The sequence below is a fragment of the Gottfriedia acidiceleris genome (assembly GCF_036421055.1).
Classification (GTDB): Bacteria; Bacillota; Bacilli; order Bacillales; family Bacillaceae_G; genus Gottfriedia; species Gottfriedia acidiceleris_C.
Genome location: NZ_JAZGQS010000016.1, coordinates 1 through 57,671, shown reverse-complemented (window position 1 = coordinate 57,671; position 57,671 = coordinate 1). Strand labels below are relative to the sequence as shown.

The following is a 57,671-nucleotide window of genomic DNA, read 5'->3' as shown; positions in this document are numbered from 1 at the left end:
CTGCTCCATCGCTAATTTGACTAGCATTTCCAGCAGTAACCGAACCATTTTCAGCAAAAGCTGGTTTTAAAGTTGATAATTTCTCAATAGACGAGTTTTCTCTTGGTCCTTCGTCTTTCGTAACTTTAACAAGGTCACCATCTTGATTCAAAACAGAAACTGCAACAATTTCGTCTTCAAAATAGCCTTGTTTCATTGCTTTTAATGCTTTTTGATGGCTATTGTAAGCAAATTCATCTTGTTCACTTCGACTAATATTCCACTTTTCATTTATGCGTTCTGCTGAGATCCCTTGATTAAAGTCACCAAACCTATTCGTTAATTTTTCATTCCATTTAGATCCTTTTAAATTCGAAAACATTGGTACACGTGTCATACTTTCAACACCAGCTGCAATGACTATGTCCATATCTCCACTTAAAATGGCTTGTGATGCAAAATGGACAGATTGTTGACTTGAACCACATTGACGGTCAATTGTAACACCAGGCACTTCAATTGGTAGACCTGCTAATAAAGCAGCAACTCTACCAATATCACCAGCCTGTTCACCAATTTGAGTAACACAGCCCATAATCACATCATCTATTTCTTTTGGATCAAATTCATTTCGACTTACTAATTCCTTTAGTACAATTGCAGCCAAGTCATCAGGTCTTGTTTCGCTAAAGCTGCCGCCTCTTTTACCAATAGGTGTTCTTAAAGCATCAACAATAACTACTTCTCTCATAAATTTGATCCTCCAATTTAAATAGTTAATTCAATCCCATTTGTTTTGCAATAATTGTCTTCATGATTTCATTTGTACCTGCATAAATTGACATGATTTGAATATCTCTGAATCGTCTAGCAATCTCGTATTCTTCCATATATCCATATCCACCATGTAATTGAAGACACTCTGAAGCTACTTTTTTACCTAAATCTGTAATCCACCATTTTGCCATTGAAACTTGCTTAACAACATTTGCGCCTTCCATATGCTTATATATTAAGTCCTCAATAAATGTACGACCAATTTCAATTTCAGTAGCCAATTCTACAAGTTTAAATTGAGTATTTTGGAACCCAGCAATTGATTTTCCAAATGCTTTTCTACTTTTCACATATTCAGTTGTTACTTTCAGCATTTCTTCAGCTGAAACTAATGCTTCTAATGCAACTACTAATCTTTCTTGTTGTAATTTTTCCATTAAGTAATAGAAGCCTTTTCCTTCTTCTCCTAATAGATTCTTTACAGGTACTTTAGCATCTTGGAAAATTAATTCAGCCGTATCTTGGCTATGAAGTCCTACTTTATTCAATTTCTTTCCTCTGGAAAACCCAACAGTATCTTTTTCGACAACTAGTAAGCTTATTCCTTTATGTGCTGGTCTAATAGTCGTATCAGTTTTAACAGCAATGATTATAAGGTCTGAATGAATACCATTCGTAATAAAAGTTTTTTCACCATTAACGATATAGTAATCCCCTTCTTTTACCGCTGTTGTTTTAATATTTGCTAGATCTGATCCAGCACCTGGTTCTGTCATTGCAACAGCACTAATATATTCGCCTGTTATACATTTAGGCAGCCATTCCATTTTTTGCTCTTCATTTGCATAAGCAGTCAAATAAGGTACAACAATATCGTTGTGTAAAGCGACACCAACTAAACTTGAACCAACTTTCTCAAGTTCCTCTATAATAATGACTGAATAGCCAAAATCTACACCTAACCCGCCATATTTTTCATCAACATAAGGACACAAAAATCCTTCATTTCCTAATTTATCCCAGAATTCTCTAGGAATCATTTTGTTTTGTTCCCACTCTTCATAAAATGGTACAGCTTCTTTTTGTAAGAACTTTCTAAGAGCCGTGCGGAAGATTTCATGTTCTCTAGTTAAGTAAGAATGTTTCATAATAAGCCCCCCAAAATAGTTAATGATTTCGTTAAAACGCTTACAATACTCAAAATACTAAATTTTTTAAATATTACATTTGTAATAATCATATGATGTTAATTGTAATTTATCAAGGAGCAAAAAAAAAAGAACTGAATAATTCAGTTCTTTTGATTGAAGACAAACTTGTAGGAAACAATTCAAATTAACCAATTTTAACGGTTATCTTACCAAAATTATTGCCTTCACCCATTCGTTGTAGTGCACGAATGACATCCGTAAATTCAAATGATTGATCTATGATTGGTTTAATTTTATGTTCTTCAAAAAATGCCAACATTTGTTCAAACTCTCTTGGACTTCCCATAGTAGTCCCTCTAATATCCATATTTTTAAAGAATACTTTTGGCAAGACTGTTTGTGGAACTGGTCCATTTGTCGCACCGAATGATACAATTCTTCCACCTTGTGCAGTCAAATCAATTAATCGATTAAATGATTCTCCACCAACTCCATCGATCGTAAGGTTTACATATCCAAATTCTTTACGAAGTTTTTTATACCAATCATTTTCTCGATAATTAAAACCAGCAGTCGCACCCATTTCAATTGCCTTTTCAATTTTTTCATTGCTACTAGATGTAACTAGTACTTTTGCCCCGTATGCAACAGCGATTTGCAACGCATATAATGCTACTCCACTTCCAATACCAGGAATCAATACTGTATCATTTTTTTGTAATTGACCGCGTGTCATTAATGCTCTAAATGCAGTTAGTGCAGCTAATGGAATTGCAGCAGCCTCTTCCCATGACAAGTACTCAGGTTTTTTATACACATTTTCAACGGGTAGTTTAATAAATTCGGCAAAAGTACCATTAGAAGGCATTCCAAGTACAGTGAATTCATTAGAATTAATATCGTCACGATCTCCCCAGTTTAAGCTTGGGTTCATGATAACTTCATCACCAACAGTAAATCCCTTTACTTCATCACCAATTGCTTCAATAACTCCAGCACCGTCAGATCCTAAAATTCCATCTAACTTCATTCCTGGATACATACCGTGAGTTATAAAAAAGTCACGTCTATTTAATGATGCTGCCTTTAACTTAATGACCACTTCATTCGGAAGAACAGTATCAATCTCCACATTTTCCAATTTTAGTGATTCAGGCCCTTTAGTGTCTCTTAAAATATACGCTTTCAATTACATCACTCCTATTCATAAAAGAATTTAATTATGTAAAAAGACGATGATAAATCTTACTCAATTTAATTTTACCAAAAAAGTTACATACGGTTTAGTAAAATGATTAGGTAGGAAAGAGTGTAGGGGAAAATATGAGCTGGATTATGAGATTTAGATGTTTTAGTTTACGAGTTTTAGGATAGGATTTTAATATTAAATAGTTATTTGATTTACTTTATCGATTAATATGTGTTTTTATTTTTATTCAATCGAATACGGTACGTGAAATTACTTTTAAATATCCTGGTTTGAATTAGGAAACACAATGGATCGATATTTATAAAAAACTGGACATTATTTGCGAAGTACTTCTCGTTTTGTCCTAATTGAAAGCTTATTATAATAGACTCATTAGATTTCAAACTTATTTTGAACATTTCTTACAAATTGAAGCATCTTAATGGCAGTTTTAGATATTTTGTTTGCAGTTTTAAAATTTTATTTGTACTTTTTGCCATTATATTTGCACTTTTGATGATTTAATTTGCAGTTGTTAAAATCGACAATCCACCAAAAGTCCTTCATCACATAATATTATCAGATTAGTTTTTCAACGTTTTTTCCCATTGAAATAGCGGCAACTTAAACTTCTATCCTACTAAAATTAATTTCCACAGGAATAATCTACTGAATTCAAAACAGTAGTAATTTTGTGTTTGAAAATTACAAATTTTATTTTTTTTTACACTTAATTTTGTCAAAAGTTGTATTATCATTAATAAACATGTCTTTTTATACGTGACGGATATGTGTTGTTATTTCCTTTCAAACTATTTTTTATTATATCTATATATTTTTTTATTTCTAGACAAAAAAACTCTCACCACTTTGAGAGTCGAAATGAATTTTCTTAATTAGCTAGAAAAAAGATTCCTATTGCACTAGGACCAGTGTGAACACCGACTGCTGATCCCACGGCGTTTTCTATTATTTGTTCACAACCAATTAGATCCTTTAATTGTTTAATAAATAGTTCAGTAGAATCATCTTTTACCCCATATACAACCCCAACATTTTTACTAAGCTCATCTTTTCTGATTTTTATTAATTCTAGCATACGATTTAATGCTTTTTTTCGACCTCGTACTTTTTCAAGTGGTTTAAATTTCCCTTCGCTTACTTCCATAATCGGATTTATATTAAGCATTCCACCTAAAAATCCGGCAAACTTCCCTACACGACCGCCACGTATTAAATATTGGAGATCCTCTATCGTAAAAATATGTTGGATCTTATTTATATTGTGTTTTAATTGTTTCATTAGATTCTCAAATGATTCATTATTATTTAAGCCTTCTATTAACTCCATAACTAATACACAAATTCCTAGTGATACTGATCTAGTATCAATTATATGAATTGAGGCATTTGGATTGTTTTCTAAAATGTCTAGTTTAACTAATTGTGCAAAATTATACGTACCAGATAAGTCACCAGAACAAGTAAGATAGACACAATTTTGCTCCGTACTACATGAGACTAAAGTTTGATAAATTGCATCATATGATGGTAAAGATGAAGTAAAGTTCTCTCCATTTTTCATTCTTTGCATTAACTCATTGGATTGTATATTTACTCCATCAAGATACTCTTTTTCCAATTGGTCATAGACTCTTAATGGAATGACTGAAATATCGTATTTCTTCACTAACTCAGTTGGAAGATCAGAAGAGCTATCTACAATTATTTTTAGATTCAATTAAATCACCTCTTTCTAGATTAATAATGTATTTTTAATCTTATTAAACAATAAACTAAATATTCAAACAACTATTCTATTTTTTATTTAAGTTAATTAGATTGACAAGTTTAAGACTAATAAAAGCATTATGATTATTCACTTGTTCAAAAGAATAGTAGGTTAATTGCAGAAGAAATGTTTGAATTTCAATGAATAGATTGAATTCCTCATATAAAATTGATGAAATACATGAACAGTTTAAATTCACATTATTTTCTATTAATTCATTATTAAGTTTATGGTAAAATGGAATTAAATGGAATTTCGGGAGGTATCAAGTGGAATTAAATGCAGAACGGAAACCAAAGCAAGTACCGATTGAGCTTTATGACTCTAATATGAAAGCGCATTCGATTAATAATCAAATGTTTCATCATCAAAAACTAAATGCAATAGGGATTATTTACGTAGCAATAACGATTCTTGTGTTATCTCTATCAATTTTTATTTACGTTTGGATAATGGAAGAACAAAATTCACAAGAACAATCAATTATTTCTACACAAATAGCAACTGAATTAAATAACAAAGAATTAATTACCTCAGATTTAATTAAAAAAATAGAAAGTTTAATAGAAAGTACTAACTATATTTCTGAGGTTAGCATATTCAGTTCGATGAAAACTATAAATGAAGGAATAAATTTGACTCCTTTTATTGCTGAAAACATGGAACCAGCATTTCAATATAAAAGAAACGTATGGTCCCCTAAATGGTTAGCTCCTGACTTTTTCCCTAGTGGAAATGGACATGGAGAATGGTATATCGAATTGAAACATAGGTCTTTTAATACATTTGCAAAATTTGTTTTATTAATTGGCTTCTCAATCTATTTAACCTTATTCACTATTTGGACAACCTTAAATACTTACCAACATAAAAGATTACATACTGGTTGGATTATTCTAATTGCTTTATTTAATGTGTTAGGGTATTTAGCTTATAGATATCGATTTATCATCAAAAAAATGATGATTAATTTTTTAAAAGAAATAATGTATTCAGAAAAAACAAGTATTACGATTGATGTATCGTTCATAAAAAATAGTCGTGAATTACATTTAGTATTGAAAGAAAAACTAGCATTCCCAGATACTTATGGTGAAGATTGGGACGACTTTTGGGATACAATTACTTGTCAAGTGGAGTTACCAAATCAACTTCAATTTATTGGTTGGTCAGCACTAGAGAAAAAACTCCCAGAAGATTCAAAAATTATGAAAGAGTATCTTATTGAACATAATCAGGAATATCCGGATTGGCATTGTAATTTTTTATTCAATTAACCCGTTTTTAAAGGAAAGACAATTAGATAATGCTTTCCAATTCTAAGTTCAATATTCTATATTTGCCTAAACAAAGCAAATTTTTAATGCAGCTTACTTTTCTCTTTGCTTCTCTTAGATTAAAAAGAAGTATCTAATAAGTGGTTAACTTATAAGATACTTCCATTTTTAGTTAAGCGTGTAATTTTTCATATTTCTCAATGTCATTTTCGTATTTCATCGTAATGGCAATATCATCCAAGCCATTAAGTAATTTTTCTTTCCAAACGGGATCGATTGCAAAATCAAAGTTCCCAAATATTGTTTTTACGACTTGGTTTTCTAAATCTACTTCAATTTCTTGATTTCCACTTAATGTAGATAATTGTGAGCGAATCTCATCCTTTAAGACGATCGGAAGCATGCCATTTTTTATACAATTATTGTAGAAAATATCTGCGAAGCTACCAGCAATAATAATTGTAAAACCGTAATCATTTAATGCCCAAGGTGCGTGTTCTCTAGAAGATCCGCAACCAAAATTATTTCCACTTATTAAAATTGAAGCATTTTTTCGATCCTCTTTATTTAATGAAAAAGATTGATTTGGTGATCGATCATCATGATATCGCCATTCATCGAATAAAAATTCTCCAAAGCCAGTTCGTTCTATTCGCTTTAAATATTGTTTCGGAATAATTTGGTCTGTGTCGATATTATCTAACATAATTGATACTGTCGTGCCTTTATGCGTACGTAACGGTTTCATTTGCTTGCTCCTTTCGAATATCAATAAAATGACCATGTACTGCAGCAGCCGCTGCCATTACAGGACTTACTAAATGTGTTCTTGCTCCTTTACCTTGTCTTCCTTCAAAGTTTCGGTTTGAAGTAGATGCACAATGTTCTCCAGCTGGTACTTGGTCTGGATTCATTGCAAGACACATTGAACAACCAGCTTCCCTCCATTCGAATCCTGCTTCGATAAAGACTTTATGTAGCCCTTTTGCCATCGCTGCATTACGAACCTTTTTTGATCCTGGAACAACTAATGCACGCACATCAGACTTTACTTTCTTTCCTTTAAGATACTTAGCAGCTTCCTCTAAATCAGACAATCTAGAATTTGTACATGAACCGATGAATACATGTTGTACTGGAATCTCTTTAGGAGTAATTTCCGGCTTTAATCCCATATATTCATAAGCTCGTTCGTAGTTCTCATCCTTTGCTTTTGGAAGGATTCCATCAATCCTTACACCCATTCCAGGATTTGTTCCCCAAGTTACATAAGGTGCAAGGCTTGCTACATCTACTTCGATTGTTTTATCAAATGTCGCTCCCTCTTCTGTATATAGTTTCTTCCATTCTACTAATTTTTCATCATAAGAATTTACTGTATATTTTCGACCTTTTAGATAATCAAAAGTTTTTTGATCAGGAGCAACCAATCCTGCCTTTGCTCCTCCCTCAATCGCCATATTACATAAAGTCATACGCTCTTCCATTGACATATTTGTAATGGCTTCACCATAAAACTCAATGACATATCCAGTTCCCATTGATACACCATAAGTGGCTAGTAAATGAAGAATGATATCTTTAGCATACACACCTTTTGGAAGCTTACCATCAAGTTTTACACCCATTGATTTCGGCTTAACTTGCCATAAAGTTTGTGTTGCTAAAACATGTTCAACTTCGCTTGTTCCAATTCCAAAAGCTAAAGCACCAAATGCACCGTGAGTTGACGTATGACTATCACCACAGACAATTGTTTTTCCCGGCTGAGTTAACCCAAGTTCTGGTCCAATTACGTGGACAATGCCTTGGTCTTCATCTGTAATATCTGCTAAAGGAATATTGAACTCCTGACAATTATTTCTTAACGTATCCATTTGTTGTTTCGCAATTAAGTCAGTGATAACTAATTGATTTTGTGTTGGTACATTATGATCCATCGTCGCAAAGGTTAATTCTGGTCTTCTTACTTTTCGATTGGATAATCTCAATCCTTCGAAAGCTTGTGGAGAAGTTACCTCATGGACTAAGTGTAAATCGATATACAAAAGCTGAGGTTTACCAACTTCACCAGTTACAACATGATTTTGCCAAAGTTTATCAAACAATGTTTGTTTCATCGAATAGTACCTCCAACTGTTTGAAATTGTATTTCCTTGATTACTTGTTCTGTAAATTCAATGGTTGAACTTTTCCCACCTAGGTCACCAGTTAAATAGCCATTATTTATTGAATTAACAATCGCATTTTCAATCGAATTTGCTTCATCAACTAAATTAAAATCACGAAGCATCATGCAGACTGACCTTAAAATTGCAATAGGGTTAGCCTTATTTTGTCCAGCGATGTCTGGTGCTGAACCGTGAATTGGTTCATATAATGAAGGACCCTTGCCAGATCTACTTGCAGAAGGTAGCATTCCTAATGAGCCCGTAATCATGGAAGCTTCATCGCTTAAAATATCCCCGAATAAATTTTCAGTAACGATAACATCAAATCTTCTTGGATTTCGAATTAACTCCATCGCAGCAGCATCAACAAGAATATGCTCAACTTCTACTTCTGGATAGTTTGAACTGATTTCATTTACAATTTTTCTCCAAAGTTTACTAGATTCTAATACATTAGCTTTATCAACTGATGTAAGTTTACCTTTTCTAGTTTTTGCTAATTCAAACCCATACGTTACAATTCGTTCAATTTCTTCTCTAGTATAGGAAAGCGTATCGGTTGCTTCATTTTCATTATGAAAGCGAGGTTTTGAAAAATAAATTCCTCCTGTTAATTCTCGAACGACGACAAAGCTTACATTTCTTACTTGTTCAGATTTTAAAGGAGAGTGATTTACAAGTTCATCGTAAACATCGACTGGTCGAATGTTTGCGTATAAATTAAGTGATTTTCTTAATCTTAATAAGCCACTTTCTGGTCGCTCAACACCTTGATCCCATTTTGGTCCACCTACTGCAGCTAATAATACAGCATCCGAATTTAAACAATTATCTAATGTTTCTTTCGGTAATGAAGTGCCAGTTTCATCGATCGCGTGGCCACCAAATAAATTTGTTGAAAAAGTAAATTCATGTTGATAAGATTGTGCAATCTGTTCTAAAACCTGTACTGCTGAACTCATAATTTCTGGTCCGATTCCGTCTCCTGGAAGACATGCGATGTTTAATTTCATTTTAGAACCTCCTTTTTGCTCCACTTACTTATAATGTTTAATAAATCTGCATCTGTAATTTCTTTTTTCGAATCTGTCAAAGCTTTAAATTGAATAAACGCTTCGTTTATAATCTCTGTTGAAAAGTTGAATCCAAGTTCTTTTAATCGATCAGTAAAAGCATGACGCCCTGAATGTTTCCCTAATACTAATGAATTTGTAGAAAGTCCAATTAATGAAGGCGGGATAATTTCATATGTTGTTGGCTCTTTTAGAACGCCATCTTGGTGAATACCTGATTCATGAGCAAATGCATTTGTACCAACAATTGCTTTATTTTTCTGGACAACCATACCTGTAAGACGACTAACAAGTTCACTTGTCTTCGTAATTTCTTGTAATCGTAAATTAGTATTTTTCCGGTAAACATCTTCCCTAATATGTAGTGCAACAGCTATTTCTTCTAGTGCTGCGTTTCCTGCTCTTTCCCCAATTCCATTTACGGTGCATTCTACTTGTGTTGCTCCAGCCTGTATAGCAGCTAAAGAATTCGCTACTGCCATTCCTAGGTCATCATGGCAGTGACAAGAAAAAATAGCTTTATGATAAGACGGTACATTTTCTTGTAAATATTTAAATAGATCGTAATATTCTGAAGGACTTGTGTAACCAACAGTATCTGGAATATTTACCACATCTGCACCTGCTTTAATGGCAGTCTCTGCGAATTCGGCAAGAAATGCTCGATCAGTACGACAGGCATCCTCAGCCGAAATTTGGACTTTTGGGAAAAAGGATTTTGCAAGCTGTACACAATGTTTAGCTGTTTCCAAAACTTCTAATCTCGTCATGTTTAATTTATATTTCATATGAATATCACTTGTTGCTAGAAATATATGAAGTCTCGGTTCTGCAGCATTTTTTAACGCATCCCATGCTGTTTTAATATCTGAATCTTTTGCTCGAGAAAGGCTTGAGACGGAGACAGAACGAATCTGTCTCGCAATCTCTTGAACACCTAAAAAGTCACCTTCTGAGGAAGCGGCAAAACCAGCCTCAATGATATCAACACCTAAAGCTTCTAGTTGTCTTGCAATTTCGAGCTTTTCAAATCGATTTAAATTAACCCCAGGAGATTGTTCGCCATCACGTAATGTTGTATCAAGAAACTGAATTTTACTCATTTTTTATTTCACCTCGACCTTTTCTTTTCTTTGGATAAATGGCATCATTGCACGAAGTTTTTCTCCAACCTCTTCTAACTGATGTTGTTTTTCACTTTCATTGATTTCATTGAATACTGGACGACCATTTTTATTTTCGTTAATCCAGCCTTTTGCAAATGTCCCATCTTGAATTTCTGTTAAGATGTCTTTCATAGCTAATTTTGACTCATTCGCTACTACTCGAGGACCAGATACGAAATCACCCCATTGTGCAGTATCAGAGATTGAGTATCTCATATAGCTCATACCGCCTTCGTACATTAAATCAACGATTAGCTTCAACTCATGTAAACACTCAAAGTATGCAACTTCTGGCTGATAGCCTGCTTCTACTAATGTTTCAAATCCTGATTTTACTAAAGAAGTTACACCACCACATAGTACCGCTTGTTCTCCGAATAAATCTGTTTCTGTTTCCTCTTTAAATGATGTTTCAAGTACACCCGCTCTAGTTGAGCCAATTCCATCAGCATAAGAAAGTGCTACATTTTTTGCTTCGCCTGTAACATCTTGGTAAACAGCAAATAATGCTGGAACCGCTGCACCATCGACAAAAGTACGGCGAACAAGATGTCCTGGTCCTTTTGGAGCTACTAAAAATACATCAACATTTGCAGGAGGAACAATTTGATTAAAATGAACATTAAATCCGTGTGCAAACGCAAGCGCATTACCACTTTCTAGATAAGGTTCAATTTCATTTTTATAAACAGTTGGTTGATGCTCATCTGGTAATAGAATCATTACTACGTCTGCTTCCTTTGAAGCTTCTGCAACTGTAGTTACATGTAGTCCGTCATTAGCTGCTGCGTCCCATGATTTACCAGGTCGACAACCAACAACTACTTTATGACCATTTTCATGTAAATTTAAAGCATGTGCGTGACCTTGTGATCCATAACCAATTACTGCAATCGTTTTCCCTACTAATACATTTTCCTTTACGTCTGTACCATAATATACTTTTGCCATTTTCAAATTCCTCCAATTTTTTTAGTTTTATATTTTTATTTAATAAGAGAGTAGCTTTTGAGCATGCTCCTTATGTTTAGCAGATCTAGTAAATGCGGTTACACCTGTTCGAGCTATTTCTTTTAGTTCGAAAGGTCTTAATAATTCAATCAAAGCCTCAACCTTATCAGAAGTGCCAGTTACTTGAACGACAATCTGATCACGGCTTACATCAATAACCGAGGCTCTAAATGGTTCAATTAGACTATAAATTTCATTTCTTGTAGCAGCATTCGTACTTACCTTTATTAAGGCGAGTTCCCTAGCAATAACTGACTCTTCGGTTATATCTGCTACTTTTATCACATCAATTTGCTTATGAAGTTGTTTAATTAATTGTTCAACTTGTTGTAAATCCTCTACATGTACGACAAATGTAATTCTTGAAATATGATCTTGTTCAGTATGACCTACAGAAATACTTTCGATATTAAAGCGTCTTCTCGAGATCACTCCTGTAATTCGGTTAAGTACGCCACTGTTATTTAAAACAGTTGATGTAATGACTCGTTTCATTATTTCACCCCTTCCATTTCATGAATTCCTTTACCAGGTGGAACCATTGGTGTAACAATTTCAGCTTGATGAACTCGGCAATCAATTAAAACTGGCCCATCAAATTCAATTGCTTCCCTTAATTGACTTTCAACTAAATTTGGATCTGAGATTGTCATCCCTTTAATACCGTAAGCTTCAGCAAGTTTTGTGAAACTAGGCTGGCAGTCTAATAGAGAACTAGAGAAGCGGTCATTATAAAAAGCTGATTGCCACTGTCTTACCATTCCTAAAGCTGCATTATTTAAAATTAAAATTTTAACTTGTAAATTATGTTCCTTGATCATGCTTAATTCTTGCAATGTCATTTGAAATCCGGCATCACCTACAATGGCGACAACTAATTCATCAGGTTTAGCAAATTGAGCTCCGATTGCAGCTGGTAATCCAAATCCCATCGTTCCAAGTCCACCTGAAGTGATCCATTTATGTGGTTCGTCAAAAGGATAATATTGCGCCGCCCACATTTGATGTTGACCTACATCCGTAGAAATCGTCGCTTTCCCATTTGTAATCGAATGAAGTAAAGTTAAGACAGTTTGTGGTTTAATAACTTCTCTACTCGGTTCATACTGCAGTGGAAAGGCCTCTTTACGGCTTTTAAGTAGTTCTAACCATTCACTATGATTTTGTTTATCTACTTTTTGTTTTAATAGAACTTTCAGAACTTCCTTAGCACATCCGACGATTGGAATATTTGTCGGAATAACTTTATTTATTTCAGCAGGATCGATATCGATATGTGCTACAACAGCATTTTTAGCAAAGTGTGCTAAATTCCCTGTTAACCGATCATCAAATCTTGCCCCGATGTTAATTAGTAAATCACTTTCATACATGGCCATATTTGCTGTATAAGTTCCGTGCATACCTCCCATTCCTAGGAATAATTCCTCATTTGCTGGAAATCCACCTAACCCTAAAAGCGTATTTACAACTGGAATATTGAACTTTTTAATAAATTCAGTAAACTCTTTTGCTGCTTTTGCATGTAATATTCCTGCTCCAGCTAATACGACTGGTTTTTTAGCTTTTTCAATTGCTCCTATTAACTTTGTAATTTGAAGATAATTTGGTTCATAAGTCGGTTGATAACCTGGTAATTGAACTTCTACTTCGTCCTTTTTCACTCCTTTTTCAACCATCATATTTTTTGGTAAATCGATGACGACTGGACCTGGACGGCCGGTTGAAGCAATATGGAATGCCTCTTTTACAATTTGTGGGACATCTTCTACATTACGCACTTGGTAGTTATGTTTTGTAACTGGCATTGTGATTCCAATAACATCTGCTTCCTGAAAAGCATCCGTTCCGATTACATTTGTAGCAACCTGACCAGTAAAAACAACTAGCGGTAATGAATCCATCATCGCATCTGCTAAACCAGTTACTACATTTGTTGCACCTGGACCACTTGTTGCGATGACAACTCCCGGTCGACCAGTTACTCGTGCATATCCTTCTGCAGCGTGGATGGCCCCTTGTTCATGTCTTGCTAGAATGTGAGGAATATCAGCATCATAAAGTGCATCATATAATGGTAATACTGCCCCTCCAGGGTACCCAAAAATCATTTCAACATTTTCATTTTTCAAAGCATCAATTAGTAAATTTGCACCTGACAATTCTTTTGACAGAGTTCTCATCGAATGATGACTCATTTCTACTTTTCCCTCCAATTTTGGATAAAATTTACCCATTTATTCGCAATAAAAAAAGCCATAACTCCACACTTCAGCAGATGCTGAAGGGGCGAAAGACTTTTCGCGGTACCACCCTTCTTCTTAGGTTAATAACCTAACTTTGGGATTTTGGCTAACCAAAATCTGGCTATAACGTGACCAACGTTCAAGCTTACATTACAAATTAATTCAGCTTGACACTCAAGAGTGAGTTTCATTAATCAAGGTCATCGGTTCACACCAGCCACCGACTCTCTGAAGATCCTTTTCATAACTACTTTTCTCTTTCAATGCTTTTTCATATTTTTAATATTCCGCCTGTATTAGCAGAAGTAACTAACTTTGCATATCTTGCTAAATAACCCGTTTTAACTTTTGGTTCATGTAATTTGGATGATGTTTTACGAGATTCTAAGGTTTCGTTTGAAATTGATACTGTAATACTTCTTGATAAAAGATCAATTATGATTTCATCACCGTCTTCAATATATGCAATTGGTCCACCTTCAGCCGCTTCTGGAGAAATATGTCCGATTGCAATTCCTCTAGTAGCACCTGAAAAACGACCATCTGTAATTAACGCAACTTTTGTTCCTAAACCTCTTCCAACAATTGATGAAGTTGGTGCAAGCATTTCAGGCATTCCAGGTCCACCTTTAGGACCCTCATATCGAATGACAACGACATGCCCCTCTTTAACTAGACCATTATCAATCGCTTCAACAGCCTCATCGTGTGAGTTAAAACAAATTGCCTCACCAATAAATGTTTGGATTGAAGAATCAACGGCACCTACTTTAATAACTGCTCCGTCTGGGGCTAGGTTTCCATGTAAAATCGATAATCCGCCTGTTTGTGAATAAGGATTTTCTTTTTTACGAATCACTTCACTATTGGTGATTGAAGCTTCTTGCACATTCTCGAATAAAGTTTTTCCTGTAATTGTAATACGGTCACTATTTATTGCTCCAGGAATGGTAGTAAGTTCTTTAATAATTGCTGGAACACCGCCTGCTAAATGAACATCATGCATTGAATAATGCGAAGCGGGACTAATCTTTGATAAGTAAGGTACTCTTCTAGCTACATGATTAATATCCTTTAAGTCGTAATCAACTCCTGCTTCATTTGCGATAGCCATTAAGTGTAAAACAGTATTTGTTGATCCACCCATTGCCATATCTAGTGCAAATGCATCATCAATTGCCTCTTTTGTAATAATATCTCTTGGTTTTATATCGTTTTCAATGCAATCCATTAGATGAAAAGCTGCATCACGGATTAATTGATGTCTGTCTTTACTAGTTGCAAGTATTGTTCCGTTATATGGTAGTGCTACACCAAGCATCTCCATAATGCAATTCATTGAATTTGCTGTAAACATTCCAGAACATGATCCACATGTAGGACATGCTGACTTTTCAATATCGAGTAATTCTTCTACACTCATTTTTCCTGATTTAAAAGCACCAACCCCTTCAAAAACTGAAGCAAGAGATAGAGCCTTGCCATCTTTAGATAATCCACCTGCCATTGGTCCACCTGATACAAAAACTGCTGGTACATTTGTACGAACAGCTGCCATTAGCATTCCAGGTGTGATTTTATCGCAGTTTGGCATATAAAATACTCCATCAAACCAATGTGCATTTATTACAGTTTCGGCTGCATCGGCGATGATTTCCCTACTTGGTAAAGAATACCTCATTCCGATATGCCCCATTGCAATTCCATCATCGACACCAATCGTATTAAACTCAAATGGAACTCCACCAGCATCGCGAATCGCTTGTTTTACCACATCAGCCATTTCCCTTAAATGAATATGACCTGGCACAATATCAATATATGAATTACAAATTGCTATAAATGGTTTATTAAAATCTTCCTCTTTAACACCTGCCGCTAATAATAAGCTACGATGAGGCGCTCGGTCGATTCCTTTTTTGATCATGTCACTTCGCACAATTTATCACCCTTGTTTTACGTAAATTTTTTCTCCATCTTCTACTACTAATTGACGAAATGCTTTTAATAATCTTTGTGTATTTGGTCCTGGTTTTCCATCACCAATCACTCGTCCATCTACCTTAGATACGCCAATTACTTCAGCTGCTGTTCCAGTTAAGAAAACCTCATCGGCAATATAAACATCATGTCGAGTGAACAATTTTTCTTCAACTTCGTAACCTAATGTGTCACCTAATTCCATAATTGCATTTCGAGTAATTCCTTCTAAAGCACCCGCTGAACTAGGTGGAGTAATTAACTTATTCCCTTTTACTAAAAAGACATTATCTCCTGAACCTTCAGCTACAAAGCCTTGGTCGTTTAGCATTAGTGCTTCTTGAACTCCAGCTAGTTTCGCTTCAATTTTTACTAATATGTTATTTAAGTAATTTAAAGATTTAATTTGTGGATTTAATACATCGCTTCGATTTCTTCTCGTTGCTACTGTTACAATTTCCATTCCATTTTCATATAGTTCTTGTGGAAAAAGTGCTAGTTGTTCAGCAATGACAACTACATTTGCTCTTGGACAAGAAGTTGGATCTAATCCAAGATTCCCTTCACCTCTTGAGACTACCAGTCGAATATAACCACTATGTAAATTATTTCGATTTACTGTATCAACTACAATTTGTGTTAACTCTTCTAATGAATAAGGAATTGTTAACAAAATTGATTTTGCTGATTCATATAATCGAATGAGATGTTCTTTTAAACGAAATACATTGCCATCGTAAACGCGAATCCCTTCGAATACTCCATCTCCATATAGATATCCATGATCATATACAGAAACTTTTGCATCTTGTTTTTGAACGAATTCACCATTTAAAAAAATCTGTTGCTCTGTCACGGTTAATCCTCCTCAAGAGTTAAAATATTTGTACTTACTTTATTCCAATCTACGAAATTAATCAACAAGTTTTTAGAAAATTTTAAATTCATAATTTATTCAAATGTCGTATAAATATTGGTATATCAACAATGAAAACCTTTACATTTTTTCAAAATAATTTTTCGACAAAATTTTACTCTTGAAAAATGTTTTTAAAAGGATTATCATATGGTTACTTTATACAGAATTTTCTGTAAATTACAATCGGAGGCGAGCAAAAATGGCTACTTTACAAATTAATGGGACTGTTAACGAAATCAATGAAGTGTTGAAAGTAATGAGTAATCATTTTGACATTCAGATTAAAGACGAAAAATCCGATCAGGATCATTCAGTAGATTTCTCTTATGAAGAATGGGAAAATGATTCTTTTGTAAGTGAGATGTTAACTGGAGCCTATAATGATTAAACATTAAACATTAATATTCTTATCGTATGATAACAAAAAGAGGGTAGCCTATTTTAAGGTAACCCTCTTTTTATTGATGGGTATGAGGTTGGTACAAATAAGTCTTAGGGTAGTGCAAATAAGTGATAAAAAGCTGAAAATAAACGGCAAACTGCAAATAAAATTAGAGAATCTGCAATTAAATCTTTCAAAAGTGCAATTAAGAAACAAAATTCCCCATACCTGTTATGGTATTTCACCCTAAAAACTGTTCATAGTATTATTGTTCTTAAAAGAAAACAAGCAAATTTCCACTAATCTATCTTAATCGAATAAAAAGTCGCTACGAGTCTGCTAAAAAATTAGATCAGCGATTTACGTTCTGTGTATTACATTAAAAAAAGGACCGCTTAGAACAGTCCTCAAGATAGTCCATTTCGTTTATTTTAGCAAACCCTCTTTCTTTAAAAACTCTCTAGCAACACTTTCAGCAGATTTTCCACTAACATTTACTTTGTAATTCATTTCTCGCATTTCATCATCTGTTATCTTATTTTTTAATTGATTTAATATATTTTTTACTTCTGGATATTTTTTAACTGTTTCTTTTCTTAGAAGTGGTGCGCATTGATATGGTGGGAATAAATTTTTATCATCAACTAACACTTTCATGTTATAACTTTGGAGCTCACTATCAGTTGAATACGCATCGATTATTGAGAGATCGCCCGATTGAATTGCGTCATATCTCAATTTTGGCTCCATCGTTTTTAAATTTTTGAACTTCAATCCATATAGTTTTTGTAATCCTATATATCCGTCTTCACGATCTGTAAATTCTAAAGTGAAACCTGCTTTTAACTGATTTTCTACTTTGGTTGCATCTGAAATGGTTTCGATTCCAAATTGTTTTGAAATGTGAACCGGAACAGCTAAAGCATATGTGTCATTAAATTTCATAGGTTCTAAATAGCTCAAATTATACTTTTTTGCTAAACCTTCAGCAGCTTGTTCATATACAGCTTTTGCATCATTACTAACAGCCTTTTCTTTCAAAAAAGTAGAAATGACTGTACCTGTATATTCTGGATAAATATCAATATCACCTTTTTTTAATGCATTATACACAAATGTTGTTTTACCAAAATTCGGCTTAACTTCAACATTTAGATTCGTTTCATCCTCAATCATTAATTTATACATATTCATTATAATTTCTGGTTCAGCACCTAGTTTTCCAGCAATCACTAGATCTGTTTTATTCCAAGATTTAATAGTTAATGGAGAAAATAATAATGCTAATAAAATAAAACTAGCAGTTATGATTCTTAATGAAAAACTCTTGAAACTCCTCTTCTCTATTAATCTTAAAATAAAATCAAATAAAATTGCTAAAAGTGCTGAAGGTATTGCCCCTATAATGATTAAATTCATATCGTTTCGGTCGATTCCTAGTAAGATTAAACTACCTAAACCTCCAGCTCCTATTAGAGCGGCGATTGTTGCAGTTCCAACAATTAAGACCATCGCTGTTCTGATTCCAGCCATTATAACTGGTAATGCTAATGGCAATTCAACCTTAAAAAGCCTTTGTCTGCCGTTCATTCCTAACCCAGTTGCTGCTTCTAATAGGATTGGATCAATCTCCTTAATTCCGGTGTATGTATTTCGTAAAATTGGCAATAAAGCATACACACTTAACGCAATGACCGCTGGAATTTTTCCAATACCGACTAATGGTATTAAAATCCCTAACAGTGCCAATGATGGAATAGTTTGAATAACTGCTGTGGTTCCAATTACAAATTCTGAGACAACTTTCTTCCTCGTAAGGAAAATTCCAATTGGGACAGCTATAATGATGGCAATAATTAGTGCAAATACTGAAATTTGAATATGCTCTAACAAAGCCGTTAATAGTTGCCCTTTTCTATTTGCAAGAGTCGTTGTAAATGAAGTGAGAATCATCTTATATTCCCTCCTTTACAACAGCTTTACTACGATAATTGTCAATAAATTGTTCTACAAAAGGATTGATAGGATTATTTAAAATTTCATCCTTCGTACCAATCTGAACTAGTTCACCATCATGCATGATCCCGATTCGGTCCCCTAAATAAAATGCCTCGTCTAAATCATGAGTAACGAAAAGGATCGTTTTATTAATCTTTGCTTTTAATTGCAAAAGGTCCTTTTGTAATTGTAATCTTGTAATCGGATCTAATGCACTAAATGGTTCGTCCATTAATAATAAATTTGGATCCCCTGCTAAAGCCCTCGCTACACCTACCCGCTGCTGTTGACCCCCAGATAATTCTGAAACCGATCTTTTACTATATTCCAAAGGATTTAATTTTACTAATTCTAATAATTCTCGTGTGCGTTCTTTTATTTGTGCTTTGTTCCATTTTTTTAATTCTGGTACGATTGAAATGTTTTCTTCAACATTCATATGGGGAAAGAGTGCAATTTGTTGAAGTACATATCCAAACTCTCTCCTCAACTTATGTTCATCATAATCTTTAATGTTTTTATTATTATAAAAAATTTCACCGTCAGTTGGTTTAATTAATCTATTTATTAATTTAATTGTTGTTGTTTTTCCACTACCACTTGGTCCAATTAAAACAAAGCATTCCCCTGTATCAATTGAAAAAGATAAATCCAAAACTGCACTTTTTCCATTAGAAAATCTAAAAGATATATCTTGAAATTGGATCATTCTAGTCCTCCTTTAAAAAAGCCTATAAGTATATATAGTTAGAGGACAAGTTTTCTTATGCTTTAAGTAATAAAAATTAGGACAAAAGATATTTTTTTGATTCTTTATGAAAATTTTAAGAAGTTTAAAAGATTTAGTAGTAAATAGAGTTATTTTTTGATAGAATGAGAAAATCATTTTTAAAAGCAACGATGTTTGAGGTGAATTATTTGAATACTTTAACAAAAAAAGAAATACTGTTTATTGGATTTATGTTATTTTCTATGTTATTTGGTGCTGGTAATTTGATTTTCCCAGCATACATAGGACAAGCAGCCGGTGAGAATGTGTGGGAAGCAATTATTGGATTTATTATTTCCGATGCAGGAATTGCGATTTTAGCATTTATTGCAATAGCAAAGTCCGGTAATTTTGATACGCTTGTAAAAAGAGTACATCCTATTTTTGCGCTTCTCTTCCCAATGGCAATCTACTTGTCGATTGGACCTGGACTGGCTATTCCACGAGCTAGTAGTCTAGCATATGAAATGGGTGTTAAACCATTTTTGTCCGAAGGTTTGTCTGTTTCTCCTATAGGGCTATTAGTTTATACGATTGTGTTTTTTATTATCGTTTATTGGTTCGCTAAATCACCTTCAAAATTAGTTGACAGATTCGGTAAAATTTTAACTCCAGCTTTACTATTCTTAATTTTAATTGTTTTTATAAAAGCAATGTTTACAGATTTATCTAGTTTTAAGGATGCATCCTTAACGTACAAATCTAATCCTGTCTCACAAGGAATTTTAGATGGCTATCAAACAATGGATGGGATATGTGCTTTAATTTATGGGATTGTATTCATCAATATTTTTCAAAGATTAAATGTCACAAATCAAAAATTACAAATTAAGTATTTAATGATCTTCGGTTTAATTTGTGCATTATTATTATCAATGACTTATTTTATAATCGGCTACCTAGGTGCTTCAGCAACAATTACTGGCCAAATTGACAATGGAGCAATCGTCTTAACAACAGTAATGAATCAATTATTTGGTAATGGTGGAACGATTGTTTTAGGACTTATTTTTACACTTGCCTGTTTAAGTGTTTGTATTGGTTTAATTACATCATGTTCTCAATATTTTAATAGTATTTTCCCTAGATTATCTTATAAAAAATGGGCAATCTTATTATGTTTTATAAGTGGTTTCGTAGCAAATTTAGGACTTACACAAATATTAAAAGTTTCCGTTCCAATATTAGGTCTTTTATATCCAATGGCAATTGCATTGATTGTACTAGCACTTTTACACGATCAATTACCATTTAAAGGTAGACCCGTTTATTTATTCACAATTTTATTTGTTGGAATTTATAGCTTAATCGAAATTATCAATTCATCATTTTTTAATAACGGACTAAATGAATTATTATCGATTGTTCCAATGCAAAGTAAAGGATTCGGTTGGGTAATACCTGGTTTAATCGGTTTTATAATTGGTTGTATGATGGAGAAGTTTTTCTTAATAGTATATTCCGAAGTAAAGAACTAGCATAATTCTATTTTCAAAAAGAAAGAGCGGCTCATTAGTCTTAGCACTTTTGAAGTCGCTCTTTCTTTTTGTTAAAAATGCTTACTGTTGTTTTCTTTCACTAACAATGATGGTTTTAATTCACTGATACTTTTTTGTCCAGATAGAGCCATCGTTAAATCAAAATCAGCTAAAATATTTTTCATTACTTGGACTACTCCGTTTTTACCAGCAAGAACGAGGCCATACATATACGGTCGACCAATTAATACCGCATCAGCACCGATTGCTAAAGCTTTATATACATCTGATCCCCTTCTAATGCCACTATCCATTAAAATTGGTAATCTACCTTTTAATTCACTACAAATACTCTCTAATGCATCTAACGTACTAATTGTTCCATCAACTTGTCTACCACCATGATTCGAAACGATAATGCCATCCATACCATATTCAAGTGCAAGCATTGCATCTTCCTTATGTAAAATTCCCTTTAATAAAATCGGTAATTTAGTTTGTTTTCGCAAAAATGCTAAATCTTGCCACGTTAATGCAGGATTGCCAAAGAGTCTTGTCCATAATAGAATTGCCGACTGTGGATCTTCTTCAGGTGATTTATTTAATCTTGAGCGAAATACAGGATCCTCTAAATAGTTGCCAATACCTTGCCCTTGTAAAAATGGTAAATATGCATTTTCAATATCTTTCTCTCTCCAGCCCATAATCGAGGTATCAAGAGTAATAACAATCGCTTCGTAGCCATTTGCTTCAGCACGTTTCATCATACTTGCTGCTATTTCCATATCACTACTACAATATAATTGATACCATTTAGGAGAATTTCCTAGAACAGTTGAAACTCTTTCTAATGAGTAAGTAGATGCAGTACTAGTAATGTATGGAATATTCAATTCTGCTGCAGCTCTAGCAGTTTCAAGTTCCCCTTCTGGGTGGGCAATCGACTGGACACCAATTGGAGCAAATAAAATTGGCGAATTATAAGTTTGGCCAAATAAATTTATACTAATATCTCGCTCAGCCACATTACGTAACATCCGCGGTACAATTTTCCACTTATCAAATGCTACTCTATTTTCATTCATCGAGCGCTCACTACCTGCGCCTCCAGCTATATAATAAAAAGGTCCTTCCTCTAATTGATCTTTTGCTAACTTTTCTAAATCCTCAAATCTAACAGGAATATCACTTTTTTTCCCATCACTATACACTTGTAATTGAATATAATTTCCGAAATTCTTCATTCGAAACACATCCTTCAAAAGTTGTAACCGTTTACATATTCGAATTCTATTTAAATAAATCCTTTAATTTTTTAAATAAATCATTCGACATTTTGAATATTTATAAGATTTCCGTCTTCAATTACCATTTACTTTTATCATTAAAATTTTTGTTAAAATCATATTACTCTATTAAAAAAATAAATTTTCTTATTTTTAAATGGAATAAATATGTTCTGAAAAACTGTAGTAGAGTGTACAAATAAGTAAGATACCCTTTTTAATATTAATGGTTTTTTTAAAGATTTGTAACCGAATAACCAATTTGATTGACTACTTATTTATATTAATTTAAGAGGTTAGATAAATGTAAATACTTTTCGCCCTTATTACTATAAAGGTGGTGTTAGTTTGAATCACTCTGATTGGATTAAATTAAGTGTAAGACTTGCTTACGAAAACTTATTAAATAAAAATGGTGGGCCATTCGGAGCAGTCATTGTCCAAAATGGAAAAGTAATTGGTGCAGGTGTAAATGGCGTTACAACTTTAAACGATCCAACTGCACATGCAGAAGTCCAAGCAATTCGAAATGCATGTCAAAATTTAGGTACATATTTATTAAAGGATGCAGTCTTATATACTAGCTGTGAACCATGTCCGATGTGTCTAAGTGCCGCCTATTGGTCTAGAATTTCAAAAATATATTATTTTTTCACAAAAGATGAAGCTGCAAAAATTGGTTTTGATGATGCACATATTTATGAAGAACTTTCATTGCCATATGAAGATCGAACGATCCCTAGTGAACAAATTAGGATTAAAGTAAAAGATATTGAAAACCCTTTCATTGTATGGTCAAAAGATGAAAGTCATGTACATTATTAAAAGTGTAGAAAAGGTTGCCCATTCATAAATAATGGGCAACCTTATTTTAATTTTATTCTTTTAGCTCTTGTTTTTCCTCGGACTCTTCAATCACCACTATATTTGTTGAATGATCTTTTTCGTTATTATTTTCTTTCCAAATTTTATACTTTTCAATATCTTTGTTAATTTGTTTAAATGTATACGCTAAAATCGTTGCATCATCTAAAAAGCCTAAGCCTACGATAAAATCAGGTATTGCGTCAATTGGACTGACAAAATAAATTAATGCTCCAATGACTGTCAAAATTGATTTTGTGGAAATATCTCTATAACTGCCATTAATATATGATTTAAATAGCTCTATAAATAAATTTACTTTTTCCCAAGCTTCCCCTAGCGCCCCTTTTTTATCTGGTGCCAATTTAGCTGCTTTTTTCAATAAATTCGTAGATTTTTCTTTATTTCCTAAATAGGAAGAAGCTTTCTTTAAATACTTTTTATAAAACTTATTTTCATTTAATTCAGACATTATTTCTCCTCCCTTTTTTATAGTTTAACAAATATAAAAACAAGATGAAAGTACGAAAAACCACTAATCAATTGATTAGTGGTTTCACTCCATTCACGCTTTCAATGTGAAAGGGTCAGTGTTGGTGGAATTACTTATTATATAGCTCTTCTACTTGCTTTTGTAAATCCTTGTTTTCTAAGAACTCATCATAAGTACACTCTTTATCGACTAAACCATTTGGGGTTACTTCAATGATACGGTTTGCAATTGTTTGAATGAACTGATGGTCATGAGATGTGAATAAAGCAGTACCTTTAAATGCAATTAAACCATTATTTAATGCCGTAATTGACTCTAGGTCTAAGTGGTTAGTAGGATCATCTAATACTAATACGTTTGCTCCACTTAACATCATTTTTGAAAGCATACAACGAACTTTTTCTCCCCCTGATAGAACAGAAGCTTTTTTCATTACTTCCTCACCAGAGAATAGCATACGTCCTAAGAAACCACGCAAGAAGCTTTCTGACTCATCTTGTGGAGAGAACTGACGTAACCATTCGATTAAATTCATATCACTATTTTCAAAGAACTCAGAGTTATCTTTAGGGAAAAATGCTTGAGAAGTTGTTACACCCCATTTAAATGAACCAGTATCTGGCTCCATTTCACCCATTAAAATTTTAAATAAAGTTGAAATTGCAACGTCATTTTTACCAACAAACGCAATTTTATCGCCTTTGTTTACAGTGAAACGTACATTATCAAGTACTTTTTCACCATCGATTGTTTTAGAAATTCCTTCTACAGTTAATAAATCATTTCCAACTTCTCGCTCTGGTGTAAATCCAACGAATGGATAACGACGAGAAGATGGTCTAATATCATCAAGAGTAATTTTATCTAAAAGTTTTTTACGTGAAGTAGCTTGTTTTGCTTTTGAAGCATTTGAGCTAAATCGAGCAATAAATCCTTGTAGTTCTTTAATTTTCTCTTCTTTTTTCTTATTAGCATCAGACATTAATTTTTGAGCTAATTGACTTGATTCGTACCAGAAGTCATAGTTACCAACATAAAGTTGAATTTTACCAAAATCTAAATCAGCCATATGCGTACATACTTGATTTAAGAAGTGACGGTCATGTGATACAACGATAACTGTGTTTTCAAAGTTAATTAAGAAGTTTTCTAACCATTGAACAGCTTTAAGATCTAAGTTATTCGTAGGCTCATCTAGTAAAAGAATATCTGGTTGGCCAAATAGTGCTTGAGCAAGTAAAACTTTTACTTTCTCTCCAGCTTGTAATTCAGCCATTTTTTTATAATGTAAGTCTTCTGTAATACCAAGACCCTTTAATAAAATCGCAGCTTCTGATTCTGCTTCCCAACCATTTAACTCTGCAAACTCACCTTCAAGTTCTGCAGCTTTCATGCCATCTTCTTCAGTAAAATCTTCCTTCATGTAGATTGCATCTTTTTCTTTCATTACCTCATAAAGACGAGTATGACCCATAATAACTGTTTGAAGAACTTCAAACTCTTCATATTCGAACTGGTTTTGTTTTAATACTGCAAGGCGCTCACCTGGCGTTACAATAACATCACCTGTAGATGGCTCGATTTCACCAGATAAAATTTTAATAAAAGTAGATTTACCCGCACCATTAGCACCAATTAAACCGTAACAGTTACCTGGTGTAAACTTTATATTAACATCATCAAATAGTTTTCTGTCCGCAAAACGCAAACTAACATTGCTTACTGTAATCATTTTAATTTTATTCCTCCAACTCTTTTGCTCTACTCCTTACAATACCATACTTTAAAAGGAAATTAAATTTTTTCTAAAATAAATTCAAAAACATTCACCAAATTTTGTAAAAAATAGCTTTTATTTAGTTTTTCATTTCCTTTTTAAATGCAATATATGAGTAGATAGTTGGGAAACCAACTAATAAGATGATCAATGGAATGACAACTACTCCCTTATTACTCACTGGTATAAAATAAAGCAATAAAAAACATAAACCTATAATCATAAAAAATCTGCCACTAACACGATGTGTTTTTTTCCAAACATTTTCATTACTTAATGTCCATGGTGTACGGACGCCAATAAAATAATTCGAACGAACATGAGGCATATAATTTCCAAGAAACATAAACAAAAGACCAATAAAGAGAAAACTCATTGAACCAATATGGACGTTATAACCTAACCCGTAAAATAAGACACCCATGTTCATTAAAAAGAAACTAAATAAAATCCCTGTTGCCATAAAGTACAAACTTCTTTGGAATAACTTATAATTCTCTTTTCTTGGATCAATCCTTGGCGTTATAATTGGCAATAAATAAACGAAAAGCATTAGCGCATGGAGCTCGATAAATGTTTGCATTTTTGAATCGTAATTATTAATATTACCTGAAAAATCCCAGTGAACTGGTAGTTGACTTGGTAAATCATGAAAGTTAATAATCCATAATACTAGTGAACAAATAAATAGTAAAATAGCCATTAAATGCTTTTTCAAAATAAGTCACCTCTCAATTATTTTCTTTAAAACTATATGCCCAACTAATAATTTCTTGGAAAACTGTCATATTTAGAGAATAAATAATAAATTGCCCCTTCTTTTCATCTTGAATTAACTGGGCTGATTTTAATATTTTAAGATGCTGCGAAATACTAGGTTTTGACATATCAAATTGTTCTGATATTTCTCCAGCAGTTAAATCCTTCTCTTTTAATAGATCTAAAATTTTTCTTCGAGTTGGATCCGATAATGCTTTAAATAATTCGTTCACATTTCACACCTCTAAGTTTTAGTATTTAGTTAATTAACTAAATACTAAAATCTATTTGTCTAATTGTCAATTATGCTAAAATTAAAAATAGATTATTTTAAGTTTTTATTTTTCTAGATAATTTAAAATAAACATCAAATTTTGGAAATTAAAAGATTAGAGGTATTATCATGGCAAATAAACTATATTTTGAACACCCCTCATTAAAAAAATGGTTCACTAAAATTACAGACATTAAAGAAGTTGATTCTTTGTTTCATATCAAACTTGAGGATTCTGCATTTTATCCTGAAGGAGGCGGACAGCCATCTGATTTCGGTACAATTAATGGAATCGAAATTGTTGATTTAATAGAAGATAATGAAGAAGTAATCCATGTCTTAAATGCAAGACCGGATTCAAATGAAGCAACATGTGAAATAAATTGGGATCGAAGAATTGACCATATGCAGCATCATAGCGGCCAACATTTACTTTCAGCAACAATTATTGAACTATTTGATCTACCTACTGTAAGTTTTCATTTAGGAAAAGAGACCGTAACGATTGACATAGATACACCTTCTCTTTCTCCTGAACAATTAAATCAAATTGAAAAAGCAGTATATGAAAAGATTCTTGCTAATTTTGAAATTAAAACTTACTTCGTAATTAAAGAAGAATTAAATGCTCTTCAACTACGCAAATTACCAAAAGTTGAAGACAACATACGAATTGTTGAGATTGAACATACAGATTTATCTGCTTGTTGTGGTACACATGTAAAACAAACGGGCGAAATTGGATTAATTAAGTTAATTAAAACTGAAAAAGTAAGACAAACTACTAGACTTCATTTTAAATGTGGCTATAGAGCACTAGAAGAAGTTCAAAAAACTAGTAAAACATTATCAAATATTAATCAATTATTTAATACACATACAGATCAAGTTAAGGATAAAGTCGAAATGACGATTAACGAATTAAAAGAAGCGCAAAAAGAAATTGAGAGAATGAAAGAAACGATTTTCAACTCAATCTCTAACGAGTTACTATTAAATGCAATGAATGATATCATTATTAAAACATTTGAAGAAGAATCAGTAAAAGACTTACAGTTACTTGCAAAGACAATCCAATCTAAAAAACCTTCATTACTTGTTTTTTCAAGCGTAAAAGAGCAAAAATTATTGCTAATTAATCAACTTAAAAATGATGTACATTGCGGTGAGCTAATTAAAAATTTACTAAAACAGGTTGACGGAAAAGGTGGAGGCGGTGCAGGGCAAGCACAAGCAACTTTTGAAACTGCAGTCCTATTAAAAGAAGCTGAAAATACTTTAAAACGTATCCTTTTTAGTCAGGTAAATGTATAATACTTTAGAAACAATTTTTACCTAAAAAAGAACAACCACAGACTACTCAAGTCCACGGTTGTCTTTTTTTGTTATATATTCATTTTTATCTATTCAACCAAATACTGATAGAATTTTTTATCCACCTTCAATTTTGGAAACTTTTCAGGTAAATCTGTAACTTCTACATTTGTAAACCCATTTTTCTCATAAAATCTATGAGCTGCTAAAAATTGAGGTGTTGTTCCAAGATAAATTGCTTTGATTGACATTTCCTTCGCCCAATTAATCGCATTATTTAATAAGAGACTTGCAGTTTTATATTTTGCACCTCTATATTCTTTGTCTACAAACATCTTTCTTAATGCAACTTCTTGATTTCCAATGTCTAAAAGACTGATTGTACCAACTACTTGATCTCCATAAATAGCCACCCAAAAGTTCCCGTTTCCATTCTGATAAAATTCTTCTATCGTAAACAAATCAGGCTGGTCATCTTTGGTGATCTGAATATTGTATTCTTCTTGCTGAATAGCAAGAATCAAGTCTACAACTTGAACTTGATAATCATTAGAGTATTCTTTCACAATTGGACTGCTGTTCATTCATTTACACCGCCTTTAAGATAGTAAGATATACTGTTTTCAATTTAACCACTACTCTTTATTCATTAAAGAGATTGAGATGTCCTTTTTTTATATTTAACAAAATTGTTAAATGGACAATATAAAAAAGCTGTAATTAAGCAACTTGTGATGTGTAACGAATAAGATGAGTTCGTCTATTATGAAAACCTATTATTTACTAAAAATATTTAATAAAAAACTTGTTTGATGCTTCGTCTAATTTTCTTAGAAAAAGTTCTTTACATCGTTCATCATCTTCTAATAATGAGTCTACAAATGGTTGGTTTTTTAGCATTCCTTTAACTCGTAAGTTTCTTGAAATTATTTTTTTATTTTTATCATTTTCCAATAAACTAGAAAACCAAGGTATATTTGATAATAAATTGATATTCCGTTTCATTCTTTCATTTTGCTGTTTATCTAACTCCTTAGAGTAGGAAGAAGGTGTTAACATATCCCCAATAACCTCAAATATAAATTCTAAAATAATACTCATCTTTTTTAAAATCTCCCTATATCCTTATTAATTTTAAAAAGTTTTTTTATCTCAAAAGAACTGAATCTAATCATTCGTAATTAGAGATATTAATCATCGGATTTGTACTAATTTGTTTACACGTGTAAGTTCTTTCATCAGTCTTGATTTTTATAGATTGTTTTTTAAAATTATATTTAATTGCTACATGATTAAATTTATGACTATTGATTACATACAGTGTATCATTTTTTTTAACGTAGAAACCTTTGTCTAATTCACGTGAAAACTTTCCTGATTCCGAAAGTATAAAATTATCGAAAATAAAGGCATAATCATGCTCTTTATCAAATACAAACGACCCAAAAGGTAGTTTTTCACATCGGTAAGTTCCTTCAAGAGTTGGTTTAAAAGAATTTTGAATTTTAGGTGCATTTAGAGCTAAAAAAATCAACATTAAAACGATAAATAAAATTATTCCCATATCGATAGCTTTTTTGCTTTTAACTTCAGCCACCCAAATCACTCCTAGAATGATTCCTAATTTAATATTATTAAGTGATAAGGTGAATTAATCTTTTTTTGTGTTATAATTATATTTTTTACTATCATCACCTTTGTTTCATCTTTTAACCTTGTCGTTAATTGTTGTCTCTCACCTGAGAAATCGATGTTTTTTTGATGATAGGTCGTGACTTCCAAAATAACCTCTTTGGTACAATTATTTCACTTTGAATACCTTAGGTAACACTTCTGCTTCTTTATTTACTGTTTTTAGATAATCTTCTTTTAGCTTATCAAGCGCACTATTCCCGTTAAAAGAATTGAGATTCTTTTTTTCACTTTGACTAATCTCATTTTTTCAATATTTCTTCAAATTATATTCAAATTCCTATATATTTTTCTGTATTTCAATTTCTTATGTAAATTTATTTCTATAACGAAAAACGCCATTTTTTCTGTAGTTTAATGGAAATGATGGTATTTTTTAAGTGCAATGAGATTTCAAATGCAAGAAACAGGTGTGTGTAGTAGAATAGATAATACTGGAGGGGAATTGATGAAAGAATATATATATGTGGAAAACGAAAAAAAAGGAAAATTGAATTTTGGATTTTTAAAAAAAGACATTGTACTTACCATATCTCTCATGTTAGCAATCGTAAGCTGTCTATTCCATCCACCAAAACTAGAATATATAAATTTTAAAGTATTAGTCAGTTTATTTAATCTTATGCTCGTAGTTAAGGCTCTGGAGGAACTTAAACTTTTGGATAAGTTCGCCATTACTATTCTGAGTAAATGTCATAATAGTAAAAGTGTTTCAGCGATCCTAATTTTATTATGCTTTTTTAGTTCCATGCTTGTAACAAATGATGTGGCATTAATAACATTTGTACCATTAACACTAATAATTAGTAAGATTATACAAACTTCTATGTTAGATACTATTATACTAGAGACAATTGCGGCTAACATTGGAAGTAGCCTAACTCCAATGGGAAATCCTCAAAATCTTTTCATATTTACTTACTACGGAATAAAACCAATTCAATTTTTTACAACAATTCTTCTATTAGTTGTTCTTGGAATTGTTCTGTTATTCTTACTTAATCAAAGATTAAATAGTAAAACATTAGAGATGGAACTTCCGTATTTTACTATAAAAAATAAAAAAAAGGCTTCAGTATGGGGACTATTATTTGTCATCGTATCTGCATCTATACTAGGGATTTTAAGCTACAAACTTGCATTCATCATCGCTTTGGGAACCGCTTGTATACTTGATATAAAATTATTGAAGAAAATCGATTATTTATTGCTTATTACTTTTATCTGTTTTTTTATATTTATAGGAAACATATCGGAATTAAAAGTAGTGCACACATTTGCCAGCGAAAATCTCAAAAGTCCTACATCAATCTTTTTCAGTTCCATAATTTTAAGCCAACTGATAAGCAATGTACCAGCTGCGATCTTTTTATCAAAATTCTCCGTGAATTGGCAGCCTTTATTAGTAGGTGTGAATTTAGGTGGACTTGGTACGATTGTAGCGTCTCTAGCAAGTGTAATCTCATTTAAACTTTTTATTAAGAGAGATCCACAAAAAAGTAAAATGTACCTTATAAGATTTAGCTTCTATAACTTTTCGATTTTAGCTCTTTTAACGCTTGTATATTATTTTACGATGAAATATCAAAATTTCTTATAATACAAAATTACAGGTTTATATTAACTTAGCCCTACCTATATAAAAAACCAATTTTCTATTTTTGATACTGATCATATCCCCTTTTAGTAGTAAGAATTTAAAACCTATTTAGTAAAATGGATAGGTCTACTATTTGGGGATTTTATGCTTTCAACACTTCTACTACGTTTTTTCATTACTTTTTATACACCTATTTCTTCGATTCCCTAAAATAAATAACAAAATTGAACAATTCTTCTATCTCATAGATAATCTATTTGTATGGAATTAATATTTGTGCAAAGCGGTGGTAAAATGATACCAGATTACATAAGAATTAGAGGAACTACAAAAGAAAATAGATACCTAATTATTGATTACGTGGTTAGTTGTATTAATTCATGCTCGGGATATGTTACAAACCACACTATGTTTTCTGATGCAATTATAGTTATCAATTTTGAAATAGAATTAATAGGTGTAAGTAAATTATTAAATTTGATGAATAGTAATGGAATTAAATTGTTAGATGAAAGTATTGCCGTTAAAGAAAGTTTTCCAGAAAATCTTGAGGATAAGTTTAGAAGCAAAGAAATAATGGGTTCTATACAAATATCATTTTTTCATGAATGATTAAACTTAATAGCACTCAGTTTATGATTTCAAAGATTATATAAAATCCTAAATAAAAATACTACTGAAATATACTTTCATTCCCTTCGCTTCCTCTCTCCTAATCACAAAAAAAGCGGAAACCCACCAGCATAAATACTCATGGGTTTCCTGAATACTGCAATATCACTTTACAATATACACATCTTTGTACGTATCCAATGCGGACGCATAATAAAATCCCTTTACATTTGAACGGAGAAGATACGAGGCTCCCTTTTGATAAATCGGGACAATCGCCGCATCATCCAATAGAACCTTCTCTGCTTTCTTCAATGCTTCCCAACGAGCAGGCAAATTGTATAACAGCTCACCTTTTGATTCCTGGATCAACTTGTCAAACCCGGGATTTGTATATCCTGTCTGATTGAATGCCCCATCTGTAACAAACATATCCAGGAACGTCATCGGATCTGGATAGTCATAGCCCCAACTGGATAAGGACATATCATAGTCCATCTTCTTCTCAAGATCGAGTTTCTGTGAAAATGGCTGTTGCTTGATATTGACTGTCAATCCGGAAAGATTTTTCTCAAGCTGTTCCTTTAAGTATTCTCCAATTTTCTTGGCATCTTCATTATCATAGTTAAGGAGCTCAATGGTAAATTTGTCTGTTCCAAGCTCTTTCTTCGCATGCTCCCAAAGCTCTTTTCCCTTATTTAGATCCATTTTGTTGAAAGTGCCTGTTGTCGCACGGAAATCCTTGCCATCCGGGCCTCTCGACATATTTTTTGGCACCAGATAGTCGGACGGAATAGACCCGTTATTCAAAATCACATCCGTAATCTGCTTTTTGTCAATAACCAGGCTGATTGCCTTACGAGCGTCCGCACTCTTGAACAGTTTGTTCCGTTCGTTCATCCGCAAGAAATAGCTGCGGAAATCCAGCTTTGTTCTCAATTCCTTACGCCCTTTGTATTTATCAACAAACTCCGAACTTAAGTTGACAATGTCAATCTGTTTGGATTCATAAAGGTTGACCGCAGTCGATACATCCTTTACAACATTTACGTTGACTTCCTTTAGTTTTACTTTAGCCTTATCCCAATAATTCGGATTCTTTTCCAATTTGAAGTTCTGCTCGTGGTTCCATTCCTTCAAAACAAACGGCCCATTGTATAAAACAGTGTTCGCTTCCAGCCCATGCTTCTGTCCCTGTTCTTTAACAAATTTTTCGTTTAGCGGATAGAATGTAGGAGAGGTAATCAAATCGAGAAAGTATGGGACCGGGTTTTTCAGCTGTACCTCAAACGTATGATCATCAATCGCCTTGACGCCCAGTTGGTCTACGGGCATTTTCTTATTATTTATTTCCTCTGCATTTTTCACATCAAATAAAATGTAGGCATACTCTGCCGCAGTGGCTGGGTCTACTGCGCGCTTCCATGCATAAACGAAGTCCTGAGCAGTAACTAGATTTCCATTTGACCACTTTGCATCACGCAAGTTGAATGTATATGTTTTCTTATCCTTGCTGATTTCTACCGACTTTGCCATGGCAGGCTGCGGCTTGTTTTGCCTGTCTAACCGGTACAGGCCCTCCAGAACATTGTTCATCACACGGAAGGAAACAGCGTCAGTGGCAAGTGTGGAATCCATACTGGGAATCTCAGCGTTTTCTGTTACATTCAAGACCTGCTCCGGCACTCTCTTCGTCTCCACCTTGGCAGAGGTTTGTTCTTTGTCTGTTCCGCATGCGGACATAAAAGTGCCTGTCGCAAGCACAAGGGACAGTAACAAAAGGTTTGTCCTTTTCTTCAAATGGCTCACTCTCCTTTTTTATATAAGGGCTAGAAATATAGTATGATACCTCTATAAATCAAATTATACTAAAAATTCTAAATTTTTAAATATTTTTTTCTAATTATTTTTTAGTGGTAACGCTTTCCCTACATAAACTACGAGGACTGAGGTAAATAGATTAAGTATCGCTCAAACACGATATAGAATAAAAAACGTATCTTTAATTTCAGAATCTAATAAAGAAATTTCACCACACCAACTTAGACACAGTTATGGAACTCTTTTCATGGATAACGATGCTCCCCTTTTGAAGTTATACAAAGTTTATTAGGGCATAAAAAGAGGGAAACAACTAGTATCTATGTCTAACTTAGTGGGAAACAATGGCATGAGCATGATAGTAAATACTTCTAAAAAATTGATTAAAAATCTCCTTTTACTTATTGAATTTTTAAATCTTATGTTGAATAAGAAAAAGCGATCTCCTAATGAAGTATCGCTTGTGTTAGCCATCGATCAATCCTCATATTCACAACAGTGAACGGAAGTTTTATCTTACTCCCATGATAGGTGCAGAAGGTTTTCACGTTTTGTTTTTGAATTTGTTGAATTAATTTATCAAATATAGTATTTAAGAATTTTCCTTTTACCATTTCTTCAACATAAATTAAGAAATTTGGATAGGCTGTGTTTCATTCTAATAATTGTGATACCGTTAATAAAAGTGATATAACTACTCTCCCTTTTTAAAGGAAAGAGCAGTTTGTGGTTTGAATCTGCTCTATACTCCATCAAGTATGGAAGAATTGTCCTAATAATAATCTAAAAAATCCTGATACATTAGTTTTGCCATTCTTTAAGATTATTTTCTTTTACTAATTTTGATTTACTTATGAAACTAATACCCGTTATTTCTATTTAAAAACATAATGCAACATGTAAGGACATTTAAACCGTCTTTAAAAAAAGAGTTATTAGCTCATATTAGTAATAAAGGATCTTATAAAAGATCCTTTTTTGCTTAAGACGTTGTATAAAAAACAGTAGCAGCCGCACCTTCTGAGAATGCCGGAGCTTGTGGGATTGGTATCCCATTACGTGTTGTAATTCGTACTGATATTAAATCACATGGATTAACTATTAACGATGCAGCTGGTGACATTCCGCAACAAAACGGTGGGTTTGGACCGTGTACTGTTGCGATAATTCCTGTAGCCATTGCAGTTTGAGCACAGTTTGTACTAATATAGATTTCCGCTGTTGCTACATCACCAACTGCTAAAGCATTATCTCGAATACTAAAGATCAGTCCAGTAATCACTCCAGCCCTTGGAATGACAACAGTATTTCGATTAAACATTGGCGAGGATGTTCCTTGTCCCATAAAGTCAAGATCTCCAATTGATTGATCTGTACTGAAATAAATGAAACTTTCACCCGAACCTGCTGGGCCTGTTGCTCCTGCTGGACCCGTAGCTCCTGCTGGGCCTGTTGCGCCTGCCGCGCCTGTTGCTCCTGCTGCGCCTGTTGCTCCTGCCGCGCCTGTTGCTCCTGCTGCGCCTGCTGGACCAGGTAATCCTTGTGGTCCTCTTGGTCCTCTTTCGCCCTCTTTACCTCTTGGACCTCTAGGTCCTACGCAACAACAACAACATTCCTTACATTTATCACAATCCTTACATTTATCACAATCTTTACATTTACATTTTCCTTCTTTGTGTTCCTTACACTTACATTCGCAATCATCTTTATGCTTGTCCTTCTTCAAATTACTCACCCTTTTTTTATATTAGGGCTATTCCTCAGTTAACGCATTTTGCCTTGCCAATTACCAACCACCACTATTATGATATGGCTTGTATTATAATGATGAAATAGTAGAATACCTATTTTAATTTGGTAATATATTCCAAATTAACTCTATTTTGCCTGCCTAAATTGTGGCCTTTTTACGAATTTTATTCAAGTAAACTACCATTTAGTGCAATTAAAACAGTCATCGAAGCAACTCTTGATCTTTAACTAAACTAGCTAATTTTTTATCAATAATCTTAGATAGGCCAATTACCCCTGACCATTCATTTGATAATGAAACAGAAACTTCTCTTTCGACTGGAATAAGGATTTCACTACCACCAATTACGATTTAAAAACTCCTAAATGAAACCATTAGTAGTAGAACTTAAATAATTTACTGAACGAACATAAGGAGTAATCTAGAACGTAAAAACATAATGATATGCTTTTGAATCACCCAAAAATTACTACCTCCCATGATCCTAGTTGAAGTGATAAACTCACTTTTTTGATAGTTCACTTCATTTCAAATCACACTTGTCAAAGGGTAGTATAACAACTGTTAACCATAATTTGTGAAATTAACAACGATACCCCATTGCTAGTTGGATTGAAAAAGTTCCCATTTATAAACATGAAAACTAGAAAAACTGCTAGAACAAATCGGCAAGCGCGTTCAAATGCTTGAAAAAGAAATCGAAATCTTTGGAATATAACAATTTATTTAGCTCAATATGCACTTCATTTATCCTATTTCTACTTTTTCTATTTTTATTTCGATTTTACATAGTCTTATTTTACTATTGATGAGATAATAGATTTTGTCGCATTCTATTAAGTGTAAATGGGGAGTTTTTTTATGTGGAAAAACCGAAACGTTTGGATCGTGTTGATTGGTGAATTTGGAGCCGGTATAGGTCTTTGGTTCGGAATTATAGGAAATTTGGAATTTATGCAAAAACATGTACCTTCTGATTTCTTTAAATCGGTAATTCTTTTTTTCGGTTTATTAGCAGGAGTTTTTGTTGGTCCGTTGGCTGGACGGTTAATTGATCAATATTCTAAGAAAAAGATTTTATTAATTAGTGGTTTAGGTCGAACTTTAAGTGTGATTCTTATGTTTTTTGCCATTCATTACGAAAGTATTATCTTCATGGTTTTATTTTTAGTTATGCTGCAAATTTCTGCTGCATTTTACTTCCCAGCGCTTCAAGCTGTTATACCAATGATTGTGAAAAACGAACAGTTATTAACTTTAAACGGGATTCATATGAATATTTCTACAATATCAAGAATTGCCGGAACTTCAATTGGCGGTATTTTAGTTGTATCAACCAGTCTCACAAATGTATACGGAATGAGTATGCTAGCCTATGCATTTTTATTTTTAATGACGTTCTTTCTAAAAATTGAAGAACCTACAATCAAACCAATGAATGTAGAAAAAACAAAAAAATCTAAATCCGATAAAGGATTTACTGAAATATTTGCACTTATAAGAAAAAGTCCAACAATCTTAAATTTATTTATCTTAAACCTCGTGCCAGTACTTTTCCTTGGTGGATTTAATTTAATGGTAATTGAAATAAGTGATCTTCAACATGATCCTTCCGTAAAAGGCCTTATTTATACATGTGAAGGTATCTCATTCATGATTGGAGCATTTGTCATTAAACGCTTAACAAAAAGGTTTACGAATAAACAATTATTGTACTTTTCATCTTTTTTAGTAGCATTTGCTCAGTTATCACTTTTCTTTGCAGATCACCATTGGATGACACTGATCTCATTTGCAATTTTCGGATTTTCAGTTGGATGCTTCTTTCCTGTTTGTTCAACAGTTTTCCAAACTTCAATTGACAAATCCTATCATGGTCGACTTTTCTCATTTAGAAGTATGTATGATCGAGTAACATTTCAAATCGTCCTTTTAAGTACAGGGCTATTTTTAGATACAATTGGTTTACAATATATGGTTTTAATTTTTGGAACGGTTTCGCTCTTAATTCTTGCTAGATTATTGTATAAAGATAAAAAATCGAAAGCAAATTTAGTCAATGAAACTCAAAACTTAACAATGTAATGAAAGAGGTTGTCTCAAAAAGTCAGGTTAACTGGCAGAGGCGCCTCTTTTGTTGCGATTTTCAGATTTTATTTGCAGTCCACTGTTTTTCCCATAAAAAAAAGGGGTCCATCTTGGAACACCCTCATTTTAAAAAAACTTAATATCCATAAGCAGCTAAAAATTCATTCAAACTTGAATACAGTGTAACGACTTCCCATTTTCGTTCAAATTCATAGGCAGTACATACTTCCCCTGTTTCCTCGTTGATGAAAATAACATCATCTGTTTCGTCATCGAAGCCAACTATTAACCAATTTTCTGGCCATTGTATTTTTTTACTTAAGTCTTTTTTAGCCTCGTTTAAATCTTCTTCTTTTATAAAATAGATCGTCATATTTTCATTTGAGACTTCATCTATACCAATTCCATTAATTCTTGAAAACCATTCGTTTTGCATTTTTTATTCCCCACTTCCAATAGGAAAGCCTGTATCAACCAAGTGATGACAGGCTAACTTTTTTACTTTTGTGCTTTTTTTGATTCAGACAAATTTGATTTATCTTCGTAGTTTGGTTGTTTTTGACCGGCGTTATTTTTTCTTCCACCATTTCCACGTCCCATTTCTTTCGCCTCCTTAAATTGTCATAAAAATATTTTATACAATTAAGGTAAGACTATCCCATTAAATTACAGGAAGAAAAAATAGATAACAAATTGGATAAATAGGATGATCCAATAACCAAAAACAAATTTTGGATGCTTTGTTTTATGTTTGAAATAATACATTCCTAAAATTGAACCGATCGAACCACCGATAATTGCAAATAAAAATAAAATGCGTTCAGGGATTCTCCAAGCTTTTCTTTTTGCCCGAGACTTATCATTTCCCATAATTGCGAATGAAACAATGTTAACGATTACTAAATAAAACAGAAAATACCCTACCATTTAGATCCCTCATAAGACTCGTTTATTTTGAAATTTTTGCTATTTTACTACGAGTTGTTTGTATTAAATCTTTTGCATTCAATTGAAGTTGTATACCTATTTTTCCACCGCTAACAATAATCTCTTCTATATTATTAACAGATTCTTCAATAAAAGTAGGGTATTGCTTTTTCATACCAATAGGTGAACAGCCACCTCGAACATATCCTGTACTTGCTAAAAGGTCTTTCACTGGTAATAATTCTACTTTCTTTTCTCCAGCAGCTTTTGCTGCCAATTTCAAATCTAATTCTTTTTCGACTGGAATGACAAATACATAAATTGCCTTGGATTGACTGATGGATACAAGTGTTTTATAAACTAATTCAGGATCTTTCTTTATTTTATTTGCTACAGAAACCCCATCAATCTTTCCATCATTCGAATCATAATTTAAAGTTATATAGCTTACTTTTTTTGAATCTAACATTCTCATTGCATTCGTTTTACTTAAAGCCATTTTTACTCCTTTCAATGCTACAAACATAATCTAGTTTTACGCAGAAATTGATTGTTTTTTATTACGATTTTTAAGTTTCCGTTCAATGGATTTCATAAACGGTGTAGTTGATACTGCAAAAACGATACAAGCTAACCAAATAAATGAAAATGAGATAAAGTCTTTCTTTGAGAAACTTTCATCGTATAATAAAATCCCAATTAATAAACTAATTGTTGGTGATATAAATTGCAAAAATCCAACATAAGTATACGGAATTAATTGTGCTGCTTTACCGAAAAATAGTAAAGGAATAATTGTTACTAAACCAGCACCTACTATTAATAATTGCTCGATTGGTGCACTGTGAACCAGTCCTGCTTGACCATTATAAGCTAGGAAAGCAAAGTAAAGTAAGGCCACTGGAAAAATTAATAATGTCTCAATTGTCAGGCTTAAAAAAGAATCGATATTTAAAATCTTTTTCAATAATCCGTAAAAGGCAAATGTTAAAGATAATAGTATTGCTACGATTGGTAATGTACCTGACATGATTGTTAAATATCCTACACCTATTGTTGCTAAACAAACTGAAACAATTTGCCAAATAGACAATGTCTCTTTCAATACAATTACCCCAAGTATAATACTAACTAATGGATTAATATAATAGCCTAAACTTGCATCAAGTATATGATTTGAATTGACTGCCCAAATATAGATTAGCCAATTGGTACTAATTAATAGTGAAATTGCAATCATTGATATGAATACTTTTTTATTCCTTACAACTTGCTGCCAAGTCATTTTGAATTGCTTTAATTTTTTTGTCAGAAGAATGAAAAGTATTAACGTTACAAAAGACCATATAATACGATGGGTTAATATTTCAAAAGGCGAAATATCTTGAATTAGTTTCCAATAAATTGGTAAGACACCCCATACCACATATGCAAGTACACCGTACAAAATCCCTTTAAGTGTGTTGTTCATTCTCTCCCAGCTTTCTATTTCTAAATTAGTGTGCTATTTCAACCTTTTTTTCTTCAGATTGTTCAGACGGTAAAAATAAAACGAAAATAAACGTTATTATACTAAATACCGCCATAAATAAAGTGATGATTTCAAAACCAGCAGTTACAGCTTTTACTGTGGATAAATGATTGATTTGATGTTGAGCATTCAGTACTAATTTTTGACCATTCAATACTTCTGATGCCTTAATCGTAAAAATGGTTCCTAGCACAGCAACCGTGATTGTTTGTGAAAAAGTATTTAAAAAAGAATTTGCTGCAATTGCAATACCCCGTTGGTTCATTCCTACCGCTGATGAAATTAGGATCATATAAATTGGAAAAGATAATCCAAAGCCAAGCCCTAAAAATGCATTAAATGGATAAATTAATATCATTGAATTATGGAAAAAGTTCATCCCTAATGCGCCTATAATACATAAGAAAGCACCTAATAGAATGATGTTTCTAGCCTTCATTTTCTTAATGAAACGTCCAGATAAAAAAGAACCTAATGTCCAAGCGAATGAAAGTGGAATTAACATTAAACCTGACTGTGTTGCACTTAATCCAAACACACTTTGATTATAAACTGGTAAATATACCTCGATCGAGATTAGAAGTGCATGTGCAATAAACATGGCTGCATATGTTACGACTAAATGACGAATTTTGAATAATGAAAGTGGTAATAATGGTTCCTTTGCTCTTGTTTCAACAAAAAGAAATAACCCAAATAAAATGATGGCAAATGCAAAAAGGAATAGTAAAGTTGGAGAAGTCCAGTTATGTTGCTCTCCTCCTACAACTAAAGCATATAAAGCAGATAAAGTACTTAATATAAAAAGAATGGACCCTAAATAATCAATTGAAATTGTATTTTTACGGTCGATTTTTTGATGATAATACTTCCAAAATAGAATAATAGAAATGATTCCGAATGGAAAATTAATAAAAAAGATATAACGCCAAGAAATGAAGTCTACAAAAAATCCTCCAACTAATGGACCGATAACACTTGAAACTGCCCATACTGCACTAATATACCCTTGCACTTTAGCCCTTTCTTGGAATGGATACAAATCACTTATTACCGTCATCGTTAAAGGTAATGCAGCTCCAGCACCTAGCCCTTGTATTGTACGAAATAAGATTAATTGACCCATATTTTGTGAAAAACCACATAATACTGAACCTAAAATAAATAAAATGATGCCAAACATTAATAAGTTTTTGCGACCATATAAATCCGATAGTTTCCCATAAATCGGTGTCGTTACAGTCATTGCCAACATATAAGCTGCAAAAATCCAACTCATCAATTTAACACCAGATAATTCTGTCGTAATGGTAGGTGTGGCAGTTGTAATGATCGTCCCTTCAATCGCAGACAATGTAACAGCTACCAACAACCCGATCGTCACTAGCCTTCGATTTGTTTCCATAGTATACCTCCATTCGAGAGCAGATATAAGGATTGAATTATTTTAGAATAGATAAATATTCCTATGCATACTTAAAAATAATAGAAGCTCTAATGGAGCTTCTATTCGTCCTTTGCCTACTTCTTTTTCCAATTTGATTCAATAAATTCGTCTCTTCCAGACATCGCTCGATCTTCTTTATAGTGTTTTGGATTTTTTTTATGATAGTCTTGGTGATATTCTTCAGCCTCAAAAAAAGTAGTTGCTTGTAATATTTCAGTTACGATCGGTTTCTTAAAAATATTACTTTCAATTAATTTTTCTTTTGATTCCATTGCTTCCTTAAGCTGTGAATCATTATGAACAAAGATTGCAGCTCGGTATTGTGAACCTCTATCTTGGAATTGGCCGTCTGGATCTGTTGGGTCAATTTGTGGCCAAAATAATTCTAATAGTTTTTTGTATGAGAATAATTCATCGTCAAAAGTAATTTGAACTACTTCATAATGACCAGTAGTCCCCTTTTTAACCTCTTCATACGTAGGATTTTCTAATTCCCCACCCATATAACCTGAAACAATACCATGTATACCAGGTAAATCCTCAAACGGTGTTACCATACACCAAAAACAACCACCTGCAAATGTAGCTTTTTGAATCATTTTAAATCCTCCTTACATTACCTAGTTTACATAATATTATTATATAAAACCCTCATATTTCTTTAATCTTATCTTATCTCTTTTAAAAGAATTTTTAAATATTTTAGCTCATAATTTTCCAATTTTTTATGAAATGATTTCCGTCAATCAGATTCGACGATTACTAAGCTGAAAAGACGATAAAAAAACAGACATAAATTGTCTATATGAATGACAATTATGTCTGTTTTCTTAAACTAATTTAAGCAGCAATTGATTTATTATTGTTTTTAATTCTTGTTCCAACGAACAACCAAATGACAAATAGGAATAATATTAGTTGTGGAATGATACTTTCTAGGGAAGGATAAATCCCTAGTTTAGGTATCGTTGGAAACATAGTACTCATATGGTCAGGTAAATAACCGATTCCTTGTAATGCATGAATACTTTGGCCAATGAATTTAAACGTTAAATAATAAATACATAGACTTGCGATTGTAAAAAACGGCTTTAAAGGAATAAATTTGCTTCCTTTTAAAATGAATATTCCAATTATAACAAGTATAATGATTCCACCTGCAAAACCAGTAATCAATTCTTTTGCAGTAATTGAAGAACTCATACCAATATAAAACACGACCGTTTCGGCACCTTCTCTAAATACTGCAAAAAATGACAGTAAGCTTAATGAAAGTATTCCTCCACCAGCAATTGCGGCATTTGCTTTCTCTTTCATCTTACTTCCATATTCTTGTTGACGAGATTGTTTATGTAACCATAACCCAACTGTTAACATGAAAACAACTGCAATAAGACCAGAAATCCCTTCAATCAATTGATTACTAATTCCAGCTGAGATTTTTGATAATAAGAACTGGAATAACAATCCTGCTACTAAACTAGCTAGGATACCAAAAGTACCACCAACGAAGATCCACTTACGTGCAGATTGTTGTTTACCTCTTGACACTAATGCTAGTAAAGCAGAAATAATAATTAATGCCTCTAAACCTTCACGGAATACAATTGTCCCTGCATCAAACATCGTATAAGATGTTTTCTTCGTAGCTAAGTTTAAATTGTTTTGAATTTTTTTTAATGTTTTCATTGTTGTTGCAGATTTAGGTTTTTCTGTTAACTGAGTTAATGCAATGGATGTATCATTTTCAATCTTCTTATATAATTCCATAGAATTCGATTGAACCATTACTTCAACATATGGCCAATCTTGAATGAATTCATTGAATGAAGTTTGTGCTTTCTCTGTATCATTTGATTCTACATAATTGATTGTTTGATTTAGAAGTTTAATTGCTTTTTCAATACTTACTTCTTTTGTTGAATCACTACTTGGATTATTCAATACATCAATTAATTTAGTAAAAGAATCATTTACTTTAGTAATTGAAGGATTTTCAGTAAACAAAGTTGACCTTGAAGTAATCATACTTGATTCGATTGAACCATAAAAACTACTGTTTGCTTTTCTAATATCATTTTCTACTTTAGACCATTCAATTTCAAAAAGCTTATATTCTGATTGTGCTTTTTCCCAGTTCGATTCATTTGATAACGTTTTAACATTATTTAAATGAGATACTAGTTTAGTCAGATTAATTTGAGAAAGATCTTTTTTATCATTCGTATTTTCAATCCACTTTTCTGTTTCAAAAGCTATGCCGCGAAGATCATCTTTTACTGTTGCAAGTTCATTTTGATCAATATCTTTAATCGCTTGGTCAACGAGTTTAGTTAATTTCGAAGTTTTTTTCTCATTTTTTATTAATTCTTTAATCGCTAATAAATCTGATTTCACTTTATCTTTTTCACCATTTTTAACTTCTGTTAATGAGTTACCAATATGTGAAAGTACTTGTTCTTGAAGATCAGTTTCAGCAAAAGTTTTATGAAACGGACTAATTAGTAAACTAAAAAATAGTAAACTAGCTAATAAAAGTATATTTTTTTTCATTCAATTCACCTAAAGTAATCCTTCCCCAATATAGCTTCCATGCTTAATACCTGGGAAACATGCAAATACTGCACTACCATTATGCTCAATGTATTCGTTCAATAAATCCATTTTTGCTAATTTATCTTGTAAAGGAATAAATTGTTTTTCTAAGTCTCTTTGGAAACTGACAAATAGTAAGCCGGCATCTAATTTTCCTGTTTGGATATCAAGTCCGTCAGTATAAGAATAAGATCTTCTTAAGATTTTAATTTCACCTTTGCCTCTTGCTAAGGCAACATGTGAATTGGCAGGAATCAATAATTTCCCATTATCATCTGTTTTCTTTAAATCTATTTTAGCAAATTCATTACTTTCTCCAATTGGTGCACCGGATGCTCTGTGACGACCGAATGTTCGTTCTTGATCTAGTAATGAACTACGATCCCATTCCTCAACACGGATACGAATACGTCTTGCAACTAGATAAGAACCACCTGTTAGCCAAGCTGGACCATCCCCATTTTGTACCCAAACATGTGTATTCATTTCTTTTTCATCTTTTGTATCTGGATTTCCAGTACCATCTTTAAAACCCATTAGGTTCCTAGGTGTACTACCAGACGGATCCGCTCCAGATGAGCGTTGGAAGCCGTGCTGCATCCATTTTAAACTAACAGTTCCACGCCCAATTCGAATCAAGTTTCTTACACCATGAAAAGCAACTTGTTGGTCGTTTGCACAAACTTGAACTACGATGTCCCCACCGTTCCATTCTTCTCTTAAATCATCACCAGGGAAATGTGGCAAATCATTTAACCCAGAAGGCTTACTTGATTGAATTGATAATCGGTCAAAAAATGAAGGGCCAACTCCAAATGTAAACGTAAGCTTCATTGGTTGTAAACCTGTTGCCTCCCCCGTATCAATTGGTGGTGATGAAGGAAAATCAGAATCACCTATTTCTTTACCTTCACTCATTAAAGCTGCTGCTTCAGTCCATTTTTTAAACATCGTTTTCACATCTGCTTTTGAAGTAGTTTCTAGTTTAAATGATGCCAAATATATAAAATCTTGAGCAGGAGTTGTAATACCTTGCTGCTTTTTACCATAAAACGGAAGAATTTCACTTGCATCCGCTTTAGCTGGAGAAAAGAAATTAGTTACTTTTTCAGTAGCTGCTTCAATTCCAGTTGCACCAATAAGTATACCAGCTCCACCAACTCCAATAAGTTTTAATGCATCTCTTCTAGAAACTTTATTTGTTTCTAATTTTTTCATATTATTTAACCCCTAATGTTGACCCAACTTGAGAAATCGGTTCTGCTAATGCATCAACTTGTTGAGCCAATTTTTTTACTTCATCTTCTTTTAACTGTTTGTAATTAACGTACCCGTCACCCTTTTTATAAGTATTTAATGTTGTCATTAAATCATTGAATCTAGTTTCAATTGTTGAAGCTAATTCAGCATCTTTTGCTTTTAGTTTTTCTGATAATAATTGAACGATTTTATCTGAACCTTCCACGTTAGCAGCAAAATCAGCTAAATCAGTATGTGAATATCGTTCTTCTTCACCTGTAACCTTTGAAGATGAAACTTCATTTAATAACTCTACAGGACCAGTTACAAATAATACAGGATCAATTTCAGCCGTTTCTACTTTTGCCCTTAAGTAGTTAGCATCCTTCATTAGTTGTTCTGTATATTTTTCAAGACCTTTTGTCGTATTTTGAACCCAAAGAACTTGCTCAATTTTATGGAAACCAGTCCACTCGTTAGCAGGTACATCACCTTCACGTGCATCAATTTTTGGATCCAAATCGCCAAATGATTCTGCTACTGGTTCAATTCTTTCGTAATAAGAACGGCTAATTGGATATAAACGTTTTGCTTCTGCCATGTTTCCTGCATTAATTGCATCAACGAATTTCTGTGTATTTGAAACGAACTCTTCCGTTTGAGATACAACGAAATCTCTATAATTATTAATCTCTGAATCTAAATTTATTTTTGCTTCTACTTTTGGTTCTTTTTTTACGTTACTTGCTTCTTCAGTTTTTTGTGCACAACCTGCCATCATTAAACTTGTAGCAAGAGAAATTGCGATCATAGTAGTTTGTTTCTTCATGAAAATACCCCCGAAAAATCTAAATTATATATATGTAATTGATATTGATAACTTTTCTCATTACATATCATAATACAATTGATAAATATTTTCAATTAGATTTTCATAAAAAAATGACTGAAGCTTGTTCAGTCATTTTAAAAGTACCTATTATTTAGAGCGAGTTTTCCAAATAAATTCACTTAATGTTCGTCCTTTTTAATTTAACCTCTTATATAATTAGGATATTACAGCTGAAACTATCAAATTATTTAATAGCAAGTCATCTAACCAAAAACTTTTATTCAATCTTAAATAATTTCGCTAAATAAGCATTTACAAAAATATTATTCTTATCTAATTGCCTTCGAATAGTAAGAAAGTTAGATAATGATGGATACATGTGATTTAGTTTTTCTAATTTCATTGAATGCATTTTTCCCCAATGTGGTCTGCCATTATAGCTTTGAAGAATTTCTTCTATTCTATTAAAATAGTCTTGATGAGGCATTCCTTTATACATATGGATTGCAATATACGCTGAATCACGCATAGAAGCAGGACTTATTAAAAAATGATCTCCTTTTACGAAACGACATTCGATCGGAAAATGGACGTTAAAACGTTTATTTTTAATTTCTTCTTGAATTTCTAAGGTCGCGTCATTCATATATTCAGCTGGAATACTGTATTCCATTTCGTTGAATTTTACGTTTCGAGTTGTTGAAAATATTTTATGGCTCGGTCCGACCATTCTAGAATTTGGAACACTTCTACCACTTATTTTACTAATTTGAGAACTACTTTTTGGAAAGTTTCTACTAAATTCACTTAATAACCAGAATGCTTTATTTTCAATGGTTGCTACCTTCCATTTCTCAAATTTAAATGAATGATTCTTCGTTCTAGTTTCATTCATTATTTTTACTTGAGCATGATCAGAATAAGGGAATAAGTAAAACTCAAAATGTTCATTTTCTTTTTTCAAATTTTTTAGATTACGATAAACTTCATCAATTATCACTTTTTTACTCTCATAACGATACGTTTTAGCAGGCTTTATCCTAATTTTAAATTTAACTACGATGCCAAGTAGACCTAATGATACGCCAATTGCCCTATAAATATCTGTATTTTTTGTCTTTGAACAATCGATCAGATCACCTGATGGTAAAACTACTGTCATCTCTTCGATTTGGGTAGATAAAATTCCGTGATCAATTCCTGTGCCATGCGTACCTGTTAAAAATGCTCCTGCAATCGATTGAACATTTATATCACCTAAATTTTCTTGCGAAAAACCTGATTCATATAATTCATTTCCTAATTGCTCAAGCTTAGTTCCAGCCCAAACTTCGGCAATTTGTGCCTCTTTGTTGATTGAAATAACACCATTTAAATGATCTAGTGACATTAGATAGTCGTTTGTTGAAATTAGTGGAGTAAATGAGTGACTTGAACCTACTACTCTTATTTTCTTATTTTCAGAGTTAGCTTTTTTAACGAGGTTGACAACTTCTTCAATCGATGAAGGATACAATACTTCATTCGGTTTAAACTTTACACTTCCAGACCAGTTTCTCCATAACATACTTTTCATAGGAAGCACCCCCTATCTCCTCTGTATGTTGTGAACCTGTCGATAATCTTATTTTTACTTACTATATATAAATGAGAAAAACGCTCAGCAATTTCACCAGACTTACTTGGTCTAAATAAAATTGCTTCTCCTATTTTTAATTCTTCACGACCTGAATAAAAAACTGGGGTTTGAACTTCACCAGCACCTTCTAGTGGCAATAAAGTACAATGATCTGGGGAATATGGAGTTGGTAATTTTTCTTTTCCTACAGCACCTGAAGCGATAAACCCTCCACTTGTGCATGTAAAAATCTTATCTGCTGGTTTTCGAATGATTGGTAAAGCAAAGCCTATGGCTGGTTGATATTGAAAACTTCTGTAATCATCAAATAATGTTGGAGCGTAAAATCCTGAACCTACCGTTACTTCAGTAACCACTTTTTCCTTTGTCGTCAAATGAAGACTTCCAGTACCTCCACCATTTACAAATTCAAGTTGGTAGCCATCTTTTTCAATGTATTTAACAATTTCTCTTCGTTTTTTCGCTATTTCACCTAATGATTTCTTCTTTAAAAACTGTATTATTTTATTTTTAATAAACTTATTTTTAGCATCATCACCAACACCCGCAATTTGTGCCTCATATCCCATAATTCCTTCTAATCGGACGTTCAAGGATTGTAAAATATGGGTTAGTAGCGGTACTAAATCTCTAGGTTCTTTGATTGGTGATCTTCTAACTCCAAAATGAAAACCAAAATATGATGTACTCATATCTATATCGATACAAAGTGGAATAACAATCTCATTTTTGGCTGCAATCTTTTCAATCATACTAATTTGTTCAGTCTGGTCCACCATACAAATGATTTTTTTACCCTTTTTTATTTGTAATGCAATTTTATTTAAACCGATTACATCAACTGTTGGATAACCTATTAACAAATTATCAAATCCACTTTCAGCAAGGAAATCCGCTTCATGGGGGTTATAACTCATTAATCCCTCATAACAATCATTGCTCTCTAAAATATATTTTAAAACTTGTACACTTCGAATTGATTTTGTAGCAATTCTTATTTTCTTACCGTTTGATTTAGCTGCAATCTCATCCACATTTTGAACAAAAGCATCCCAATCTAAAAAAGCACAAGGCATAGACAATTTAGAAAAAACCGATCGATCGACCATTTATTCACCTATCCCGTAGCATTTTATTATTAATTTATGCAATACATTATTTAATAAGAATAAAAAAAATTACATAGAATACTTTCTATGTAACTTCAGAGTGTTGAAATATTAAGTCAATAGGAAAACAGACTTTAATGGAACATTTAATTTTGATAAATAGCATTTTTTGAATGACCATTAAATGGTTTTGAAAGAGTATGTTAGAGCAATTTCATTAATTTAATAATACTAGAAATGATTTTTTTTAGAATATAAAATTAGAATGAGCTTTTTTAGAAAACAAATTTGATTGGTTAGTTTACTATATGATCGATATTAATTGATCTACTGATTAATATAAAACAGGTAGTTTTCACTAAGTAAAGGCTATTTGATTAGAATTTTCGCAGTCATTTTTTGATGAATAAGTTGTTTGGAATGGAGGGGTGCTCGACTCCTATGGGATTAGCGGGAAGGCTAAAGACCCCGCAGACTTTGCCGAGGAGGCGAAAGAATCTCGCCCTATGCAAAGCTAGCAACCTGTAATGGAAATCAACATCACTCTACTCCTTTTACGAAAATTTGATAATTAATTAACAAGGTAGTTTTTCAGCATGAAATAACATAGAATAGTTTCTACGTAATTTTTAAAAGTCGATAAATCCTTTTAATATTTGACACGTTAAAGGACAATTTAATCTCGCAGAGTTATTTGATTGGTTTAAACTGACCTGTGACAAAGGAATTCCATACCATATAATTTCATTGTCAATCATAATAAAAGGTTGAACTTGATCTTTTTTAATAAAACTTCTATTTTTTTGATTTTCAAAATGAGATTCACTTATAAAAAGAATAGGTATCTCAACTTCATTAATAAGTTTTCGAATATCCACAGACATCTCAGATAAATTTGGCATGGAGACAATAATTTTTTTATTCGCATTTTTAATATCATTTACTATTTCATTTATTAGGTCCATTGAATCATTTGAAAACAGTCTTAACCTTTTGGATATACTCTTTGCAAAAACCATTTCAAACGCTTCTTTACTTACCTTGTATTCATTTTCCATTTGGAATTGAATTAACTTATTAATTGTCATTTTTGAATTTGTTTTACTTTTTATAAATGGAATATCTGCAATATGAATAAATTTACCTCGCGCTCTAGTTAAAGCAACATTAATTAATCTTTCACTGTTTTGGTCTGTTAGTAGTAATCCAGGAGAATATTGTGGTTTGGTATCAACTGAATCAAAAATAATTACGTCGCACTCTGCTCCTTGAAATCGGTGAACTGTTGCGATTTGTATTGGTAATTCCCGATATTTTGTTTTCCCGATAATCTCTTTATGGAGTGCCGTAAGTAACTTTGCCTGTGCTCTATATGGCGTAACAATTCCTATTGACTTGACCCCATCTACTATACTTGAAAGAATACATTGAATTGCAATAATCGCAGATCCTAAATTATATCTAGAATTTGTATTTGAATCTTTTAAAGCATAAGTTTTTAGAAATTGTGAATTTATTAAACTATTTGCTTGCATTGGAAATGGTTTATGTTTTGCGATTTCCTGTCTTTTTTTGACTGATGGATGATCAAACACTAATGAATGATAGATTTCATTATTCGTAAATCCAGAAATGGACGGATGCATTCTCCTTTGTTGATTCAATAAAACTAAATTAAATAATGGTTCACCATTCTCTATCTTTTGGACAATACCAGTATGATGAAATAAATCTTCCTGTAACCACTTTTTAACATATTCATTATGAAAGCTTGCAGCAATTGGTGGTAATTGTTTAAAATCTCCACATACAACAATTCGTTTCCCTAATGTTGAAGCAAAGGCGATTTGTGGTGTATACGCCATACTAATTTCATCCACAATGACTAAATCGAACTGGCGTAAATAGATTAATGGATCAATTGAACATTTTGATAAGGTAGTTCCAATCACTTTTGCTTGATCAATCAATTCTTTTTCTTTTTCACGAATTTCCCCTCTAATTTTATTTAACTTAGTTTGAATTTTACTTAAATCATCTAATTCTTTTTTTGAGGCTGCACCTCTTCTAGCTTTTCTTAGCATCGAGTGCTTTCGTTCATCTAAATTTTCTAACTCATATTGATTTACGCTTCCATTTACCTCAACAAGTTTTGAAGAAAGGACATCTTCGTGTTGTAATAACACTTCATCTTTTGTATAACCGTAACGGACAATCTCTCCACTTTTCCATGTATCTTTCTTTTCTAATTCATGAATTACATTTTTCATTAAAACATCTACTGCAGCATTCGAATGGGCAATTACTAAAACTGACTTATTTTTTTCATAATGTTTTAAAATAATATTTGTTAAATTGTATGATTTCCCTGTACCTGGTGGTCCCCATATATATGTTGTGGCATTATAAAATGAACGATAAATTAACTCCTGCTTTGTTGAACTTTCTTTCTTCATTTTACTTAAATGTTTAGCAGTTGAATTCGCATTCATTAGCTTCATAATTCTTTTTTGTTTACTACGATAATCTTTTATTTCCTCAAGTCTTTCAATTAATTGATCTAGTAACTCCCATGGTTCATTAAAAAGTTCAGCATATGGAATCGTCGAAGTAATTCTTTCATTTATTTTAATTTCAACTTGTGAGCCTTTAAATGACAATAATTCACCTTGATACTCTTGATTTTCTATTTTTATTCGAACAGGCGTTCCTTCTGGGACAAAAATTTCTGCATAAATCGTAAACAAGATAACTGTACTTTGTCCAATTTGGTATAGTGGAGTCCCCTTAGAAAGGGTATAACTTCTCCCACCATGAAATTTTAAATAATTTCGTTCCGCTTCAATTGCAGTTTGCCAATCTGCAATTAACTTATTTACGTCATTTAGTGTATTTACAATCATTTATTTCACCTTATTAATTTTAAAATTGATAGTTAAAGATTTTTCTTTAGTAACTCAGCTTTCGTTAGAGAGTTCCATTATATAAAAAAAACATTGTAACAAACAAACGCTCCTTTACTTTAAAAAGTTTAAAGTTTTATAGTAATTTACTTATCATACACTAGCCTTCTAATAAGTTAAAATATTATTGATTTTTTTCCAAATGAAAAAGAGAATGAATTCATTATGAAATCATTCCTCTCGTATAGTATGAAAATATATTGGTATTTCTACTCAATGACTAGCTAAGCATTTTTCAAAATCCGCCTTAAACTGTAGAATAGCATCGATATTTAAAGCAAAAACGTGGACACTGATATCAAAATTAGTAATAAATTCGTCAGATCCTTCACTTAGCTCCTTACAATTTCTTCACTATCAGACAATAATTTGAAATTGTAAAATAGCTTGTGTAAGTCAGTCTCACTAAAATTAAGAAAAACAAACTAACTATTTAGTTGGTTTCCTTCTAAAAATTTAGTTACATATTCTATCGGTTACTATTAAAATATAGGCTCTGTTAAAGTAAATTGTTGATTTTTGAACTAAAGAATAAGACCACAAAAATATTAAAGTGGTCTTTGCTTTTCCTTATGAAACTAACGCATGAGTTAGTTTAATAAGAAATAGTATAAGGCACGAATAGTTTAATAAGATTATTTGATTTTAGGGTTAGTCTAATAAACCTTTAAGCTGACTATTGTTTTTCTTCAAGAATAACCAAACAATACATAGAACAGTAAAAATAGAGAACAATAAGATGGGTAGCTGATAGAAGCTCCAAGTATTAGGTCCATAATATTTTAATTGATGATACTTCTCTATGATATTTTCGTATGAAGTCTTATATTCATACTGAACTACCCAATTACCGTTCTCCATTACCACAGTTCCTAAATCATAATCACTTGGGATTATTTTTTCTTTGCTTCCAATAATACCTTCATTTCCAATTACAATTGCAGCTTTTTGATAATCAATTGGGTAAATTGTTGTGGGTTGATTTCTTACAAGAGCGTTTTCCTTAATCCAATCTTCTACATTGGTATTAGGAAATATAGCCAACAAATTTAGTTTTCCATTATACTTTTCAAATACTTTAAGAAGTTGTTCTTCTTTTTGATTTGTAAGAACACTAGAGTCTCCAAGAACATTGATTGCATCATTCATAATGGCTTTTTTTTCTTGCTCTACTACACCAAGCTTGTTTACTTCTTCTTTATATTTTTTCATTTCATTATTCGAATTAGCTAGAAAGTAAATCCCAAACAACAATGAGATGAGTGCAAATATAAGTATATAATTAGTAAATTTCTTCTGGAAGTTTAAAAATCCAGATACTTTTTTAAACGGTTTTTTCGTCTCCAACCTTTCAATTTTATAAATCTCATCGGATATATTGATATCGGATTTCATAGTATCTAATATTTTTCCGCAGGTTAAACATGTAGTTAAATGTTCTTCAATAAACTGATTGCTCTCTTTGCTACATATATTGTCTATATAAGATGGTAGTAGATCCCTCACAATATTACACTTATTGTTCATTCTCCATCTTTCCCCTTTCCCTTAATTTAATTTTAGCCCTATAAAAAGTAACCCTTGCCCAGTTTTCATTCTTCAATTGAATTTCACCAATTTCTTTATAACTAAGTCCTCCTAAAATTCTAAGAAGTAAAACTTCTTTATATGGTTCTTCTAGTAGGTGGATTATTCGGAATAGAGCAACTTTATCCTCCGAATTTATCAATTCAGTTTCAGGTGAAGTATGTATGGAATTCTCTTGGTAAATCTCTTTTCGTTGCTTCTTGTTTTTTTCTAGGTACTTATAGTAAGAGTGCTTCGCTATTTGACATAACCAAACTGACATCTTACATCCACCATTATAACTATCAATTGACCTCACAGCTTGATAGAAAGTTTCTTGTGTTAATTCTTCTGATAAATCTGTATCATGGCAAAGACACATCAAATACTTAAAAACGACTTCTGCATAATTATTGTAAATTTCATTAAGATCTCCCAAGGCTTTTCCTCCTTTCGCTCTATATATCCGATTAAAGTCATTTTTGTTACAAAAAATATGATATTTTTTATAAATTTTTTCAACAGCAATAAAAAACCGCCAACTATTGGCGGTCATAATGGTTAATTTTAACATATTTACTTATGTATTTTACTAGTCTGCTATCATAAATTAGACCGCTGCAGTCCACCTCATGCAACTATCGCTAGCGTTAGTTTAACAATATTTTTTCTTTATAATCTCAATTGAAGGCTGGTCGATTCCCGTAATATTTGATATTAAATTTAATTCAATTCCCTCTTTTAGTGCTTTTCGAACTGTTGTTAGGTTGTGTCTTATGTCTGAAATTCTATGATCTAAAAGGATATGGTCAAAAACTAAGAAATCATCTAATATTTCTCCATCCAAATCGAATTCAAGAGTGTATGTACCAATCTCTTTATCAAAGTAATAAATATCTACTGTAAAAAACACAAACGCTCCAATACGAGAAAAACTATGCTTTAATTCAATAGAACATTCTTTAACTTGAATGAATTCTTCGTACAACTTTCCTTTAAATGTGTCCAAGTAGTCGTATTTTTCTTCTTTAAGCCATTTCCTAAAACTTTCCCAAAATCCATTTATAGTTCTATTTTTTGCATCATTCTTTTGTTCCCATTCCATTAATGTATTAGCGTTCAATCTCACCACTCGCTTATTTTTTAAAAATTTTATTTAAAAGTTTCGTCGATATTCTAATTCAACAAACGCAAGCAATAGTTGAAGATCCAAACTGCTTAATTGCATTTTTTTATTGAAGTAAATGGCACTTTAGTTGAACAAGGAGTATTAAGTAAGTGGATATTTTTGGTAAAATGTTTTTTGAATACTTACTAAAGGAGATACTTATGATTATAAACTCAGAATGTTTAGGTTGCAGACTGTCTAACCAACTTGAAACAGTGAATATTGTATATGAAAATGAATATGTTTGTTGCATTTTGGATATCGAACCTTTTAATGAAGGACATACTTTAATTCTTCCGAAAAAGCATTATTTATATACCGAAGAGTTAGATGTTGAAATAGCAAATGCTATTATGATAGCATCTATGACCATTTCAAAGGCAATAAAAAAATTATTTCATCCTGATGGTATTACTATATGCCAAAACGGTGGAAAATTCAACGACTTGACGCATTATCATATGCACGTCATACCGAGGTTTGAAGGAGAACCATTATACTATGAGGAACAAAAGGATAATATCAAAGAAAAAGCTAAATTTATAGAAACGAAAAATAGGTTAAAAGACATGATCGAAGAGGTTATCGTGAGGTAAAGTGAATTTTAGAACTTATGTAACTAACGCATTGCGTTAGTTACATAACTTTTGATTATTTATAGTTGTTTTTATTTTGAATTTAATGCCTTTTTCTTTTACAATAATCAACATTTTTAAAATTTAATAAAAGTTATTCAATATTCTTTTAAATGGTTATTACTGAAAAAATAAACCCATGATCCATATTTTTCTTTAAGTATTGCTTCGTTAGTATTTCCAATTTCCACCATTTGCTCTGTCAGATTGCTAATTTGATTAGTCGGGTTTATGACCACCTTAGACGAATTACTAATTAGAACAGGACGATTTACATTTATAGAATTCTTGGGTTTTCTAATTCTTCCCCATTTTATTTCTGAATTATTTCTTATTAATACCTCAGCAGTATAAATTGCAATATCCATAGCAAGAATTTGTGTTCCAATACTTAAATCTTGAGTCTCTATTTCAATTATGTTTCGAAGTTGTTCAGGAATATTCAATTTCTCGATGATGATCTCTTCTTGTGTCTTTTCGTTAATTTCAATTTGATCTAAGAACCAACGCCACAATGGTATCAATGATAAAGGACTAAAGTCAAGAAATTCATTTGAATCATCGGTCGTATGTTTTATTGCTTTTTGTAATAAATCTAGCCGTATAGGTATTTGACTCTCAAACCAATTTAAAAGTGCTTTCGATTCTTTAGCACTTAATTCTCTAAAAGATTTTATTTCAAATGGTGGTTCCATGATTGGATATTCCATAAAGTTATTTACCTCACTAATTATTTAACTATTTTATACTCCTAAATTATCAAGTTGGTTTAAGGAAAATCTTTCTCCTATTTTCCCCACCATAGCGCTTCCAGTTTTGAACAATTTATCTTGATTTCAATGATTTTACCATTTTCCTTTATGTAAATATACTGCTATTTTGTTCCACAAAAAAATCGGCTAAAGAGCCGATCATGTTGTTCAACTAAAGCACTGCGTTAGTTCAATAAGAACAGTTATTCGTTTTCGTAACAACTAATTGATAAATGTATACCTAACTCTCCTATTAACTTAAGAGCTTCTGTTTCTATAGCAAAATTGCATTGTTCTTTATAAAATACACCTATAACAAAATCAATATCTTCTACTCCACATTTTTTAATATCATCTATAAAATCATATAATGTCTTTGCAACCCAATAAATCTTATTATTATAATCCAAATACACTATTCCTTCAGGGGGACATAGAACACCTGACCCATATTTTATAGGTTGTCCCTTAAAAGGACCTTTTGTTCCAATTTCTCCTACTTCTTTTTTCTGAATCAGTTTTACTCCAGTTAATTCTTCTACCTTTCTTGGAGAAAATTTGTCTCCAGATAAATGACATCTAACATCTAATTCTTCTATCATCTATATCCTCACTTTTTTAATTATTTCAGTAAATTAATTTGTTTTTAAATTAATTATATCTAAAAGTAAAAAATCCTTCATCAACTCTAACAATTAAAAAAAGTCGTATTAGCGACTCGAGAACTTATTGAACTAACGCATGCGTTAGCCAACCATTAATCCAGAATTCACAACAGTGAATGGAAGTTTAATTCGTTCTCCCATAGTAGTTGCATAGGTTAGAGTTTATTCTTTTTTTATTTCAATATTTTTATAGATTTTTTTCAACTTTGGAAGAACTTCATTTAGAAAAGTGCAATTCTTATTTTCAACAAAAATTAATTCATTACTTTCCACACCTTCTACAAGCTTAATTCCAATTCGGTAAGTGTTAAAATCATGATTCTGCTTAATAAATACACACATAAACTCATGTTCCATTGTTGTTATTTTTAAAGCTCGTATAAACTCTTCTTTTGTTTCAGGTTTTATCCATGTTGTCAAAGGCTCATTACGCATTTTCGGAGTATGTTCCAAAATCCATTCTTCATTTAAAAATACTGCTTTTCTATTAAGAAAATCAGCTTTACCGTTGTTCTCTTCTTCTTCATCTTCAGGAGGCATAGTTGAATCAATCATATCAATCATTGATTCATAAATTCTCTTTAAATTTTCGTCTATTAATTCATCTAATTTAGTTATATCGAAATCATACAATTTATATCCAAATAAAACGACCTCATCGTCTTCTAAGATGATATTTAGGAAATTAGCTTGTTCCTCAAAATCATAATTAAATGGTCTTAGAACATAGTAATAATTCTCTTTATAGAGTTCCATAATATTTCCTCCAATTACCATTACTAACAATATACTTAATGATTATTAAGAGATATATTACCATAAAATTTTCCTTTTTTCTTATTCCACTAATCTGCCATTTCGTATTATATGGTTAGCCAGAATTTTCTGGTTGACCTATTTTTTATAGGTTAT

51 protein-coding genes, 1 pseudogene and 1 other annotated feature (1 of these 53 running past the window's edge) are annotated in these 57,671 nt (G+C 32.2%); of the genes and pseudogenes, 9 read left to right on the top strand and 43 right to left on the bottom strand.

From position 1 onward, the window contains the following. The 4 genes from RAH41_RS19595 to RAH41_RS19580 all read right to left on the bottom strand — a co-directional run. A protein-coding gene (locus RAH41_RS19595; protein WP_331224920.1) for a thiolase family protein crosses the window boundary here: on the bottom strand, positions 1-730 show its 5' portion. It extends 422 nt beyond the left edge of the window; 730 of the gene's 1,152 nt are visible here — the first part of the coding sequence; the start codon lies at positions 728-730; its stop codon lies beyond the left edge, outside the window. A gap of 25 nt (positions 731-755) precedes the next feature. After that, positions 756-1,904, bottom strand: a complete 1,149-nt coding sequence (locus RAH41_RS19590; RefSeq protein ID WP_331224919.1) for an acyl-CoA dehydrogenase family protein — start codon at positions 1,902-1,904, stop codon at positions 756-758. A 187-nt stretch (positions 1,905-2,091) separates the two neighbouring features. Then, positions 2,092-3,096 (bottom strand): NAD(P)-dependent alcohol dehydrogenase, encoded by a 1,005-nt coding sequence (locus RAH41_RS19585; RefSeq protein ID WP_331224917.1) that lies wholly within the window; start codon positions 3,094-3,096, stop codon positions 2,092-2,094. Positions 3,097-3,988: 892 nt separating this feature from the next. Next, positions 3,989-4,837 (bottom strand): DegV family protein, encoded by an 849-nt coding sequence (locus tag RAH41_RS19580; protein ID WP_331224915.1) that lies wholly within the window; start codon positions 4,835-4,837, stop codon positions 3,989-3,991. Positions 4,838-5,157: 320 nt separating this feature from the next. Here RAH41_RS19580 and RAH41_RS22705 point away from each other — a divergent pair, with 320 nt between their 5' ends. Next, entirely contained in the window at positions 5,158-6,165 is a 1,008-nt protein-coding gene (locus RAH41_RS22705) for a barstar family protein (RefSeq protein WP_419471633.1), read from the top strand. Positions 6,166-6,337: 172 nt separating this feature from the next. Here RAH41_RS22705 and leuD read toward each other — a convergent pair whose 3' ends face one another. The 9 genes and pseudogenes from leuD to ilvE form a co-directional block, all read right to left on the bottom strand. Further along, complete coding sequence (gene leuD, locus RAH41_RS19570) at positions 6,338-6,913, bottom strand: 3-isopropylmalate dehydratase small subunit (protein WP_331224914.1); 576 nt, start codon at positions 6,911-6,913, stop codon at positions 6,338-6,340. Then, positions 6,891-8,285: a 3-isopropylmalate dehydratase large subunit gene (gene leuC / locus RAH41_RS19565; protein ID WP_331224912.1), complete on the bottom strand. Its 1,395-nt coding sequence runs from the start codon at positions 8,283-8,285 to the stop codon at positions 6,891-6,893. Before leuC ends, leuD begins: the two co-directional genes overlap by 23 nt. Further along, on the bottom strand, positions 8,282-9,349 hold the full coding sequence (leuB, locus tag RAH41_RS19560) for a 3-isopropylmalate dehydrogenase (protein ID WP_331224910.1): 1,068 nt from the start codon (positions 9,347-9,349) through the stop codon (positions 8,282-8,284). The genes leuC and leuB overlap by 4 nt, the downstream gene beginning before the upstream one ends. 41 nt (positions 9,350-9,390) lie before the next feature. Beyond that, positions 9,391-10,512: pseudogene (locus RAH41_RS19555) on the bottom strand (2-isopropylmalate synthase); the annotation flags it as partial. 3 nt (positions 10,513-10,515) lie between these two features. Continuing rightward, a complete protein-coding gene (gene ilvC / locus RAH41_RS19550; RefSeq protein ID WP_331224908.1) occupies positions 10,516-11,526 on the bottom strand; it encodes a ketol-acid reductoisomerase in 1,011 nt (336 codons plus the stop codon). Positions 11,527-11,565: 39 nt separating this feature from the next. Next, positions 11,566-12,081, bottom strand: coding sequence for an acetolactate synthase small subunit (gene ilvN, locus RAH41_RS19545; protein WP_025671139.1), 516 nt, complete (start codon positions 12,079-12,081; stop codon positions 11,566-11,568). Then, on the bottom strand, positions 12,081-13,769 hold the full coding sequence (gene ilvB / locus RAH41_RS19540) for an acetolactate synthase large subunit (RefSeq protein ID WP_331224988.1): 1,689 nt from the start codon (positions 13,767-13,769) through the stop codon (positions 12,081-12,083). The genes ilvN and ilvB overlap by 1 nt, the downstream gene beginning before the upstream one ends. A 99-nt stretch (positions 13,770-13,868) precedes the next feature. Beyond that, positions 13,869-14,105: a binding site (T-box leader), on the bottom strand. After that, on the bottom strand, positions 14,104-15,771 hold the full coding sequence (ilvD, locus tag RAH41_RS19535; RefSeq protein WP_331224906.1) for a dihydroxy-acid dehydratase: 1,668 nt from the start codon (positions 15,769-15,771) through the stop codon (positions 14,104-14,106). (Overlaps the previous feature by 2 nt.) A gap of 6 nt (positions 15,772-15,777) precedes the next feature. Further along, complete coding sequence (gene ilvE, locus RAH41_RS19530; RefSeq protein WP_069032489.1) at positions 15,778-16,668, bottom strand: branched-chain-amino-acid transaminase; 891 nt, start codon at positions 16,666-16,668, stop codon at positions 15,778-15,780. Positions 16,669-16,930: 262 nt separating this feature from the next. Here ilvE and RAH41_RS19525 point away from each other — a divergent pair, with 262 nt between their 5' ends. Further along, positions 16,931-17,119: a hypothetical protein gene (locus RAH41_RS19525; protein WP_331224903.1), complete on the top strand. Its 189-nt coding sequence runs from the start codon at positions 16,931-16,933 to the stop codon at positions 17,117-17,119. Positions 17,120-17,539: 420 nt separating this feature from the next. Here the strand turns inward: RAH41_RS19525 and RAH41_RS19520 are convergent, their stop codons facing one another. Next, positions 17,540-19,066: an ABC transporter permease/substrate-binding protein gene (locus tag RAH41_RS19520; RefSeq protein WP_331224901.1), complete on the bottom strand. Its 1,527-nt coding sequence runs from the start codon at positions 19,064-19,066 to the stop codon at positions 17,540-17,542. A 1-nt stretch (position 19,067) separates the two neighbouring features. Next, complete coding sequence (locus RAH41_RS19515; protein WP_331224899.1) at positions 19,068-19,820, bottom strand: ABC transporter ATP-binding protein; 753 nt, start codon at positions 19,818-19,820, stop codon at positions 19,068-19,070. Between the two features lie 209 nt (positions 19,821-20,029). On the opposite strand from RAH41_RS19515, the gene brnQ reads away from it, so the two are divergent. After that, positions 20,030-21,358, top strand: coding sequence for a branched-chain amino acid transport system II carrier protein (brnQ, locus tag RAH41_RS19510; protein WP_331224897.1), 1,329 nt, complete (start codon positions 20,030-20,032; stop codon positions 21,356-21,358). Between the two features lie 71 nt (positions 21,359-21,429). Here the strand turns inward: brnQ and RAH41_RS19505 are convergent, their stop codons facing one another. After that, positions 21,430-22,602, bottom strand: a complete 1,173-nt coding sequence (locus RAH41_RS19505; RefSeq protein ID WP_331224895.1) for a lactate 2-monooxygenase — start codon at positions 22,600-22,602, stop codon at positions 21,430-21,432. A gap of 390 nt (positions 22,603-22,992) precedes the next feature. On the opposite strand from RAH41_RS19505, the gene RAH41_RS19500 reads away from it, so the two are divergent. Next, on the top strand, positions 22,993-23,469 hold the full coding sequence (locus RAH41_RS19500) for a nucleoside deaminase (protein ID WP_331224893.1): 477 nt from the start codon (positions 22,993-22,995) through the stop codon (positions 23,467-23,469). 52 nt (positions 23,470-23,521) lie between these two features. Here the strand turns inward: RAH41_RS19500 and RAH41_RS19495 are convergent, their stop codons facing one another. The 4 genes from RAH41_RS19495 to RAH41_RS19480 form a co-directional block, all read right to left on the bottom strand. Beyond that, the gene (locus RAH41_RS19495) at positions 23,522-23,980 is read right to left on the bottom strand and encodes a YkvA family protein (protein ID WP_331224891.1); all 459 of its coding nucleotides are present in this window, start codon (positions 23,978-23,980) and stop codon (positions 23,522-23,524) included. Positions 23,981-24,110: 130 nt separating this feature from the next. Further along, positions 24,111-25,733, bottom strand: coding sequence for an ABC-F family ATP-binding cassette domain-containing protein (locus RAH41_RS19490; RefSeq protein ID WP_331224889.1), 1,623 nt, complete (start codon positions 25,731-25,733; stop codon positions 24,111-24,113). 124 nt (positions 25,734-25,857) lie between these two features. Beyond that, complete coding sequence (locus RAH41_RS19485; RefSeq protein ID WP_331224888.1) at positions 25,858-26,496, bottom strand: SdpI family protein; 639 nt, start codon at positions 26,494-26,496, stop codon at positions 25,858-25,860. 13 nt (positions 26,497-26,509) lie between these two features. Beyond that, a complete protein-coding gene (locus RAH41_RS19480; protein ID WP_069032479.1) occupies positions 26,510-26,770 on the bottom strand; it encodes an autorepressor SdpR family transcription factor in 261 nt (86 codons plus the stop codon). Between the two features lie 170 nt (positions 26,771-26,940). Here RAH41_RS19480 and RAH41_RS19475 point away from each other — a divergent pair, with 170 nt between their 5' ends. After that, complete coding sequence (locus RAH41_RS19475) at positions 26,941-28,125, top strand: alanyl-tRNA editing protein (RefSeq protein WP_331224886.1); 1,185 nt, start codon at positions 26,941-26,943, stop codon at positions 28,123-28,125. A gap of 89 nt (positions 28,126-28,214) precedes the next feature. On the opposite strand, the gene RAH41_RS19470 is transcribed toward RAH41_RS19475, so the two are convergent. From RAH41_RS19470 to RAH41_RS19460, 3 genes are all read right to left on the bottom strand, one after another. Beyond that, positions 28,215-28,709 (bottom strand): GNAT family N-acetyltransferase, encoded by a 495-nt coding sequence (locus RAH41_RS19470; RefSeq protein ID WP_331224884.1) that lies wholly within the window; start codon positions 28,707-28,709, stop codon positions 28,215-28,217. A gap of 199 nt (positions 28,710-28,908) precedes the next feature. Continuing rightward, a complete protein-coding gene (locus RAH41_RS19465) occupies positions 28,909-29,226 on the bottom strand; it encodes a hypothetical protein (RefSeq protein ID WP_331224882.1) in 318 nt (105 codons plus the stop codon). Between the two features lie 70 nt (positions 29,227-29,296). Then, a complete protein-coding gene (locus RAH41_RS19460) occupies positions 29,297-29,722 on the bottom strand; it encodes a hypothetical protein (protein WP_331224880.1) in 426 nt (141 codons plus the stop codon). A 543-nt stretch (positions 29,723-30,265) separates the two neighbouring features. Between RAH41_RS19460 and RAH41_RS19455 the strand changes: the two genes are divergently transcribed. Continuing rightward, the gene (locus RAH41_RS19455; RefSeq protein ID WP_331224986.1) at positions 30,266-31,417 is read left to right on the top strand and encodes an SLC13 family permease; all 1,152 of its coding nucleotides are present in this window, start codon (positions 30,266-30,268) and stop codon (positions 31,415-31,417) included. 276 nt (positions 31,418-31,693) lie between these two features. Continuing rightward, the gene (locus tag RAH41_RS19450; RefSeq protein WP_331224878.1) at positions 31,694-32,029 is read left to right on the top strand and encodes a hypothetical protein; all 336 of its coding nucleotides are present in this window, start codon (positions 31,694-31,696) and stop codon (positions 32,027-32,029) included. A gap of 165 nt (positions 32,030-32,194) precedes the next feature. On the opposite strand, the gene RAH41_RS19445 is transcribed toward RAH41_RS19450, so the two are convergent. Further along, positions 32,195-33,772, bottom strand: coding sequence for a peptide ABC transporter substrate-binding protein (locus RAH41_RS19445; RefSeq protein ID WP_419471634.1), 1,578 nt, complete (start codon positions 33,770-33,772; stop codon positions 32,195-32,197). Between the two features lie 1,060 nt (positions 33,773-34,832). Further along, positions 34,833-35,576: a hypothetical protein gene (locus tag RAH41_RS19440; RefSeq protein WP_331224875.1), complete on the bottom strand. Its 744-nt coding sequence runs from the start codon at positions 35,574-35,576 to the stop codon at positions 34,833-34,835. A gap of 888 nt (positions 35,577-36,464) precedes the next feature. On the opposite strand from RAH41_RS19440, the gene RAH41_RS19435 reads away from it, so the two are divergent. After that, complete coding sequence (locus RAH41_RS19435) at positions 36,465-37,688, top strand: MFS transporter (protein WP_331224874.1); 1,224 nt, start codon at positions 36,465-36,467, stop codon at positions 37,686-37,688. A gap of 139 nt (positions 37,689-37,827) precedes the next feature. Here RAH41_RS19435 and RAH41_RS19430 read toward each other — a convergent pair whose 3' ends face one another. The 15 genes from RAH41_RS19430 to RAH41_RS19360 form a co-directional block, all read right to left on the bottom strand. Then, on the bottom strand, positions 37,828-38,127 hold the full coding sequence (locus RAH41_RS19430; RefSeq protein ID WP_331224873.1) for an SMI1/KNR4 family protein: 300 nt from the start codon (positions 38,125-38,127) through the stop codon (positions 37,828-37,830). Between the two features lie 230 nt (positions 38,128-38,357). Beyond that, a complete protein-coding gene (locus RAH41_RS19425) occupies positions 38,358-38,618 on the bottom strand; it encodes a DUF1294 domain-containing protein (protein WP_331224871.1) in 261 nt (86 codons plus the stop codon). A 22-nt stretch (positions 38,619-38,640) separates the two neighbouring features. Then, positions 38,641-39,117, bottom strand: coding sequence for a Cys-tRNA(Pro) deacylase (gene ybaK, locus RAH41_RS19420; RefSeq protein ID WP_331224870.1), 477 nt, complete (start codon positions 39,115-39,117; stop codon positions 38,641-38,643). 36 nt (positions 39,118-39,153) lie between these two features. Then, a complete protein-coding gene (rarD, locus tag RAH41_RS19415; protein ID WP_331224868.1) occupies positions 39,154-40,089 on the bottom strand; it encodes an EamA family transporter RarD in 936 nt (311 codons plus the stop codon). A gap of 25 nt (positions 40,090-40,114) precedes the next feature. Beyond that, complete coding sequence (locus RAH41_RS19410) at positions 40,115-41,554, bottom strand: MDR family MFS transporter (protein ID WP_331224867.1); 1,440 nt, start codon at positions 41,552-41,554, stop codon at positions 40,115-40,117. Positions 41,555-41,670: 116 nt separating this feature from the next. Beyond that, the gene (gene msrA / locus RAH41_RS19405) at positions 41,671-42,192 is read right to left on the bottom strand and encodes a peptide-methionine (S)-S-oxide reductase MsrA (RefSeq protein WP_331224984.1); all 522 of its coding nucleotides are present in this window, start codon (positions 42,190-42,192) and stop codon (positions 41,671-41,673) included. Between the two features lie 244 nt (positions 42,193-42,436). Further along, the gene (locus RAH41_RS19400; RefSeq protein WP_331224865.1) at positions 42,437-44,149 is read right to left on the bottom strand and encodes an FTR1 family protein; all 1,713 of its coding nucleotides are present in this window, start codon (positions 44,147-44,149) and stop codon (positions 42,437-42,439) included. 9 nt (positions 44,150-44,158) lie between these two features. Next, the gene (efeB, locus tag RAH41_RS19395) at positions 44,159-45,409 is read right to left on the bottom strand and encodes an iron uptake transporter deferrochelatase/peroxidase subunit (protein WP_331224864.1); all 1,251 of its coding nucleotides are present in this window, start codon (positions 45,407-45,409) and stop codon (positions 44,159-44,161) included. A 1-nt stretch (position 45,410) separates the two neighbouring features. Beyond that, positions 45,411-46,259, bottom strand: a complete 849-nt coding sequence (efeO, locus tag RAH41_RS19390) for an iron uptake system protein EfeO (RefSeq protein WP_331224863.1) — start codon at positions 46,257-46,259, stop codon at positions 45,411-45,413. 280 nt (positions 46,260-46,539) lie between these two features. Next, complete coding sequence (locus RAH41_RS19385; RefSeq protein WP_331224861.1) at positions 46,540-47,847, bottom strand: D-arabinono-1,4-lactone oxidase; 1,308 nt, start codon at positions 47,845-47,847, stop codon at positions 46,540-46,542. Then, positions 47,835-49,010: an alanine racemase gene (locus tag RAH41_RS19380; protein WP_331224860.1), complete on the bottom strand. Its 1,176-nt coding sequence runs from the start codon at positions 49,008-49,010 to the stop codon at positions 47,835-47,837. The genes RAH41_RS19385 and RAH41_RS19380 overlap by 13 nt, the downstream gene beginning before the upstream one ends. A gap of 629 nt (positions 49,011-49,639) precedes the next feature. After that, entirely contained in the window at positions 49,640-51,913 is a 2,274-nt protein-coding gene (locus tag RAH41_RS19375; RefSeq protein ID WP_331224859.1) for an AAA domain-containing protein, read from the bottom strand. 711 nt (positions 51,914-52,624) lie between these two features. Further along, positions 52,625-53,500, bottom strand: coding sequence for a zf-HC2 domain-containing protein (locus tag RAH41_RS19370; protein ID WP_331224857.1), 876 nt, complete (start codon positions 53,498-53,500; stop codon positions 52,625-52,627). Then, the gene (locus RAH41_RS19365; RefSeq protein ID WP_331224856.1) at positions 53,490-53,978 is read right to left on the bottom strand and encodes a sigma-70 family RNA polymerase sigma factor; all 489 of its coding nucleotides are present in this window, start codon (positions 53,976-53,978) and stop codon (positions 53,490-53,492) included. The genes RAH41_RS19370 and RAH41_RS19365 overlap by 11 nt, the downstream gene beginning before the upstream one ends. Positions 53,979-54,194: 216 nt before the next feature. Then, positions 54,195-54,662, bottom strand: a complete 468-nt coding sequence (locus tag RAH41_RS19360; RefSeq protein WP_331224855.1) for a hypothetical protein — start codon at positions 54,660-54,662, stop codon at positions 54,195-54,197. A 206-nt stretch (positions 54,663-54,868) separates the two neighbouring features. Here RAH41_RS19360 and RAH41_RS19355 point away from each other — a divergent pair, with 206 nt between their 5' ends. After that, positions 54,869-55,303, top strand: coding sequence for an HIT family protein (locus RAH41_RS19355; protein ID WP_331224982.1), 435 nt, complete (start codon positions 54,869-54,871; stop codon positions 55,301-55,303). A gap of 137 nt (positions 55,304-55,440) precedes the next feature. Here RAH41_RS19355 and RAH41_RS19350 read toward each other — a convergent pair whose 3' ends face one another. The 3 genes from RAH41_RS19350 to RAH41_RS19340 form a co-directional block, all read right to left on the bottom strand. Next, positions 55,441-56,052, bottom strand: a complete 612-nt coding sequence (locus RAH41_RS19350) for a hypothetical protein (protein ID WP_331224853.1) — start codon at positions 56,050-56,052, stop codon at positions 55,441-55,443. A gap of 245 nt (positions 56,053-56,297) precedes the next feature. Continuing rightward, positions 56,298-56,696 carry a hypothetical protein gene (locus tag RAH41_RS19345; RefSeq protein WP_331224851.1) on the bottom strand — a complete coding sequence of 133 codons (399 nt, stop codon included), beginning with the start codon at positions 56,694-56,696 and terminating at the stop codon, positions 56,298-56,300. Between the two features lie 225 nt (positions 56,697-56,921). Then, the gene (locus tag RAH41_RS19340) at positions 56,922-57,515 is read right to left on the bottom strand and encodes a hypothetical protein (RefSeq protein WP_331224849.1); all 594 of its coding nucleotides are present in this window, start codon (positions 57,513-57,515) and stop codon (positions 56,922-56,924) included. Positions 57,516-57,671 lie beyond the last annotated feature (156 nt).

Coding starts and splice junctions, on each gene's coding strand:
- RAH41_RS19590 (WP_331224919.1), bottom strand. CDS start 1,904: ATGAAACATTCTTACTTAACTAGAGAACATGAAATCTTCCGCACGGCT.
- leuD (WP_331224914.1), bottom strand. CDS start 6,913: ATGAAACCGTTACGTACGCATAAAGGCACGACAGTATCAATTATGTTA.
- leuC (WP_331224912.1), bottom strand. CDS start 8,285: ATGAAACAAACATTGTTTGATAAACTTTGGCAAAATCATGTTGTAACT.
- leuB (WP_331224910.1), bottom strand. CDS start 9,349: ATGAAATTAAACATCGCATGTCTTCCAGGAGACGGAATCGGACCAGAA.
- ilvC (WP_331224908.1), bottom strand. CDS start 11,526: ATGGCAAAAGTATATTATGGTACAGACGTAAAGGAAAATGTATTAGTA.
- ilvN (WP_025671139.1), bottom strand. CDS start 12,081: ATGAAACGAGTCATTACATCAACTGTTTTAAATAACAGTGGCGTACTT.
- ilvB (WP_331224988.1), bottom strand. CDS start 13,769: ATGAGAACTCTGTCAAAAGAATTGTCAGGTGCAAATTTACTAATTGAT.
- RAH41_RS19525 (WP_331224903.1), top strand. CDS start 16,931: ATGGCTACTTTACAAATTAATGGGACTGTTAACGAAATCAATGAAGTG.
- RAH41_RS19520 (WP_331224901.1), bottom strand. CDS start 19,066: ATGATTCTCACTTCATTTACAACGACTCTTGCAAATAGAAAAGGGCAA.
- RAH41_RS19515 (WP_331224899.1), bottom strand. CDS start 19,820: ATGATCCAATTTCAAGATATATCTTTTAGATTTTCTAATGGAAAAAGT.
- RAH41_RS19505 (WP_331224895.1), bottom strand. CDS start 22,602: ATGAAGAATTTCGGAAATTATATTCAATTACAAGTGTATAGTGATGGG.
- RAH41_RS19495 (WP_331224891.1), bottom strand. CDS start 23,980: ATGTCTGAATTAAATGAAAATAAGTTTTATAAAAAGTATTTAAAGAAA.
- RAH41_RS19490 (WP_331224889.1), bottom strand. CDS start 25,733: ATGATTACAGTAAGCAATGTTAGTTTGCGTTTTGCGGACAGAAAACTA.
- RAH41_RS19475 (WP_331224886.1), top strand. CDS start 26,941: ATGGCAAATAAACTATATTTTGAACACCCCTCATTAAAAAAATGGTTC.
- RAH41_RS19470 (WP_331224884.1), bottom strand. CDS start 28,709: ATGAACAGCAGTCCAATTGTGAAAGAATACTCTAATGATTATCAAGTT.
- RAH41_RS19465 (WP_331224882.1), bottom strand. CDS start 29,226: ATGAGTATTATTTTAGAATTTATATTTGAGGTTATTGGGGATATGTTA.
- RAH41_RS19455 (WP_331224986.1), top strand. CDS start 30,266: ATGAAAGAATATATATATGTGGAAAACGAAAAAAAAGGAAAATTGAAT.
- RAH41_RS19445 (WP_419471634.1), bottom strand. CDS start 33,772: ATGTCCGCATGCGGAACAGACAAAGAACAAACCTCTGCCAAGGTGGAG.
- RAH41_RS19435 (WP_331224874.1), top strand. CDS start 36,465: ATGTGGAAAAACCGAAACGTTTGGATCGTGTTGATTGGTGAATTTGGA.
- RAH41_RS19430 (WP_331224873.1), bottom strand. CDS start 38,127: ATGCAAAACGAATGGTTTTCAAGAATTAATGGAATTGGTATAGATGAA.
- RAH41_RS19425 (WP_331224871.1), bottom strand. CDS start 38,618: ATGGTAGGGTATTTTCTGTTTTATTTAGTAATCGTTAACATTGTTTCA.
- ybaK (WP_331224870.1), bottom strand. CDS start 39,117: ATGGCTTTAAGTAAAACGAATGCAATGAGAATGTTAGATTCAAAAAAA.
- rarD (WP_331224868.1), bottom strand. CDS start 40,089: ATGAACAACACACTTAAAGGGATTTTGTACGGTGTACTTGCATATGTG.
- RAH41_RS19410 (WP_331224867.1), bottom strand. CDS start 41,554: ATGGAAACAAATCGAAGGCTAGTGACGATCGGGTTGTTGGTAGCTGTT.
- RAH41_RS19400 (WP_331224865.1), bottom strand. CDS start 44,149: ATGAAAAAAAATATACTTTTATTAGCTAGTTTACTATTTTTTAGTTTA.
- efeB (WP_331224864.1), bottom strand. CDS start 45,409: ATGAAAAAATTAGAAACAAATAAAGTTTCTAGAAGAGATGCATTAAAA.
- efeO (WP_331224863.1), bottom strand. CDS start 46,259: ATGAAGAAACAAACTACTATGATCGCAATTTCTCTTGCTACAAGTTTA.
- RAH41_RS19380 (WP_331224860.1), bottom strand. CDS start 49,010: ATGGTCGATCGATCGGTTTTTTCTAAATTGTCTATGCCTTGTGCTTTT.
- RAH41_RS19375 (WP_331224859.1), bottom strand. CDS start 51,913: ATGATTGTAAATACACTAAATGACGTAAATAAGTTAATTGCAGATTGG.
- RAH41_RS19370 (WP_331224857.1), bottom strand. CDS start 53,500: ATGAACAATAAGTGTAATATTGTGAGGGATCTACTACCATCTTATATA.
- RAH41_RS19355 (WP_331224982.1), top strand. CDS start 54,869: ATGATTATAAACTCAGAATGTTTAGGTTGCAGACTGTCTAACCAACTT.
- RAH41_RS19350 (WP_331224853.1), bottom strand. CDS start 56,052: ATGGAATATCCAATCATGGAACCACCATTTGAAATAAAATCTTTTAGA.
- RAH41_RS19345 (WP_331224851.1), bottom strand. CDS start 56,696: ATGATAGAAGAATTAGATGTTAGATGTCATTTATCTGGAGACAAATTT.
- RAH41_RS19340 (WP_331224849.1), bottom strand. CDS start 57,515: ATGGAACTCTATAAAGAGAATTATTACTATGTTCTAAGACCATTTAAT.